General features: G+C 64.5%; 55 protein-coding genes and 3 tRNA genes (2 of these 58 only partly in view). 35 read left to right on the top strand and 23 right to left on the bottom strand.

What is annotated here, in order from left to right; genetic code table 11:
- On the bottom strand, positions 1–150 hold the beginning of the coding sequence (locus N551_RS0112330; RefSeq protein ID WP_027567236.1) for a glycosyltransferase family 4 protein. 984 nt of this gene lie to the left of the window's left edge; only the first 150 of its 1,134 coding nucleotides appear in the window; the start codon lies at positions 148–150; its stop codon lies off the left edge, out of view.
- Between the two features lie 203 nt (positions 151–353).
- On the opposite strand from N551_RS0112330, the gene N551_RS0112325 reads away from it, so the two are divergent.
- Complete coding sequence (locus N551_RS0112325) at positions 354–2,618, top strand: exopolysaccharide transport family protein (RefSeq protein ID WP_027567235.1); 2,265 nt, start codon at positions 354–356, stop codon at positions 2,616–2,618.
- Between the two features lie 183 nt (positions 2,619–2,801).
- Here the strand turns inward: N551_RS0112325 and N551_RS0112320 are convergent, their stop codons facing one another.
- Positions 2,802–3,983 (bottom strand): GNAT family N-acetyltransferase, encoded by a 1,182-nt coding sequence (locus tag N551_RS0112320; protein WP_027567234.1) that lies wholly within the window; start codon positions 3,981–3,983, stop codon positions 2,802–2,804.
- Positions 3,984–4,110: 127 nt separating this feature from the next.
- On the opposite strand from N551_RS0112320, the gene N551_RS0112315 reads away from it, so the two are divergent.
- Positions 4,111–5,154, top strand: coding sequence for a polysaccharide deacetylase family protein (locus N551_RS0112315; protein WP_027567233.1), 1,044 nt, complete (start codon positions 4,111–4,113; stop codon positions 5,152–5,154).
- Positions 5,155–5,176: 22 nt separating this feature from the next.
- On the opposite strand, the gene N551_RS0112310 is transcribed toward N551_RS0112315, so the two are convergent.
- A complete protein-coding gene (locus N551_RS0112310) occupies positions 5,177–5,398 on the bottom strand; it encodes a DUF2842 domain-containing protein (RefSeq protein ID WP_007603477.1) in 222 nt (73 codons plus the stop codon).
- Positions 5,399–5,491: 93 nt separating this feature from the next.
- On the opposite strand from N551_RS0112310, the gene N551_RS0112305 reads away from it, so the two are divergent.
- A complete protein-coding gene (locus N551_RS0112305; RefSeq protein ID WP_027567232.1) occupies positions 5,492–6,574 on the top strand; it encodes a COX15/CtaA family protein in 1,083 nt (360 codons plus the stop codon).
- Positions 6,575–6,587: 13 nt separating this feature from the next.
- Here N551_RS0112305 and N551_RS0112300 read toward each other — a convergent pair whose 3' ends face one another.
- The 4 genes from N551_RS0112300 to N551_RS0112280 all read right to left on the bottom strand — a co-directional run bounded on the left by N551_RS0112300 (position 6,588) and on the right by N551_RS0112280 (position 9,998).
- Positions 6,588–6,932: a hypothetical protein gene (locus N551_RS0112300; RefSeq protein ID WP_027567231.1), complete on the bottom strand. Its 345-nt coding sequence runs from the start codon at positions 6,930–6,932 to the stop codon at positions 6,588–6,590.
- Between the two features lie 118 nt (positions 6,933–7,050).
- Entirely contained in the window at positions 7,051–8,331 is a 1,281-nt protein-coding gene (locus N551_RS0112295) for an O-acetylhomoserine aminocarboxypropyltransferase (protein ID WP_027567230.1), read from the bottom strand.
- A 138-nt stretch (positions 8,332–8,469) separates the two neighbouring features.
- Positions 8,470–9,054 carry a CoA-binding protein gene (locus tag N551_RS0112285; protein ID WP_027567229.1) on the bottom strand — a complete coding sequence of 195 codons (585 nt, stop codon included), beginning with the start codon at positions 9,052–9,054 and terminating at the stop codon, positions 8,470–8,472.
- 119 nt (positions 9,055–9,173) lie between these two features.
- Positions 9,174–9,998 carry an enoyl-CoA hydratase gene (locus N551_RS0112280; RefSeq protein WP_027567228.1) on the bottom strand — a complete coding sequence of 275 codons (825 nt, stop codon included), beginning with the start codon at positions 9,996–9,998 and terminating at the stop codon, positions 9,174–9,176.
- Positions 9,999–10,084: 86 nt separating this feature from the next.
- Here N551_RS0112280 and N551_RS0112275 point away from each other — a divergent pair, with 86 nt between their 5' ends.
- From N551_RS0112275 to N551_RS0112250, 6 genes are all read left to right on the top strand, one after another.
- Positions 10,085–10,513 (top strand): PaaI family thioesterase, encoded by a 429-nt coding sequence (locus N551_RS0112275; RefSeq protein ID WP_007603483.1) that lies wholly within the window; start codon positions 10,085–10,087, stop codon positions 10,511–10,513.
- Positions 10,514–10,671: 158 nt separating this feature from the next.
- On the top strand, positions 10,672–11,136 hold the full coding sequence (gene rplM, locus N551_RS0112270; protein WP_007603484.1) for a 50S ribosomal protein L13: 465 nt from the start codon (positions 10,672–10,674) through the stop codon (positions 11,134–11,136).
- A gap of 1 nt (position 11,137) precedes the next feature.
- On the top strand, positions 11,138–11,617 hold the full coding sequence (gene rpsI, locus N551_RS0112265) for a 30S ribosomal protein S9 (protein WP_007603485.1): 480 nt from the start codon (positions 11,138–11,140) through the stop codon (positions 11,615–11,617).
- 229 nt (positions 11,618–11,846) lie between these two features.
- The gene (locus N551_RS0112260; RefSeq protein ID WP_027567227.1) at positions 11,847–13,079 is read left to right on the top strand and encodes a diguanylate cyclase; all 1,233 of its coding nucleotides are present in this window, start codon (positions 11,847–11,849) and stop codon (positions 13,077–13,079) included.
- A gap of 57 nt (positions 13,080–13,136) precedes the next feature.
- Positions 13,137–13,373 (top strand): hypothetical protein, encoded by a 237-nt coding sequence (locus tag N551_RS0112255; protein WP_027567226.1) that lies wholly within the window; start codon positions 13,137–13,139, stop codon positions 13,371–13,373.
- 102 nt (positions 13,374–13,475) lie between these two features.
- A complete protein-coding gene (locus tag N551_RS0112250; protein ID WP_027567225.1) occupies positions 13,476–13,772 on the top strand; it encodes an antibiotic biosynthesis monooxygenase in 297 nt (98 codons plus the stop codon).
- 6 nt (positions 13,773–13,778) lie between these two features.
- On the opposite strand, the gene N551_RS0112245 is transcribed toward N551_RS0112250, so the two are convergent.
- Positions 13,779–14,915, bottom strand: a complete 1,137-nt coding sequence (locus tag N551_RS0112245; RefSeq protein ID WP_035961299.1) for an AI-2E family transporter — start codon at positions 14,913–14,915, stop codon at positions 13,779–13,781.
- A gap of 135 nt (positions 14,916–15,050) precedes the next feature.
- On the opposite strand from N551_RS0112245, the gene N551_RS0112240 reads away from it, so the two are divergent.
- Positions 15,051–15,755, top strand: a complete 705-nt coding sequence (locus N551_RS0112240; RefSeq protein ID WP_027567223.1) for a hypothetical protein — start codon at positions 15,051–15,053, stop codon at positions 15,753–15,755.
- A gap of 90 nt (positions 15,756–15,845) precedes the next feature.
- Positions 15,846–16,619: a gamma-glutamyl-gamma-aminobutyrate hydrolase family protein gene (locus tag N551_RS0112235; RefSeq protein WP_027567222.1), complete on the top strand. Its 774-nt coding sequence runs from the start codon at positions 15,846–15,848 to the stop codon at positions 16,617–16,619.
- 318 nt (positions 16,620–16,937) lie between these two features.
- On the opposite strand, the gene glnA is transcribed toward N551_RS0112235, so the two are convergent.
- A complete protein-coding gene (gene glnA, locus N551_RS0112230) occupies positions 16,938–18,347 on the bottom strand; it encodes a type I glutamate--ammonia ligase (RefSeq protein WP_007603494.1) in 1,410 nt (469 codons plus the stop codon).
- A gap of 149 nt (positions 18,348–18,496) precedes the next feature.
- A complete protein-coding gene (locus N551_RS0112225; protein ID WP_007603495.1) occupies positions 18,497–18,835 on the bottom strand; it encodes a P-II family nitrogen regulator in 339 nt (112 codons plus the stop codon).
- A 381-nt stretch (positions 18,836–19,216) separates the two neighbouring features.
- On the opposite strand from N551_RS0112225, the gene N551_RS0112220 reads away from it, so the two are divergent.
- Positions 19,217–20,716: a bifunctional ADP-dependent NAD(P)H-hydrate dehydratase/NAD(P)H-hydrate epimerase gene (locus tag N551_RS0112220; protein ID WP_027567221.1), complete on the top strand. Its 1,500-nt coding sequence runs from the start codon at positions 19,217–19,219 to the stop codon at positions 20,714–20,716.
- 4 nt (positions 20,717–20,720) lie between these two features.
- On the opposite strand, the gene N551_RS0112215 is transcribed toward N551_RS0112220, so the two are convergent.
- Complete coding sequence (locus tag N551_RS0112215) at positions 20,721–22,037, bottom strand: multicopper oxidase family protein (RefSeq protein WP_027567220.1); 1,317 nt, start codon at positions 22,035–22,037, stop codon at positions 20,721–20,723.
- 152 nt (positions 22,038–22,189) lie between these two features.
- Here N551_RS0112215 and N551_RS0112210 point away from each other — a divergent pair.
- The 6 genes from N551_RS0112210 to N551_RS0112185 all read left to right on the top strand — a co-directional run bounded on the left by N551_RS0112210 (position 22,190) and on the right by N551_RS0112185 (position 29,716).
- Positions 22,190–22,274, top strand: a tRNA-Leu gene (locus N551_RS0112210).
- Positions 22,275–22,447: 173 nt separating this feature from the next.
- Complete coding sequence (tig, locus tag N551_RS0112205; protein WP_027567219.1) at positions 22,448–23,809, top strand: trigger factor; 1,362 nt, start codon at positions 22,448–22,450, stop codon at positions 23,807–23,809.
- A 318-nt stretch (positions 23,810–24,127) separates the two neighbouring features.
- Positions 24,128–24,763, top strand: coding sequence for an ATP-dependent Clp protease proteolytic subunit (locus N551_RS0112200; protein ID WP_007603501.1), 636 nt, complete (start codon positions 24,128–24,130; stop codon positions 24,761–24,763).
- 441 nt (positions 24,764–25,204) lie between these two features.
- Complete coding sequence (clpX, locus tag N551_RS0112195) at positions 25,205–26,476, top strand: ATP-dependent Clp protease ATP-binding subunit ClpX (RefSeq protein WP_007603503.1); 1,272 nt, start codon at positions 25,205–25,207, stop codon at positions 26,474–26,476.
- Positions 26,477–26,799: 323 nt separating this feature from the next.
- Positions 26,800–29,223: an endopeptidase La gene (lon, locus tag N551_RS0112190; protein ID WP_027567218.1), complete on the top strand. Its 2,424-nt coding sequence runs from the start codon at positions 26,800–26,802 to the stop codon at positions 29,221–29,223.
- A gap of 88 nt (positions 29,224–29,311) precedes the next feature.
- Positions 29,312–29,716 carry a GFA family protein gene (locus N551_RS0112185; RefSeq protein ID WP_027567217.1) on the top strand — a complete coding sequence of 135 codons (405 nt, stop codon included), beginning with the start codon at positions 29,312–29,314 and terminating at the stop codon, positions 29,714–29,716.
- A 34-nt stretch (positions 29,717–29,750) separates the two neighbouring features.
- Here the strand turns inward: N551_RS0112185 and N551_RS0112180 are convergent.
- Positions 29,751–29,827: transfer RNA gene (locus N551_RS0112180), tRNA-Val, on the bottom strand.
- A 128-nt stretch (positions 29,828–29,955) separates the two neighbouring features.
- Here N551_RS0112180 and N551_RS0112175 point away from each other — a divergent pair.
- A complete protein-coding gene (locus tag N551_RS0112175; RefSeq protein WP_027567216.1) occupies positions 29,956–30,816 on the top strand; it encodes a class I SAM-dependent methyltransferase in 861 nt (286 codons plus the stop codon).
- A gap of 78 nt (positions 30,817–30,894) precedes the next feature.
- Here the strand turns inward: N551_RS0112175 and N551_RS0112170 are convergent, their stop codons facing one another.
- The 6 genes from N551_RS0112170 to N551_RS39245 form a co-directional block, all read right to left on the bottom strand.
- Positions 30,895–31,857: a cation diffusion facilitator family transporter gene (locus N551_RS0112170; RefSeq protein WP_027567215.1), complete on the bottom strand. Its 963-nt coding sequence runs from the start codon at positions 31,855–31,857 to the stop codon at positions 30,895–30,897.
- A 2-nt stretch (positions 31,858–31,859) separates the two neighbouring features.
- A complete protein-coding gene (gene ihpC / locus N551_RS0112165) occupies positions 31,860–35,069 on the bottom strand; it encodes a divalent metal ion exporter subunit IhpC (protein ID WP_027567214.1) in 3,210 nt (1,069 codons plus the stop codon).
- Complete coding sequence (ihpB, locus tag N551_RS0112160; protein WP_027567213.1) at positions 35,062–36,039, bottom strand: divalent metal ion exporter adaptor subunit IhpB; 978 nt, start codon at positions 36,037–36,039, stop codon at positions 35,062–35,064. Before ihpB ends, ihpC begins: the two co-directional genes overlap by 8 nt.
- Positions 36,036–37,310, bottom strand: a complete 1,275-nt coding sequence (gene ihpA, locus N551_RS0112155; protein WP_027567212.1) for a divalent metal ion exporter subunit IhpA — start codon at positions 37,308–37,310, stop codon at positions 36,036–36,038. The genes ihpB and ihpA overlap by 4 nt, the downstream gene beginning before the upstream one ends.
- Positions 37,311–37,365: 55 nt before the next feature.
- Positions 37,366–37,728, bottom strand: coding sequence for a hypothetical protein (locus tag N551_RS0112150; RefSeq protein WP_027567211.1), 363 nt, complete (start codon positions 37,726–37,728; stop codon positions 37,366–37,368).
- 121 nt (positions 37,729–37,849) lie between these two features.
- Positions 37,850–38,212: a hypothetical protein gene (locus tag N551_RS39245; protein WP_245287762.1), complete on the bottom strand. Its 363-nt coding sequence runs from the start codon at positions 38,210–38,212 to the stop codon at positions 37,850–37,852.
- A 213-nt stretch (positions 38,213–38,425) separates the two neighbouring features.
- On the opposite strand from N551_RS39245, the gene N551_RS0112140 reads away from it, so the two are divergent.
- Positions 38,426–39,319, top strand: a complete 894-nt coding sequence (locus N551_RS0112140; protein ID WP_027567209.1) for a hypothetical protein — start codon at positions 38,426–38,428, stop codon at positions 39,317–39,319.
- A 54-nt stretch (positions 39,320–39,373) separates the two neighbouring features.
- Here the strand turns inward: N551_RS0112140 and pepT are convergent, their stop codons facing one another.
- On the bottom strand, positions 39,374–40,624 hold the full coding sequence (gene pepT / locus N551_RS0112135; RefSeq protein ID WP_027567208.1) for a peptidase T: 1,251 nt from the start codon (positions 40,622–40,624) through the stop codon (positions 39,374–39,376).
- Positions 40,625–40,726: 102 nt separating this feature from the next.
- The gene (locus N551_RS39535) at positions 40,727–41,080 is read right to left on the bottom strand and encodes an HU family DNA-binding protein (RefSeq protein WP_256468853.1); all 354 of its coding nucleotides are present in this window, start codon (positions 41,078–41,080) and stop codon (positions 40,727–40,729) included.
- Positions 41,081–41,259: 179 nt separating this feature from the next.
- Here N551_RS39535 and N551_RS0112125 point away from each other — a divergent pair.
- The 4 genes from N551_RS0112125 to N551_RS39235 all read left to right on the top strand — a co-directional run bounded on the left by N551_RS0112125 (position 41,260) and on the right by N551_RS39235 (position 42,372).
- Positions 41,260–41,336, top strand: a tRNA-Asp gene (locus tag N551_RS0112125).
- A 203-nt stretch (positions 41,337–41,539) separates the two neighbouring features.
- Positions 41,540–41,680: a hypothetical protein gene (locus N551_RS39240; protein WP_245287761.1), complete on the top strand. Its 141-nt coding sequence runs from the start codon at positions 41,540–41,542 to the stop codon at positions 41,678–41,680.
- Positions 41,671–42,270, top strand: a complete 600-nt coding sequence (locus tag N551_RS35350) for an FkbM family methyltransferase (RefSeq protein WP_245287760.1) — start codon at positions 41,671–41,673, stop codon at positions 42,268–42,270. The genes N551_RS39240 and N551_RS35350 overlap by 10 nt, the downstream gene beginning before the upstream one ends.
- 12 nt (positions 42,271–42,282) lie before the next feature.
- Positions 42,283–42,372 (top strand): SEC-C metal-binding domain-containing protein, encoded by a 90-nt coding sequence (locus N551_RS39235; protein WP_245287764.1) that lies wholly within the window; start codon positions 42,283–42,285, stop codon positions 42,370–42,372.
- 91 nt (positions 42,373–42,463) lie between these two features.
- Here N551_RS39235 and N551_RS0112115 read toward each other — a convergent pair whose 3' ends face one another.
- The 3 genes from N551_RS0112115 to N551_RS0112105 all read right to left on the bottom strand — a co-directional run bounded on the left by N551_RS0112115 (position 42,464) and on the right by N551_RS0112105 (position 45,357).
- Positions 42,464–42,667 (bottom strand): hypothetical protein, encoded by a 204-nt coding sequence (locus N551_RS0112115; protein ID WP_027567206.1) that lies wholly within the window; start codon positions 42,665–42,667, stop codon positions 42,464–42,466.
- A gap of 142 nt (positions 42,668–42,809) precedes the next feature.
- Complete coding sequence (locus tag N551_RS0112110; RefSeq protein WP_027567205.1) at positions 42,810–44,105, bottom strand: MFS transporter; 1,296 nt, start codon at positions 44,103–44,105, stop codon at positions 42,810–42,812.
- 61 nt (positions 44,106–44,166) lie between these two features.
- A complete protein-coding gene (locus tag N551_RS0112105) occupies positions 44,167–45,357 on the bottom strand; it encodes an aromatic ring-hydroxylating dioxygenase subunit alpha (protein WP_027567204.1) in 1,191 nt (396 codons plus the stop codon).
- A 180-nt stretch (positions 45,358–45,537) separates the two neighbouring features.
- Between N551_RS0112105 and N551_RS0112100 the strand changes: the two genes are divergently transcribed.
- From N551_RS0112100 to nuoG, 11 genes are all read left to right on the top strand, one after another.
- The gene (locus N551_RS0112100; RefSeq protein WP_027567203.1) at positions 45,538–46,053 is read left to right on the top strand and encodes a MarR family winged helix-turn-helix transcriptional regulator; all 516 of its coding nucleotides are present in this window, start codon (positions 45,538–45,540) and stop codon (positions 46,051–46,053) included.
- Between the two features lie 225 nt (positions 46,054–46,278).
- The gene (locus N551_RS0112095; RefSeq protein ID WP_027567202.1) at positions 46,279–48,531 is read left to right on the top strand and encodes a TonB-dependent siderophore receptor; all 2,253 of its coding nucleotides are present in this window, start codon (positions 46,279–46,281) and stop codon (positions 48,529–48,531) included.
- Positions 48,532–49,105: 574 nt separating this feature from the next.
- Positions 49,106–49,471 (top strand): NADH-quinone oxidoreductase subunit A, encoded by a 366-nt coding sequence (locus N551_RS0112090; protein ID WP_027567201.1) that lies wholly within the window; start codon positions 49,106–49,108, stop codon positions 49,469–49,471.
- Entirely contained in the window at positions 49,462–50,049 is a 588-nt protein-coding gene (locus tag N551_RS0112085; protein WP_027567200.1) for an NADH-quinone oxidoreductase subunit B family protein, read from the top strand. The genes N551_RS0112090 and N551_RS0112085 overlap by 10 nt, the downstream gene beginning before the upstream one ends.
- Positions 50,050–50,060: 11 nt before the next feature.
- Positions 50,061–50,675 (top strand): NADH-quinone oxidoreductase subunit C, encoded by a 615-nt coding sequence (locus N551_RS0112080; protein WP_018455092.1) that lies wholly within the window; start codon positions 50,061–50,063, stop codon positions 50,673–50,675.
- Positions 50,676–50,677: 2 nt separating this feature from the next.
- Positions 50,678–51,874: an NADH-quinone oxidoreductase subunit D gene (locus N551_RS0112075; protein ID WP_027567199.1), complete on the top strand. Its 1,197-nt coding sequence runs from the start codon at positions 50,678–50,680 to the stop codon at positions 51,872–51,874.
- Positions 51,874–52,836, top strand: a complete 963-nt coding sequence (locus N551_RS0112070; protein WP_027567198.1) for an FkbM family methyltransferase — start codon at positions 51,874–51,876, stop codon at positions 52,834–52,836. The genes N551_RS0112075 and N551_RS0112070 overlap by 1 nt, the downstream gene beginning before the upstream one ends.
- A 12-nt stretch (positions 52,837–52,848) precedes the next feature.
- The gene (gene nuoE, locus N551_RS0112065) at positions 52,849–53,460 is read left to right on the top strand and encodes an NADH-quinone oxidoreductase subunit NuoE (protein WP_007610983.1); all 612 of its coding nucleotides are present in this window, start codon (positions 52,849–52,851) and stop codon (positions 53,458–53,460) included.
- Positions 53,460–53,663, top strand: coding sequence for a hypothetical protein (locus N551_RS36545; protein ID WP_027567197.1), 204 nt, complete (start codon positions 53,460–53,462; stop codon positions 53,661–53,663). Before nuoE ends, N551_RS36545 begins: the two co-directional genes overlap by 1 nt.
- 15 nt (positions 53,664–53,678) lie before the next feature.
- Complete coding sequence (nuoF, locus tag N551_RS0112055) at positions 53,679–55,004, top strand: NADH-quinone oxidoreductase subunit NuoF (protein ID WP_027518249.1); 1,326 nt, start codon at positions 53,679–53,681, stop codon at positions 55,002–55,004.
- A gap of 5 nt (positions 55,005–55,009) precedes the next feature.
- Positions 55,010–56,752: the 5' portion of an NADH-quinone oxidoreductase subunit NuoG gene (gene nuoG, locus N551_RS0112050; protein ID WP_027567196.1), read on the top strand. Its footprint extends 333 nt past the window's final position; only the first 1,743 of its 2,076 coding nucleotides appear in the window; its start codon is at positions 55,010–55,012; its stop codon lies off the right edge, out of view.

Genomic DNA, 56,752 nt, shown 5'->3' with positions numbered 1-56,752 from the left:
ACCGCCAGTGAGGCTGTCGGCGAGGATGCCGACATGATGGCCACGATCGACCTGACCGTTGGCGACGTCGAGGATGTGGCGGAAGATGCCGCCGACCGGAGCGCGCACGGCGTGCAGGATGCGAAGCGGCTGGTCGGGAGAGGGGGGCATGATCAAAACCAGCGCTCGACGGCGAATGCTCGAACAATCTCACGAAATATCGAGACGGATTAAGAGCCCTCGTGGTTAACAAACGGTGACGGACGTGCACGCGCGAGCTGCCGCACGCCACGATTAACCCAGCGGCAACCTTAATGGAGTGTAATCGCCCCGGTTGAGGTAGGTTCGTGGCGTTGCGCCTGCGGGAGTGTTCGATGCGTTTAGCGTTCTGGCGTGCCGGCAAGGACAAGGCGGTGGTCGAGCGGGCTGTCTCGAAGGTCGCAGCCAAGCGGGCCGAACTCGAGCCCAGCATTGAAGCGAAGCCTGCGTCCGTTGCTCCTCGGCCGGCGCCAGTCGAATCCGGCGACATCGACCTGCACGCGCTCGGTGCGGCATTGGCGCGCAAGCGCGGCTGGATCATCGTGCCGACGGTGCTGGCGCTGGTCGCATCAGTCGCGATCGTCAATCTCATCACGCCGCGCTACAAGTCCGAATCCCGCATCCTGATCGACGGCCGCGAGAATGTGTTTCTGCGCCCCAACAGTGATCGCGCCGAGGAACGGCAGGCGCTCGACGCCGAAGCCGTCACCAGCCAGGTGCAGCTCGTGCTGTCGCGTGATCTCGCGCGCGAGATCATCAAGAAGAACAAGCTTGCGGAGCGGCCCGAGTTCGATCCGGTGCTGCAAGGCATCTCGCCACTGAAGTCGCTTGCGGCGCTGATCGGCATCGGCCGCGATCCGTTCTCGATGACCCCCGAAGAGCGCGTGCTGGACGCCTATTACGAGCGCCTCCAGGCCTACGCCGTCGACAAGTCGCGCGTCATCGTGATCGAATTCCAGTCTGCCGATCCAGATCTCGCCGTGCGCGTCGCCAATTCGATCGCCGACGGCTATCTCGTGCTCCAGCAGGATGCGCGTCAGGACCAGGCCCGAAACGCCAGCCAGTGGTATGCCGGCAGGATCGACGAGCTGCGACGGAATGTCTCTGAGGCCGAAGCGAAGGCCGAGGATTTCCGCTCCAAGTCGAGCCTGTTCGTCGGCACCAACAACACGACGCTGTCGAACCAGCAGATGGGCGAGGTCAACACCCAGCTCAACAATGCGCGCGCACTCAAGGCCGACGCCGAGTCCAAGGCGCGCCTGATCCGCGAGATGATCCAGAGCGGCAAGCCGATCGAATCGTCCGAAGTGCTGAACTCGGAATCGATGCGCACGCCCTCCCAGCAGCGCGTGGCGTTGCGGGCGCAGCTAGCCGAGCAATCGTCGACCTTGCTTGGCAACCATCCGCGCATCAAGGAATTGAAGGCGCAGCTCGCCGACCTCGACACCCAGATCCGCGACGAGGCCGCCAAGCTCGCCCGCACGCTCGAAAACGATGCGCGCGCCGCCAGCGGCCGCGTTCAGGAATTGTCCGCAAGCCTCGAGCAGCTCAAGAAGCAGGCGACGGCCACCAACGGCCAGGACGTGCAGCTCCGCGCCCTCGAGCGTGAGGCCAAGGCGCAGCGCGACCTGCTCGAAACCTATCTCGCGAAGTACCGTGAAGCCAACACCCGCGAGACCATCGACACCGCGCCGACGGATGGCCGCATCATCTCGCGCGCCGTCGTCTCGAACACGCCGGCCTATCCGAAGAAGCTGCCGATCGTGCTGATCGCGACGATCGCGACACTGCTGCTCTCGTCCGGCGTCGTCGTCACCGGAGAATTGTTGCGCCAGACCGCGCCCCGGGCGGTAGCGGTGTTCGCGCCAGCGCTCGCGCGGGCGTCGGCTCGCCAGGAACAGATCGTCCAACCGGTGGTGGTCGAGCCCTTCGTCGATCCAGTCATGGCAGAACCCGCGCCGCTTCAGCCGGAGATGACGGCTGACGCCGATGTCACCGAATTCGCGGAGATCGAACAGCTGGCCGACAGCCTGCGCGCCGCCGGGGCCATGGCCAAGAAAGTCACGGTGCTCGGCACTGCGACCGGCGACGCCATCACGCTGTCGGCGCTGACATTGGCCCGGCACCTGGCGCGCGACGCGCGGGTCGTCGTGGTCGATCTCGCCGCGTCCTCGCCGACCATGGCCGCCGTGTCCGTCGATGCCTCGGCCCCCGGCCTTGCCGAGCTCATGCAGGGCGAGGCATCGTTCGCGCAGATCATCACCCGGGACAAGGTCTCGCGGCTGCATCTGGTCATGGCCGGCCGCCCCGGCTTCGATCGCAGCCTGTTGCAGTCGCCGCGCGTGACGCTCGCGATCGACGCGCTGCTGCGCGCCTACGACCACGTGCTGCTCGATGCCGGCAGTGCCTCCGACCTTCCGGCCGAGCTCCTGACGGCGAATGCCCGCGCCGTCGTGGTACCCGAGGCGTCGATGACGCCGGATGCGCGCGCGCTGATGTGCGAGCAGCTCGGCGCCGTCGGCTTCAGCGAAGTGACGATGCTGAGCAGGTCCGTGCAGCCGTCGGATGCGAGGGATGCGCCACGGGTCGTGGCGGCGTAGGCGTTTCTTACCCTCTCCCCCTGTGGGAGAGGGTGGCTCGCCGCGATAGCGGCGAGACGGGTGAGGGGTCTCTCTCCGCGCGTGCCTCTCGCATTTTGATTTGCTGATACAACCCCTCATCCGGCGCTTCGCGCCACCTTCTCCCACAAGTGGAGAAGGAGGGCAGTCGTGCAATGGCGAGAGCTACCCGAACGCCCGCCGCAGCCGCTGCGCCAGGTCGAACAACATCTGGTTCTGTTTCACCAGCCGCTTGCCGTGGCTCAGCGAGGACATCGCCATGGCCGCGAGCTTTCCGCGTGACGTCAGCGGAACAAAACTGTCGAAGATGTCCTGGTCGTCCTTGCAGAACATCCGCTTGTACTCGTCCGAGCCGATGCCGAGGTCGAGCGAGCGGTAGCCGCGCTCGGCGCAGCGGTCGATGATGTAACGCATCAGGATCAGCCCGGGGCTGTAGCGGGCGTGCTCGGAAATCGTGTAGGTGTTGAACATCATCGAGAAGCGCTGGCCGTCGGCGGCGCCGGCGAAGATCGCGATCACCTCGTCGTCGCATTCGAGCGCATGGATGTCGATGGCGCGGCCGTCACCGCGTGGCGCAAGGCAGGCGCTGCGGACGAATGGCTCGACGCCGGGCTCGGCGAAGACGTTGGGAAGCTTCTGTTCGGCCATCCGCGCCGGCTTGACACGGAAGAACCAGTCGAGCAGGCGGGTGATGTCCGCATCGGTGGTCGCCAAATGATAGCGATAGCCGGCGAGCGCCTGGAGCTTCTTCTCCTTGCTCTTGAGGCGGCGGCGGAAGGAGTTGCTGATCCGCGATGCCGGCGGACCGCCCGGTTCCATCGTGAGCAGCGGGCAGCCGTTGATCGCGCTCTGGCGCGGCAAATGCGCGAACGGGTTCTGCTGGTCGTTCCAGTGCAGCGGCTGCTGCGTCAGTGCGAGAACGTCGGCATGCTCGCCGAGCGGCGCAAGCAGCGCGTCGAGATCGCCGATGGTGACCAGCGCTGCAAATTCGGCGTTCCACAGGCCCATGTTGAAGGTCGTATGCTTGCCGCCCATGAAGCAGGCCGTGCGGACGCCGTGGTTTTGGCGCAGCGAGAGCGGCAGCAGCAGCAGTGGCTGATGCTCGGCGTCGCGGGCCACGACGATGAAAGGGCGGGCGCGTTCGTGCTCGCCAACCAGACGCTGCCAGGGACTGAGCAGATCAAATCGCTGATAGGGCGTGAAGAGGTGGCCGGGCTGCTCGAAGGCGCGCCAGGCGGCCTCGGCCGCGCCGAGATCGGTCACGATATCGACATGCGCGATGCGGCCCGCTTTCGACCGCGCTGGCAATTCTGCCGTCCGGCTTTGCATCGCCGCAGCCATGGTCATTCGCGAACCTGTCGAGAAATCAAAAATATGCGTAATTCGGCCTGTGGCCGACCTTTGCAAAGAAGTGTCAACAAAGAGTAATGACTATAAGAGGGGAAACGGCCGCCGACGGGCGCGAGGTGGGACATTGGCATCCGACGACAGATGGCTGGAACGGCTGCGCCTTGAGCTGACCTGGTTCACAGGGCAGGCTGCGCTGCGCAGTCGTGGTGCCGGCGCCATCCTGCGTTTTGCGCATGTGCGGCCGAGGCGGCGCGGCGGGTTTCAGCCGCTGCGCGAAAACGAGATCACGCCGCATTTCCTCGATCGCGCCATTCGCGCGCTAAAGCGGTGGAAGTATGATTTTCTCGGCATGGACGAGGTCTGCCGGCGCGCGGTGACGCTGTCGGAACAGCGGCGCTTCGTGGCACTCACCTTCGACGGCGCCGGCAAGGACCTGATCGACTTTGCCTATCCGGTGCTGGCGCGCCATGCCGTGCCCTTCACGATCTATGTGCCCACGGCGTTTCCCGACGGCGTCGGTGAGGCCTGGTGGCTCGGACTCGAACAGGTGATCGCGCGCGAGAGCCGTGTCAGCCTGATGATGGGCGAGAAGGAGCAGCGCTTTACTGTGACTGGCAACGCCGAGAAGCAGGCGCTGTTTTCGTTCGTCGAGGCCTGGCTGCGCTCGCTGCCGCCGGCGGATGTGTCGGCCGCGATCGCAGACCTCTGCGCGCGCTACCGGGTCGACCTTGCCGCGCTCTCACGCAAGGCATCGGTGAATTGGGAGGATCTGGCGAGGCTTGCGGCCGACCCGCTGGTGACGATCGGCAGTGCGACCGTGAACTATCCCGTTCTCGCCAACATGAAGGATGCCGCCGCGCTGCGCGAGATGACGATGGGCAAGGCGGTGGCGGAAGCGGCCTTCGCTCGCGACATCCGGCATCTCGCCTTTCCGTTCGGCGATCGCGCCTCGTTCCGGCGCAGCCATGTCATCATGGCGGAGGAGGCCGGCTTTGCCAGCGCGGTGACGACGATCCCGGGCGTCGTGGACGCGGAGGGACGCACCAATCTGCGCGCGTTGCCGCGCATTTCCTGGGATGGCCGGGTGCGCTCGCTGCGCATCATGCGGGTGCTGGTGTCGGGGGTTGCTTTTGCGCCGGTGAAGCCGACCGGCACAGCCGCGACGTAGAAGGCGCAACGAACTGGACGCGCTACGAACTCGACTTGGCCCGGTCGGGCCGCTGCATCCAGCTTACGATCGGCATGGCCGGCAGCACCCAGCCCATGCCGACCACCACGTAATAGATTGCCTGCCGCCAGCCGGATTCGGCAATCCAGGGCATCTGCGCCAGCGCCATGCCGAGCAGGGCCCAGACGGTGGCGAGCACCAGGAGCAGGATGGTGCCGAGGAACTTGCGGGTGCGGATCGTCATGACGGAATGTCGCGGCTTTCACGTAACTTGCGCTGCGGAAGCGGGGGACTATAAGGGGCACGCAGTCCGGTTCAAGCTCTGGTTTTGCCTCGAATGACGCCGATTTCCGCCCCCACCGAGCCGCATCGCGCCGTGCGCTGGTGGCTGATCTCAGTGGCTGCGCTGATCGCGCTGATGGTGCTGGTCGGCGGCGCGACGCGGCTGACGGAATCCGGACTCTCGATCGTCGAATGGAAGCCGGTCACGGGCAGCGTTCCGCCACTCTCGGAAGCGCAGTGGACGGCGGCCTTCGAGGCCTACAAGACGATCCCGCAATATCGCGAGCTCAACGCCGGCATGAGCCTGTCCGAGTTCAAGGAGATCTTCTGGTGGGAATGGAGCCACCGGCTGCTCGGCCGTTTCATCGGCGTCGCCTATCTGTTGCCGTTCCTGTTTTTCCTCTGGCGCGGCGGCCTGTCCGGCGAGTTGAAGCGGTGGTTGTGGCTGTTGTTCGGGCTCGGCGGGCTCCAGGGCGCGGTAGGGTGGTGGATGGTGGCCTCGGGGCTGTCTGAACGCGTCGAGGTGTCGCAATATCGGCTGGCAACGCATCTTGTGCTCGCGCTCGTGATCTTCGCCGGCATCGTCTGGACGGTGCGGCGGCTTGCCGAGCGTCCGCCGATCGCAGCACCCTCGCGGCTGCGCTTCACGAGCGCCTTGCTCCTGGTCGTGACCTTCATCCAGATCTATTTCGGTGCGCTGGTTGCGGGCTTGCGCGCCGGCCGCGCCTACAACACCTGGCCGCAGATCGACGGCGCGTTCATTCCGTCAGGGGAGCGGCTGTGGTTCGAGACGCCGTGGTGGCGCAATATGTTCGACAATGTGCTGACGGTGCAGTTCGAGCACCGCATGACGGCCTATGCGCTGTTCGCGCTGGCGGCGTTGCACGCGTTCGATGCGGTGCGTTCACGCGCGGGGTCTGCGGCGAGCGGCGCGCTTTTGCTGCTGGGCGCGGTCAGCCTGCAAGGCGTGCTCGGCATCCTCACGCTGCTCAACCAGGTGCCGATTGATCTCGCGCTCGCGCATCAGGCGGTCGCGATCCTGGTGCTGACGCTTGCGGTGATGCAGACCGAACGGCTCGCGACGCGTGGCGCAACCGACGCGCAGCCGCGCGCCGTTCCCGTCGGTCAGGCCAGCTGATCGGATCTGCTCTTCAGCAATAGCCGTAGATGCCGCACGAATAGGGCAGGCGCCAGAAATAATCGACCTGCTTCCCGCCGTAATACCCGCCCTGGTAATCGTAGTCCCAGGGGCGGCCGTAATAGCCCGGCAGCGTATGCGAGCCCGGCAGTAGTGGCGTACCCGGCAAATTGCGAATGTAGCTGCCGATGCCATAGGCCGGCGAGATCAGCGCATCCGGATCGGTTTCGACATAGACCTGCGGCGGCTCCTGTGGCGGAGCGGCCGCCCGCCGCCTCGGCGTGGCCGGCAAATCGGCCGCAACCGCAGCTGAGACCGTCAGCATCGCCGCAAGGGCAGGCACCATCCAGCGCAGCATCGTCGGCTCCGAATCAAAAGGGGTGATCCAGGGACGATGTATGCGGCAGATATGGTTAATGACTGTTAACTGGAGCCATATTCCGGGGCGCTCAGGCGCCCCGGAATGACCACGACAGCTACGCGCCCAGCGCCTGCTCCAGATCGGCGATCAAATCTTCCTTGTCCTCGATGCCGATCGAGAGCCGCACCACGTCCGGACCGGCGCCGGACTTGACCTTGGCGGCGTCGTCGAGCTGGCTGTGCGTGGTCGAGGCTGGATGGATGACGAGCGAGCGGGTGTCGCCGACATTGGCCAGATGCGAGAACAGCTGCAACTTCGACACCAGGCTGACGCCGGCATCGTAGCCGCCCTTCAGGCTGAAAGTGAACACGGCGCCGGCACCCTTCGGCGCGTATTTGCGCGCGAGCTGGTTGTACTTGTCGCTTGCAAGGCCCGCATAGTTCACCGCGGCCACCGCCGGATGGCCGGCGAGGAATTCGGCGACCGCTTTCGCATTGTCACAGTGCTTCTGCATGCGCAGCGGCAATGTCTCGATGCCGGTGAGGATCATGAAGGCGTTGAACGGCGAGAGCGCCGGTCCGAGGTCGCGCAGGCCGAGTACGCGGCAGGCGATCGCGAAGGCGAAATTGCCAAACGTCTCCTGCAGCCGGATGCCGTGATATTCGGGCCGCGGCTCCGACAGCATCGGATATTTGCCGCCGGTCGACCAGTCGAAGGTGCCGGCATCGACGATGATGCCGCCGATCGAATTGCCATGGCCGCCGAGAAATTTCGTCAGCGAGTGCACGACGATGTCGGCACCGTGGTCGATGGGACGGATCAGATAGGGCGAGGCCAGCGTGTTGTCGACGATCAGCGGTACGCCGGCCTTGCGCGCCACCGTCGAGATCGCCTCGATGTCGGTGATGCTGCCGGCGGGATTGGCGATGGACTCGATGAAGATCGCTTTCGTGCGCGGCGTGACCGCGCGTTCGAAGCTCGCGATGTCGTCGGGATCGGCCCACACCACGTTCCAGCCAAAGCTCTTGAACGCGTGCGTGAACTGGTTGATGGAGCCGCCATAGAGCTTTCGCGCGGCGATGAACTCGTCGCCGGGCTGGAGCAATTGCTGTAGCACCACGACCTGCGCGGCATGGCCCGAGGCCACCGCAAGCGCGGCCGTGCCGCCTTCGAGCGCCGCGACGCGCTCTTCCAGCACCGCATTGGTGGGATTGCCGATGCGGGTATAGATGTTGCCGAACGCCTGCAGGCCGAACAGCGAGGCGGCGTGGTCGGCGTCGTTGAAGACGAACGATGTCGTTTGATAGATCGGAGTCGCGCGCGCACCGGTGGTGGGATCGGGCTGTGCACCGGCATGCACGGCGAGGGTCGAAAATCCCGGAAGGCGATCGCTCATTGAGGGCGTCCTGTTCTCGTGGTCTGAAATCGCGCGGCATGCTGATTGGCGCCGCGGCTGCCGTCAAGGCGCGGCTTCACATCGGAACGATCGTGCTACGCATTGTCGCGTTCGCGAAATGAAACCTTCGCAATTGCGTCAGCTTTGCTCGCTCTTGTTCTTGGCGGCGCGGTCCGATGCCGCGGTGTCGCCGCCGCCGACACTCATCCGATTGAGGGATAAGCGCATGCCCTGCGTCGGCACCGGGGCGCGTTTGGAGCTCAGCGTGCGTGAATTGACGCCCATCCAGGAGATCTCCGACGACAGGCGGCCATATTCGATCTTGGGACAGCGGTTCATCACCACCTTGATACCGACCGATTCCGCCTTCAGCGCCGCCGCATCGTCCCGCGCCCCCAGCTGCATCCAGATCACCATCGGCAGCGGATCGAGGGTGAGGGCTTCCTCGACCACCGGCATGATGTGGCTGGAGTTGCGGAAAATGTCGATCATGTCGACGGGACGGCCGATGTCGGACAGCGAGGCGACGAAGGGTTTTCCGAGCAGCTCCTTGCCGACATGGCCGGGGTTGACCGGAATCATGTCGTAGCCGCGCTGGGCCAGATATTTGAACGCGAAATAGCTTGGCCGCACGTTGACAGGCGAAGCGCCGACCATCGCGATCGACTTCACGTTGTTGAGGATGCCCCGGATGTAATTGTCGGGATAGGCGTCGTGGTTCATTGGCTTATCTTTTCGGGCTCATCTTTTCGCTGTCATTGCGAGGAGCGAAGCGACGAAGCAATCCAGTCTGCCTCCGAGGAGGGATTTCTGGATTGCTTCGCTTCGCTCGCAATGACGAATTACTCGTCCCGCCATGTCGGCGTGCGCTTCTCGATGAAAGCGCCGATGCCTTCCTCGGCGTCTCGCGCCATCATGTTGTCGGTCATCACCTCTGCCGCATAGCGATAGGCGTCTGCAAGGCTCATCTCGGCCTGGCGATAGAACGCCTCCTTGCCGAGCTTGACGGTATAGGCGGATTTCAGCGCGACCTGTTCGGCGAGCGCAATGGCGGCAGCGCGCTCAGTGCCGGCCGCGACGACACGATTGACGAGTCCGATCTCGCGGGCGCGCGCGGCCGGGATCGGCTCGCCCGTCAGCAGCATCTCCATCGCCTGCTTGCGCGGCACGTTGCGCGACAGCGCCACCATCGGCGTCGAGCAGAACAGGCCGATGTCGACGCCGGGAGTGGCGAAGTGTGCTGCTTCCGAGGCGATCGCGAGATCGCAGCTTGCCACGAGCTGGCAGCCCGCGGCGGTCGCAATGCCCTGGACCGATGCGACCACAGGCTTGGGCAGGTGCACGATCGCCTGCATCATCGCGCTGCAGGCGGTCATCATCTCGGCGAAGAAGGCACGGCCACGGTCCGGGTCGGTGCGGCGCGCGGTCAGCTCCTTCATGTCGTGGCCGGCGGAGAAGGCGGGACCGTTGGCCGCGATCACGACCCCGCGGACGGACTTGTCGTCCCGGATCTCGTTGAGCTCGGCATGCAGGCTTGCGATCATCGCCGCCGACAGGCTGTTGCGGGCGGCCGGGCGGTTGAGGGTCAGGACCGCGATGAGGCCCACGGTCTCGCGCAGCAGGATCGGTGGTTGCGGGGAGGGGACGCGGGCGGCCTGGACGGACATCAAAGCGTTTCCGATTGGATTATTGCGATTGGATGACGCAGATAACTTAATGTAACAGGGGACGTGAAGCGAGGGTGAGGGGTAGCATGGCGTTAGCGAAAATGAGCGTGGCGGAGCTCGAGCAGTTCCTCCGCAACGAGTTTCCCCAGGCCTTCAGCGGCGACGACATCACGATCGAGAGCGCGGACGGTCAGGCCTGCCTTTTGCGTCAACGCTATAGCGAAAAGATGCTGCGGCCGGGCGGAACCGTGTCCGGCCCGACCCTGATGGCACTCGCCGATTTCGCGATGTACGTGGTGCTGTTGTCCGCAATCGGGCCGATCGGGCTCGCCGTCACCACCAATCTCAACATCAACTTCCTGCGCAAGGGGCAACCCGGGCAGGACGTGCTGGCGGAGGCGCGGCTGCTCAAGCTCGGGAAGCGCCTTGCAGTCGGCGAGGTGAAGTTGTTGTCCGGTACCTCGCCCGACCCGATTGCGCATGTCACCTCGACCTATTCCATTCCAAACGTTTGAGCTTTTTGCGGGTATGTTAATACCATATTTCTAAGCAATTGATATTGCACATGTAAATTACGCCTTTGGGCATTGACCGCGGCGCCCCCGTTCTCTAGAAACCCGCCCAGTCCGGTGCGGTGTTCGCGCCGATGCTCCCCGTCCACGGAAACTCTGACATGAAAACCTTTTCGGCAAAGCCGGCTGAGGTGACGAAGAAGTGGGTATTGATCGACGCCAAGGGTCTGGTCGTCGGCCGTCTCGCCACCATCGTCGCCATGCGCCTGCGCGGCAAGCACCTCCCGACCTACACCCCGCACGTTGATTGCGGCGACAACATCATCATCATCAACGCGCAGTATGCGGTTCTCACCGGCCGCAAGCGCGAGCAGAAGACCTATTACAAGCACACCGGTTATGTCGGCCACATCAAGGAGCGCACCGCGCGCCAGATCCTCGAGGGCAAGCATCCCGAGCGCGTGCTCGAGAAGGCCGTCGAGCGCATGATCCCGCGTGGCCCGCTCGGTCGCGTCCAGATGGGCAATCTCCGCGTCTATGGCGGCGCCGATCATCCGCACGAGGCCCAGACGCCCGAGAAGATCGACATCGCCAAGTTGAACCGCAAGAACACGAGGGCCGCATAACATGGCCGAATCCATCCAGTCGCTCGACCAGCTCTCGCAGCTCAAGACGGCGGCCGCGCCCGACGCGCCCAAGCACGAGAAGAAGGTCGACAAGTTCAACCGCGCCTATGCCACCGGCAAGCGAAAGGATGCGGTCGCCCGCGTCTGGATCAAGCCGGGCGCCGGCAAGGTCACGGTCAACGCGCGCGAGGTCGAGGTCTATTTCGCCCGTCCGGTGCTGCGTATGATGATTGAGCAGCCGTTCTCCGTGGCCGCGCGCTCGGGCCAGTATGACGTGATCTGCACCGTCGCCGGCGGCGGTCTGTCCGGCCAGGCCGGTGCCGTCCGTCACGGCATCTCCAAGGCGCTGACCTATTTCGAGCCGGAGCTGCGCACCGTGCTCAAGAAGGGCGGCTTCCTCACCCGCGACTCCCGCGTGGTCGAGCGCAAGAAGTACGGCAAGGCCAAGGCCCGCCGGTCCTTCCAGTTCTCGAAGCGTTAATCGCTTCGGTCGCATTCGCCGCGAAAGCGGCTTCAATGAGATGCAAAAGGGCGCTGATTTCAGCGCCCTTTTTGCTGTTCGTTTGTATGCAAATTGATGGCGTGTTTCCTGAAAACTTGGGCTCGCATGAAAACCTGAATGGAACCCGCGAGACATAGCGTCGCATTTGGAAGGGCGCGCAAATCGGTGGAGCCGATCGCGTAACTGCTATGTCTAGAAGGGGGCCGACATGATGTCGCTCGATAGCATCACGCTCTATTTGGTCGCCACCATGGTCGCCGCACTGCTCGGCGCTATGATGGTATTTTTCGGAAGGCAGGAGAACAGCCCTGCGCTGAAATGGTGGGGCACCGCCTATCTCCTCGGCGCCGCATCGGTCGCGCTCTGGACGGCGGCTGGCGACAGGCTGGGCCCGCATCTTTACCTTGCGCTGAACGCAGTCGGCTTCGTCGCCTGCGGCATGGTGTGGAATGCGGCGCGCGTCTTTCATGGCCGCAAGCCGAACTGGCCGGGTCTCCTGGTCGGCGCGCTCGCCTGGACCGCTGCCGCCACGCTGCTCGATCCCGCGGCGTCCATGCTGCGCATGATCGTCGGCGCCGGCATCGTCTCGGTCTATGCGGCGCTGACGGCGAGCGAGCTCTGGGTCGAGCGGCGCAAGAGCCTGCAACGGCGCTGGCCGGCCTTCGTGGTCCCGGTGATGCACGGCTGCGTCTTGATGCTGCCGATCCTGCTCGGCAGTTTCCTGCGCCCGAACGATGCCGGCTTCTCCAACAGCATCTGGGTCACCGTGTTCGCGGTCGAGCTCGTGCTCTATGCCGTCGGCACCGTGTTCGTGATCTTCATGCTGGTGTCCGAGCGCACGGTCACTGCGCACCGGACCGCCGCGTCCACCGATCCGCTGACCGGCATGCTCAACCGCCGCGGCTTCTCGGAAGCCTGCGGACGCGTGATCGAGCGCGAGGCCAAGGCCGGCCGTCCCGTGACCGTGATGATCTTCGATATCGATCATTTCAAGTCGATCAACGACCGCTTCGGCCATCCCGCCGGCGACGAGATGCTGAAACTGTTCTCGACCGTCGTCGTCAGCAACCTGCGCATCAGCGACATGTCGGGTCGCATCGGCGGCGAGGAGTTCGCCGCCCTCCTGCCGTGTTCGCTGGAGGAGGGCGTGCTGGTGGCCGAGCGCGTGCGCGAAGCCTTCGAGACCTCCGGGGTCGTCGTCGATGAGGGCCCGGTCGACACCACCGTCAGCATCGGCGTCGCGGGCGGTCCGGCCGGCACCGAACTCGAAGTGCTGCTGGCCTCGGCTGACACCGCGCTTTACCAGGCCAAGCGCGGCGGCCGTAACCGCGTCGAGGCGGCGGAGGAGCTGCCATTGTCGCTGGAGAACTGGCGCCGCCAGAGCGCCGCACGGATCGGCGTCTCCAACACGCAGTCCAAGGCGCAGACGGCGACAGCTTAGGCAACGGAGGCCTTGCGGTAATCCCCTGTTTACCATTCGATCCCTACCATTGCGGTCATGGAATCGATCCGTCGACAGAACCCGCAGACCGCCCTGATGTCGCTCGAAGCCGCGGCGACTTCGGCACGCGGCGGCTTCGCCTGCCTGTTCTCGACCGCGGACGAGTATGAGAGCGCGCTGATCACCGAGCGCCGCGCCCAGGGGCATTACACGCAAGGCCGCAATTACTGGCCGCTTGCGCTGTTCGCCGGTTGTGCGCTGATCGTGGCGGGCACAGCTCTGCTGCTTGCCTGAGTGATCTGCATTTTTGGACCGGGCAGGGCGCCGTTTCGGCGCCTTTTTCTTTGTCGCGGGCTGCGGTAGACACGCCCATCGAACAAAAATGGGTGGAAACAGATGATCACCGAGATCGCGCAAATCGACGTCAAGCCGGGCAACGAGAAGGACTTTGAGGCCGCCGTCGCCAAGGCCAAGGCCGCTTTCGGCCGCTCCAAGGGTTTCCATGGTTTCGAGCTGCACAAGTCGATCGAGAAGCCGCAGCGCTATCGTCTGATGGTGAAGTGGGAAACGCTCGAGAACCACACCGTCGATTTTCGCGGCTCCGAGAATTTCACCGAATGGCGCGGCCTCGTCGGCCAGTATTTTGCGGCACCCCCTGAGGTCGAGCACACCGAAACCGTGCTCACCACCTGAGGCGGCTCAGGCCGCCTCCGCCAGAGGCGGCGCTTCATACGTCTTGAAGTGGTCGATCACGACCTTGGCGATGGCGACCAGTGGCAGCGCCAGCGCCAGACCCCAGATCCCGAACACGACGCCGAGCAGGATCTGGAACGCGAACAGCGTGGCCGGCGGAATGTCCAGTGCCTGCCGCTGCAGCAGGGGCGTCAGCACGTAGCTCTCCATGGCGTGGACGCCCATGAAGAGGAGAAAGGCCGACAGCGCCGGAATCCATCCCGAGGCGAGGCTCGCCAGCACGACCACGACGCCGGCGATGATGGCGCCGACGGTCGGGATGAAGGCGAGCAGGCCTGCCTGGATCCCCAGGATGAACGAGCCGGGGATGCCGATGACGACGAGCCCGATCCAGGTTACCGCGCCGACCGCGAGCATGACGATCATCTGTGCGATCAGCCATCGTTCAAGTGTCTCGCTGACGCGGTCGATGATGACGGCCGCGCGCGCGCGATGTTTTGCAGGCGCGATGAACAGCAATCCCTCGCGATAGACGCTGGGTTGGGCGGCGAAGGCGACTCCCAGAAACAGCACGATGAAGATGTTTCCCACGCCGTGGATGGTGCCAAGCAGCAGCTTGAACGTCTGGCTCACGATCGCCCCGCCGCTGGAGGCAAGGGCGCCTGCGCCGGGTATTGCCCCGCGCGACGTCGTGCCGGCCGACGGCGTCGGCTCCGGTTGCGCGTCGGGAGACGAATCGGGTCCGGAGCTCCCGAATTCGAAGAAGCTGGTGTCGATGCCGTGATTGTCCAGGAATGATTTGACGTTGCCGATCTGGGATTTGATGGTTTTGCTGAGCCCCGCCGCCTGATCGGCGATGGTGGCGCCGCCGAGATATGCGATGCCCGCGAGCATCAGCGCGAGGGCCAAGCAGACGATCGCGAGCCGCAGCGTATGCGGCAGACGCGCATGCCGGCCAAGCGCGTTGGTCAGCGCGTTGAGCCCAAGGCCCAGCAGCACCCCGGCGAAGATCAGGAGCAGGGTGGTCGCGAAGTACCAGGAGAACGCGAGCAGCACGGCGAACAGCACCACGCCGATGCCGCCGACCGAAATGCCCCAAGCCAGATCAAAACGGGTCGGGGGTCGTTCATCCGGGAATGTGATCACGCAATGTCCTTTAGGTGGACCGGGGGCAGTCTTTCGACAAACACGCTTTTGATCAAGACCGCGTCAACGCGCTGGTTTGACGCTGCCGTGTGAACGGTGCAGACCGACGAGGAGAGAACAGGTGGGGCGCGCTTGAGTTTCATCAGCAAATGGGTGGGTCTGCTCGGGCTTTTGGCCGTGCTCGTGATTGGCGACCAGATCCGGATCAACCGGCCCGGCCACAAATATCGCCTCACGGTCGAGGTGACGACGCCCGAAGGCGTCAAGTCCGGCTCCGGTATTCTGTCCGTCGTGCCCGATCGCGGCTATAGCCGGGGCGGCCGCACCACGATGCGCGGCGAGGCTGTGTTCGTCGACCTCGGCCGGGGAAAGAATGTGGTGGCATTGCTGGCGCATCAGCAGGGCGCGAAGCTCGATCTCGACGACATCAACTATGTCGCGCTCCGCGCTTATGGCGCCGCGCGAGGCAACCGTGTCTCGTTCAACGAGCTCAGCCGGCAGACCGGCGTCGTCGCGGTGCAGGGGGACCTAATGCCCGTGCTGGTGAGCTTTGGCGATCCCATGGACCCTGCGACGGCGCGCCTTGTCGCCGGCGACCATGCGGAGGCGGTCCTGGGCGACGGCTATGCACTCCGTGGCGTTACCGCCGAAATGGTGCCCAACGGGCTTTGGCCGATCGATTTCGGTGGCGCGCTCGGGGAGTCCGTGACGCGCGGAATCGAAACGAAACTGCCCTGGTTGGCTGCGCCGGGCGACCCGGCGGCGACCGCACTGAAGACCGCCGGCCTGCCCCTTGGCGGCGCGATCGTGGCCCGGGAGGCATTTGCGCGAAAATAGCATTGCCGTCCCGCGTACCCTTCTGTTGAATTTGTTCCATCCCAGGGGCATGTTTGGAGAATCGTCTTCGGCGAGAGGTCTGAACGGGAGATGAGAAAGCCGGTCGTCGGCGTGATCGGGAACGCCCATCGCGTTGAAAATCGATTTCAGGTCCAGATGGTCGGCGAGCGTAATCTGCGCGCCGTGGCCGAGGTTTCCGGCGGCCTGCCGGTGATGTTCGCGGGCTCGCCCGACATCACCGATATCGGCGCGCTGCTCGACACTGTCGACGGCATCGTGCTGACCGGCGCCCGGGCCAACGTCCACCCGACCCGTTTCAACGTCGATCCGTGTGAGGCGCACGAGCCCTACGACATCCACCGCGACGAGGTGGCGCTGGCGCTCTCGGTCGCCTGCGTTGCCCGCGGTATCCCGCTGTTCGGCATCTGCCGGGGCCTCCAGGAGATGAACGTCGCCTTCGGCGGCTCGCTGCATCCCGAGATCCGCGAGATCCCGGGCCGCATGAACCATCGCATGCCGAGGCTCGAGAACGGTGAGATCCACCCCGATCCGACAGTGGTGTTCGCCGATCGCCACGACGTCGATCTGACGCCGGGCGGCGCGTTCGCAGAATTGCTCGGCTGTGACAAGATCAGGGTCAATTCGCTGCACGGCCAGGGCATCCTCGATCCCGGCAAGCGCGTGCTGATCGAGGGCATTGCCGAGGACGGCACCATCGAGGCAATCCGCATCGCGGAAGCCAGGGCTTTTGCGCTCGGGGTGCAATGGCACGCCGAATACGACCCGCAGCACAATCCGATCAACCGAAAACTGTTCGAGGCGTTCGGTCAGGCCATGGTGGCGAAGCAGCGCGCGGCGGCGTAGCTGCGGGGTTGCGCCGAGGCCGATAAGGCTCTCGATCGTTGCGACCGGCGGCAGAGGATTGGCGATTTTCGCAAACAGGCACGAGAACTAGTCTCCAGGATGGATTTCGCGGCACTGAACGCATCCTGCGATTACCAACAGCGCTCGCGATCTCTCGGGCGCAATAAACCAGATATCAAGAATTGATGCGCGCCAGTTTTCTCGATTCCGATTCGTTCTTTGAGAACGAAGTGGAGTCAGACGCAGAACAAAACTCGAGGACCACAAAAAAAGGCGCCCCGAGGGGCGCCTTTCATGCGTCGTAGTCGTTCCGGCGGCTTAGCCCGAATAGTACATTTCGAACTCGACCGGGTGCGGGGTCATTTCGAAGCGGGCGACTTCGGTCATCTTCAGCTCGATATAAGCGTCGATGAAGTCGTCGTCGAACACGCCGCCGTTCTTCAGGAAGCCGCGATCCTTGTCGAGGTTTTCCAGCGCCTCGCGCAAGCTGCCGCACACCGTCGGGATCTGCTTAAGCTCTTCCTTCGGCAGATCGTAGAGGTCCTTGTCCATCGCCGGACCGGGATCGATCTTGTTCTTGATGCCGTCGAGGCCCGCCATCAGCATCGCGGCGAAGCCGAGATAGGGATTGGCGAGCGGATCGGGGAAGCGCACCTCGACGCGCTTGGCCTTCGGCGAAGCGGTGTAGGGGATGCGGCAGGAGGCGGAGCGGTTGCGGGCGGAATAGGCGAGCAGCACGGGAGCCTCATAGCCCGGGACCAGACGCTTGTAGGAGTTGGTCGACGGGTTGGTGAAGGCGTTGATCGCCTTGGCGTGCTTGATGATGCCGCCGATGTAGTGGAGGCAGGTCTCCGACAGGTCGGCATATTTGTTGCCGGCGAACACCGGCTTGCCATCCTTCCAGATCGACTGGTGCACGTGCATGCCCGAGCCGTTGTCGCCGAAGACCGGCTTCGGCATGAAGGTGGCGGTCTTGCCGTAGATGTGCGCGACCTGGTGGATGCAGTATTTGTAGATCTGCATGTGGTCGGCCATCAAGGTCAGCGTGTCGAACTTCATGCCGAGCTCGTGCTGGGCGGAAGCGACCTCGTGATGGTGCTTCTCGACCTTCACGCCCATCTTGGCCATGGCGCCGAGCATCTCCGAGCGCATGTCCTGCACGGAGTCCTGCGGCGGCACCGGGAAGTAGCCGCCCTTGGTACGGACACGATGGCCGAGATTGCCGCCTTCATATTCGGTGTCGGAGTTGGTCGGCAGCTCGGAAGAGTCGAGGCGGAAGCCGGTGCTGTAGGGGTTGGCGGAGAAGCGCACGTCGTCGAACACGAAGAACTCGGCTTCGGGGCCGACGAACACGGTGTCGCCAACGCCCATCGACTTGACCATCGCCTCGGCCTTCTTGGCGATGCCGCGGGGATCGCGGTTGTAGGGCTCGCCGGTGGTCGGCTCGAGCACGTCGCAGGTGATGACCATGGTGGTCTCGGCGAAGAACGGATCGATCGTCGCGGTCACCGGATCGGGCATCAGGCACATGTCGGACTCGTTGATCGCCTTCCAGCCGGCGATCGAGGAGCCGTCGAACATCGTCCCTTCGGCGAAAATGTCCTCATCGATCATGCTGATGTCGAAGGTGACGTGCTGCCACTTGCCGCGCGGATCGGTGAAGCGCAGGTCGACGTATTTGACGTCGTTGTCCTTGATCGATTTCAGGACGTCTTTGGCGGTCTTCATGCATACCCCTTATGGCTCTGCGGGTCGGTTTCCAAGCTTCAAGCGACCGTGTTCACGCTTCTTGAGGCGCGCGAGGCACAAACAAAATGAGGCCGCCGAAGCAGCCTATTTCTTGTCAGAATGTCGCAAAATGCGGGATAGCACCCGGCTCAGATAGCGTCCAGCCCGGATTCGCCGGTTCGGATGCGGATCGCCTCTTCGATATTGGAGACGAAGATCTTGCCGTCGCCGATGCGCCCGGTTTGCGCGGCGCGGCGGATTGCGTCGATGGCGCGCTCGACCAGATCGTCGCCGATCACGATCTCGATCTTCACCTTGGGCAGGAAGTCGACGATGTATTCTGCGCCGCGGTACAGCTCGGCGTGACCCTTCTGCCGGCCGAAGCCCTTGGCTTCGGTGACGGTGATGCCCTGAAGGCCGACTTCCTGAAGCGCTTCCTTCACCTCGTCGAGCTTGAATGGCTTGATGATGGCTTCGATTTTCTTCACTGCGCGCCTCCCGGCCTTTCGAACAAATAGCAACGTCTTCGTCAGGATGCGCTTTTCTTAACGCACGATCTTGTCTTCGCTATGCCGGGATCCCTGACCAGTCCGGCAACAACGGCCGGCCACACCCTGATAAATGCCAGTGAGCACGACGAACCGAAGCGACTTCCGCGAAAGCAGGGTCTATGCCAAGTTGCAAATGCCCTGATTATTGGAGCGTTATCAGCCTTTTAACGTGCAGCTCTGATAGGTGGCGCCGACCCGCACAAAATACCGCAGACTACGAAATAGGCAAACGGTTCAATATCTGTGCAGATCGGCATTCCGTCGGATGGCCTGGTACGGAACGTGCCTCTTGAAAAGGCTTTTGGACAGGGAAGTGGCATGGAAGTTCTGACCAACGCCGAAATGCAGCGCGCCGACCAGCTCAGCATTGCGGCAGGCACCCCCGGCTTCAAGCTGATGCTCAGCGCCGGTCAGGCGGTCGCCGAGGCCGCCCACGCGCTGGTGGAGGAGGGGCCGATCCTGATCGTGGCCGGCCCGGGCAACAACGGCGGGGACGGTTTTGTCGCAGCCGCCGAGCTCGCCGCGCAAGGCCGCGAGGTCTCGGTGATCCTGATGTGCGAGCGGGACCAGCTCCAGGGCGATGCGGCCTCGGCCGCGCGGGGCTGGAAGCACCCGGTGCTCCCGTTCAACCCGCAGGCGATCGGGCGACCGGCGCTGATCATTGATGCGCTGTTCGGCGCGGGCCTCAGCCGTCCCGCCGAGGGCGAGGCGCGTGCGATGATCGAGGCGATCAACGCCAACGGTGCGCCGGTGCTCGCGGTCGACCTGCCGAGCGGCATCAACGGCACCAGCGCAGCCGTGCTGGGCGTGGCGGTGAACGCCACCGAGACCCTTACCTTCTTCCGGAAGAAGCCGGCGCATCTGCTGCTGCCGGGGCGGATGCATTGCGGCCACGTGCGTGTCGCCGACATCGGTATCGACGCGCAGGTGCTGGACGAGATCGCGCCGCAAATATTCGAAAACGATCCGGACTTCTGGGGCGCGGCCTTTCCGGTGCCGCGCATCGACGGCCACAAATACGCGCGCGGCCATGTGCTGGCGGTCTCGGGCGATGCGGCGGCGACCGGTGCCGCGCGGCTCGCCGCGCGCGGGGCGCTGCGGGCAGGTGCGGGCTTGGTGACTCTGGCCACGCCGCGTGATGCGCTCGCGATCAATGCGGCTGCGCTCACCGCGGTCATGGTTCGCCCCGTCGATACCGCCATCGAGTTCGGCGAGCTGCTCGGCGACAAGCGTTACAACACCTGCATCATCGGCCCCGGCGCGGGTGTCGGCGAGCGCACCTGCGATCTCGTCCACACGGCGCTTAACGCGCAGCGGCATCTGGTGCTCGACGCGGATGCGCTGACGAGCTTTGCCGCGAATCCCGAGCGCCTGTTCGAATCGATCAAGACGTCGCAGGACAAGGCGGTGGTGCTGACGCCGCACGAGGGCGAGTTCCCACGGCTGTTCTCCGACCTCAGCAATAAATATCCGGGCCGCTCGAAGATCGAGCGCGTGCGCGCCGCCGCCGAGCGCTCCGGCGCGGTCGTGCTGCTGAAGGGCGCGGACACCACGATCGCCGCGCCCGACGGCCGCGCCACCATCGCCGCCAACGCACCGCCCTGGCTCGCCACCGCGGGTGCCGGCGACGTGCTCGCCGGCATCATCGCAGGCCTGCTGGCGCAAGGCGTGCCGGCATTCGAAGCCGCCAGCATCGCCGTCTGGATGCATGGCGAAGCGGCGAGCGAGGCGGGGCCGGGGCTGATCGCGGAGGATCTCACCGAGACGCTGCCGGCCGTGCACCGGCGAATCTATGGTGCGCTGGGGGTGGAATACTGAGCTCTCACTCCACCGCGTACCAGCGCACCAGCCGCGGTGCGGCCCAGTCGGTTACGACGGATTCGATCAGCCACCGCCCGGGGGAGGCCGCAGCGAATGCGATGCGCTGGGTCTGGCCGGGTTCGATCGCGAGCGTGTCGAGCCAATAGGGCTTCCAGCCGTCGTCGAGCTTGTCGAGCAGGCGGAAAGAGTGGCCGTGGAGATGGAACACGGTGGCGACGGGTGCGGGGTTCTTGAGGGCCAGCACGACAGTGCGGCCCGCCTTGGTGCGAAAGGCTGGGGCAGAGGACGTCGAGAAATTTGCGGGCCGTATCCACCCGACGTCGGCTGCCCCGAGCGTGACATCGAATCGCAGGGCGCCTCTCAGATCGAGGCGGTCGGGCAGGTCATTTGGAGGGAGCGGCTGCGGCGGCAACAGCGGCACGCGCCGCTCAAGCTTGCCGGAGACAGTGAGGCGGCCGACCTGGTGCGCCTCCTTGCCGTCATGCAGCAGGAATGGGGCCGATGTGCCCGCATCCACGAAGGCGTCGGCGCGTGCGCCGGGAGCCAGCACCAGCGCGCCGTTGCGAGCCGGGAACGGCTCGGCCGGCTGTCCGTCCAGGGCCAGCACCTGGACTTCGTGGCTTTCCAATTTGATCGCCAGAACAGAACGTTGCGAGCCGTTGATAAAGCGCAGCCGCAGCCGCTCATTCGCCGCAGCTGAGAGTTCGAATGAAGTCGTTCCGTTGATTGTATAGAGCGGGGATGTGTCCTTCGGGTCCCGGCCCGGGGGAAGTGCGGTTCCATCTGGCCGTAGCCGCCATTCCTCGATCAAGAGAACCACGTCGCGATCGGCGGCGACCGGGTTTGTCTCGGCGGCGATGATCGGAAGCGGGCGCGCGGGCTGCTTCAGGCCGTCCTCGAACAGGCGAAAGTCGGCCAGCAAGATTCCCGCATTTGGGACTGAAATAATTGATGTTTCTGTCGCGTCCGGGGCCGTCGGGGCGCGTCCTCGAAGCGGGTCGGCCGCGGCCGGGCCGCCAAGGCCGTACCAGACTGGTGTAAGCGGCACAGGCAGGTCGTTGCGGAAGACCACCTCGCAGCGGTCGCCACGTTTGAGACGGACATCCCCGAGGTGGCTGACGGCGGCCAGCTCCCAGATGGGTGTGGCCGGCTGCCCCGGCCTCAGGGCCAGCGTCGCCGGCCTTGCCTGAAGCGCGAGCTGGGCGGTCACGGCCGGGACTGCGCCGCCCGCCATCAGCCCGGCCACAGAGGCGCCAAGTCCGGCTCCAAGTCCGGCCAAAACCTCGCGCCTCGTCGGGTCGAAGATCCGCGTTTTCATGGCCGATCCGGACCACGGCGTGCTGGATAAGTCCAGCCGTCGTGCCTAGTTGAAGCCTGCCTCTATCGGGCCATTTTTTTGCTGCGAACAGGCGGGCACATGCTATAAGCCCGCCGCCCGCGGCATCGCGGCCGGTCTTGATGCAAATTTACGCGGGCGTGGCGGAACTGGTAGACGCGCTGGATTTAGGTTCCAGTGACGAAAGTTGTGGGGGTTCGAGTCCCTCCGCCCGCACCAAGCGCTTTCAGCGTTTGCACGGATTACGCGATCTGCTCCTGCGCGGATGTTTGTCCGCCGGAAGCCGGTCCGATGAACCACCGGCGTTGAGGCGTTCGCCTCGCGCCGGATCGATTAATGACAGCGTCCCGACGCATGCGCGCCGGGACCGAACGAGAAGAAGATTGGACACCATGCAGGTCACAGAAACCCTCTCGGAAGGTTTGAAGCGCGAGTTCAAGATCAGCGTTCCCGCGTCTGATCTCGACGCCAAGGCCGGTGCCAAGCTCGTCGATCTCAAGGACAAGGTCCGCATCAACGGCTTCCGTCCCGGCAAGGTGCCGGTCACGCACCTCAAGAAGGTCTATGGCCGCTCGGTGATGGCCGAGACCATCGACCAGACCATCCGCGACACCAACACGCAGCTGTTCTCCGAGCGCGGCTTCCGCCTGGCGACCGAACCGAAGATCACCATGCCGACCGAGCAGGCCGAGGTCGAGGAGCTGCTCAACGGCAAAACCGATCTGACCTACACGGTTGCGATCGAGGTGGTGCCGTCGATCGCGCTCGCCGACTTCAAGACCTTCGAGGTCGAGAAGCCCGTCGCCGAAGTCACCGACGCCGACGTCGACGAGGCGATCAAGCGCATCGCCGATTCGAACCGCGGCTATGCCGCGAAGGCCGAGGGCGCCAAGGCCGAGTCGGGTGATCGCGTCACCGTCGCCTTCAAGGGCACCATCAACGGCGAACCCTTCGAGGGCGGCGCCGGTGAGGGCATCCAGGTCGTGATCGGATCCAACACCTTCATCCCCGGCTTCGAAGAGCAGCTCACCGGCATCGCCACGAACGAGACCCGCACGCTGAAGGTGGCGTTTCCCAAGAACTACATGAACGACAAGCTCGCGGGCCAGCCGGCCGAATTCGAGGCCACCGCGACGCTGATCGAGGCGCCGCAGGACCTCGCGATCGACGACGAGTTCGCCAAGACGCTCGGCCTCGAATCGCTGGACAAGCTGAAGGAAGCGGCGCGCGAACGGCTGGTCGCCGAGTTCGCGACCGCGACGCGCCAGCGCGTCAAGCGCGCGCTGCTCGACCGCCTCGACGAGGCCCATCGCTTCGAGGCTCCGCCCTCGCTGGTCGACGAGGAGTTCAATCTGATGTGGAACTCGGTGAAGGCCGAGATGGACTCCGCCGGCAAGACCTTCGCCGACGAGGACACCACTGAAGAGGCCGCCAAGGAAGAGTACCGCAAGATCGCCGACCGCCGCGTGCGGCTCGGCCTCGTGCTTTCCGAGATCGGCGAGAAGAACAAGATCTCCGTGACCGACGACGAGGTCGGCCGCGCCGTGATCGAGCGGGCGCGCTCGATGCCGGGCCGCGAGAAGGAGGTCTGGGACTATTACCGCAGCAACGCCCAAGCGTTGGCCCAGCTTCGTGCACCGATCTATGAGGACAAGGTCGTCGACTTCATCCTCGAACTCGCCAACGTGACCGAAAAGAAGGTTTCGCGCGACGATCTCTACAAGGACGACGAGGCGGAAAAGACCGCCGCCTGAGGGCTCCAGAAGAGCCTTTAGGAGAGCCTCCAGGATAGGCTTGCATTAAGGATGATCAGCGAAGAGGTCGAGCTAGCCAGTTGGCCGGCTGGGCCTCTTTGTACGAATCAGCTTCAACTGCCTCACGGATTAAGCCTTAATTCGCTCCGCACTTGTCAGGCGCGAATTGGGCTATATCTGTCGCTACGCCTTCCGCTTCTACCAAGTTCGTCTATCAAGTTCCTGCATCACGGGACGTCCATCGGCCCTCCGGCAGATCCAGCCCCGACTGGCAGCCGGGCCTGGCGATGTCCGCCTCTTCAAAACCCTAGGTGACTCATGCGCGATCCGGTTGAAACCTACATGAACCTCGTGCCCATGGTGGTCGAGCAGACCAACCGTGGCGAGCGCGCCTACGACATTTTCTCGCGCCTTCTGAAAGAGCGCATCATCTTCCTGACCGGGCCGGTCGAGGACGGCATGTCGACGCTGATCGTCGCGCAGCTGTTGTTCCTTGAGGCGGAAAATCCGAAGAAGGAAATCTCGATGTACATCAACTCGCCGGGCGGCGTGGTGACGTCGGGCCTCGCGATCTACGACACCATGCAGTTCATTCGCCCGCCGGTCTCGACGCTGTGCACGGGCCAGGCCGCCTCGATGGGCTCGCTGCTGCTCTGTGCCGGCGAAAAGGATATGCGCTTCTCGCTGCCGAACGCGCGCATCATGGTGCATCAGCCCTCCGGCGGCTTCCAGGGCCAGGCCACCGACATCATGCTGCACGCCCAGGAAATCCTGAACCTGAAGAAGCGGCTGAACGAGATCTACGTGAAGCACACCGGTCAGACCTACAAGGCGATCGAGGACGCGCTGGAACGCGACAAGTTCCTGACCGCGAGCGACGCCAAGGAGTTCGGCCTGGTCGACAGGGTCATCGACAAGCGCGCCGAGGAAACCGCGGCGCCGAAGACCCCGTAGCACTACTGCGGCGGCGAACCCTCCGGGCTCGCCGGCGCCATCGGGGAGCGTTCACGTTAAGGACACGTGCGCGCGTCGCAAAACGTAGTTTTGCGCCCTGCGGCAGGCAGAAAGTTCCGCTTTCGTGCTTGTTTTTCGTGGCAATCCAGCAACGCCGGGGTGATTTCGATCACTTCGCCCGTGCCAACACCGGAAATCACGGTATTGTCACGGGTAGCCGGCGACCCCCGATTAGCGAATTCTTGATAGTCGGGTGACAGCATGGTTCGCTACGACTGATCGGCTATGATCGCGGGGAATCGAGTGACCGTGATTCGCACGGCATGTAACGCGTAGGGTCTTTTTTGGTACGGAATTTGCTCTATTTGAAGGACTGTACCGGCTGTCGTGCCGGAATAGGGCGATCGAGCGGACGGGATCGAACCGCGGACGGAGACATGAATGAGTAAGGTCGGCACGAGCGACTCCAAGAACACGCTGTATTGCTCGTTCTGCGGCAAGAGCCAGCACGAAGTGCGCAAACTGATCGCGGGTCCCACGGTCTTCATTTGCGACGAGTGCGTTGAGCTCTGCATGGACATCATTCGCGAGGAGAACAAATCCTCGCTGGTGAAGTCGCGCGACGGGATTCCGACGCCGAAGGAAATCTGCAAGGTGCTGGACGATTACGTGATCGGCCAGAACCATGCGAAGAAGGTCCTTTCGGTCGCGGTGCACAATCACTACAAGCGCCTCAACCACCAGACCAAGCACAACGACGTCGAGCTTGCGAAGTCGAACATCCTGCTGATCGGTCCGACCGGCTCGGGCAAGACGCTGCTCGCGCAGACGCTCGCCCGCATCCTGGACGTGCCGTTCACGATGGCGGATGCGACGACGCTGACGGAAGCCGGCTATGTCGGCGAGGACGTCGAGAACATCATCCTCAAGCTGCTCCAGGCCGCCGACTACAACGTCGAGCGTGCCCAGCGCGGCATCGTCTATATCGACGAAATCGACAAGATCAGCCGCAAGTCCGACAATCCTTCGATCACGCGCGACGTGTCGGGTGAGGGCGTGCAGCAGGCACTGCTCAAGATCATGGAAGGCACGGTGGCTTCGGTCCCGCCGCAGGGCGGCCGCAAGCATCCGCAGCAGGAATTCCTGCAGGTGGACACCACCAACATCCTGTTCATCTGCGGTGGTGCGTTCTCGGGCCTTGAGAAGATCATTTCGGCACGCGGACGTTCGACCTCGATCGGTTTCGCCGCCCAGGTGCTCGCGCCGGAAGACCGCCGCACCGGCGAAATCTTCCGTCACGTCGAGCCGGAGGATCTCCTGAAGTATGGCCTGATCCCGGAATTCGTCGGCCGTCTGCCCGTCGTGGCGACGCTGGAAGATCTGGACGAGGCTTCGCTCAAGAAGATCCTGGTCGAGCCGAAGAACGCGCTGGTGAAGCAGTACCAGCGGCTGTTCGAGATGGAGAACATCGAGCTGACCTTCGCCGACGAGGCGCTTGGCGCGGTTGCCCGCAGGGCGATCGAGCGCAAGACCGGTGCGCGCGGACTGCGCTCGATCCTCGAGGCGATCCTGCTCGAGACCATGTTCGACCTGCCGGGCCTCGAAGGTGTGGAAGAAGTCGTGATTTCCCGCGAAGTCGTGGAAGGAACGGCGCGTCCGCTCTACATTTACGCCGATCGGTCCGATCGCGCCGTCGAGAACGCCAGCGCCTGATTTGCGGCGCTGGGACGCTCCAATCGTCTCCTCAAGCAAGGGCTGCGGAAAGTATCTCCGCAGCCGGTGTTGTGTCGCTTATTTGCGTGCGTAAGCGCCTGATGGCGCGCGTCTTCAATGACTTGACACCCCCCGGGTCGATAGCCACCTAATGTCGGCGGCGAGCAAAAATTCTCTCCAAGATTCGCCTCAGTTCCGATCCGGCGAGCCGGTCCAATCTCAAAAGGACCGACCGGTTTTGCCGATCACCTCGGCACCTTGTGGCGGTTGCGCATGAGCATGGCGGGCTGCGTGCAAGGGGGCAAAGCAAAAGGAAAAAGGCCATGACCAATCCAAAACCCAGGCCAACCATCGTTCATGGCGAAACGCACGCCTACCCCGTGCTGCCCCTGCGCGACATCGTCGTCTTCCCGCACATGATCGTTCCGCTCTTCGTCGGCCGCGAGAAGTCGATCCGCGCGCTCGAAGAGGTGATGAAGAACGACGCGCTGATCATGCTCGCGACCCAGAAGAACGCGTCCGACGATGATCCGGCACCCGATTCCATTTACGAGACCGGTACGCTTGCCAGCGTGCTCCAGCTCTTGAAGCTTCCCGACGGCACCGTGAAGGTGCTGGTCGAAGGGCTCGAGCGTGCGCGCGTGCAGAAGTACACCGATCGCGCCGACTATTACGAAGCGACTGCGATTGCGCTCGCCGACACCGATGCGAAGTCGGTCGAGGCCGAGGCCATGGCGCGCTCGGTCGTGTCCGACTTCGAGAGCTATGTGAAGCTCAACAAGAAGATCTCGGCCGAGGTCGTCGGCGTCGTGCAGGCGATCACCGATTTCGCCAAGCTCGCCGACACCGTCGCCTCGCATCTCGCCGTTAAGATCGCGGATCGCCAGGGCATCCTGGAGACGCTGTCGGTCACGCAGCGCCTGGAGAAGGTGCTGGGCCTGATGGAGAGCGAGATCTCGGTGCTTCAGGTCGAGAAGCGCATCCGCTCGCGCGTCAAGCGCCAGATGGAGAAGACCCAGCGCGAGTACTATCTCAACGAGCAGATGAAGGCGATCCAGAAGGAGCTCGGCGACGACGACGGTCGCGACGAGCTCGCCGATCTCGAAGAGAAGATCTCCAAGACCAAGCTCTCCAAGGAAGCGCGCGAGAAGGCGCAGCATGAATTGAAGAAGCTGCGCCAGATGTCGCCGATGTCCGCGGAAGCGACCGTCGTGCGCAACTATCTGGATTGGCTGCTGTCGATCCCGTGGAACAAGAAGTCCAAGGTGAAGAAGGATCTGGTAGCCGCGCAGGCGGTTCTGGATGCCGATCACTACGGGCTGGAGAAGGTCAAGGACCGCATCGTCGAGTATCTCGCCGTGCAGTCGCGCGCCAACAAGCTGACCGGCCCGATCCTGTGTCTCGTCGGCCCTCCCGGTGTCGGCAAGACCTCGCTCGGCAAGTCGATCGCGAAGGCGACGGGGCGCGAATTCGTGCGCGTATCGCTCGGTGGCGTGCGTGACGAGGCCGAGATCCGCGGTCACCGCCGTACCTATATCGGTTCGATGCCCGGCAAGATCATCCAGTCGATGCGGAAGGCGAAGTCGTCAAATCCGCTGTTCCTGCTGGACGAGATCGACAAGATGGGCGCCGATTTCCGCGGCGATCCGTCCTCGGCGCTGCTCGAGGTCCTCGACCCCGAGCAGAACGCGACCTTCAACGACCACTATCTCGAGGTCGACTACGATCTGTCCAACGTGATGTTCATCACGACCGCGAATACGCTCAATATTCCGGGACCGCTGATGGACCGCATGGAGATCATCCGGATCGCGGGCTATACCGAGAACGAGAAGGTCGAGATCGCGCGCAAGCACTTGATCCCGACCGCGGTGTCCAAGCACGGCCTGGACTCCAAGGAGTTCTCGATCGACGACGATGCGCTGCTGCTTCTGATCCGCCGCTACACCCGCGAAGCGGGCGTGCGCAATTTGGAGCGTGAGCTCTCCACACTTGCCCGCAAGGCGGTGAAGGAGCTGATGATCTCCAAGAAGAAGTCGGTCAAGGTCACCGAGAAGACTCTGGAAGAGCTGCTCGGCGTGCCGAAGTACCGCTACGGCGAGATCGAGAGCGAGCCGCAGGTCGGCATCGTCACCGGCCTTGCCTGGACCGATGTCGGCGGCGAGTTGCTGACGATCGAAGGCGTCATGATGCCCGGCAAGGGCAAGATGACGGTCACAGGCAATCTGCGCGACGTGATGAAGGAATCGATCTCGGCGGCGGCGTCCTACGTCCGCTCGCGCGCGATCGTCTACGGCATTGAGCCGCCGCTGTTCGACCGGCGCGACATCCACGTGCACGTGCCGGAAGGCGCGACGCCGAAGGACGGTCCGTCGGCGGGCGTGGCGATGGCCACCGCGATCATCTCGGTCATGACCGGCATCCCGGTCCGCCACGATGTCGCGATGACCGGCGAGATCACGCTGCGCGGCCGCGTACTGCCGATCGGCGGCCTGAAGGAGAAGCTGCTGGCTGCTGCCCGCGGCGGCATCAAGACGGTGCTGATCCCCGAGGACAACGCCAAGGATCTCACGGAGATTTCCGATGCGATCAAGGGCGGCATGGAGATCATCCCGGTCTCCCGCCTCGACGACGTCGTCGCCAAGGCGCTGGTCAAGAAGCCGGTGCCGATCGTCTGGGAAGAGGACACCAAGGTCACGGTCAAGCCGGACGGCGACGAAGCCGCCGGCGGCCTGACCGCTCACTGAGATCGCAGCTCGAAAAGATGATAAAACGGCGCCTTCGGGCGCCGTTTTTGTTGTGGGGGCATTTTGTTTTGGGCAGTGGATGACGACAATGCACATCGACGGGCAATGCCATTGCGGCGCGATCACCTTTGAAGCCGAGATCGATCCCGAGACGGTGTCGGTCTGCCATTGCCGGGACTGCCAGACCCTAACGGGATCGCCGTTCCGGGTGACGGCGATCTGCACCAAGACCGACGTCAAGCTGACCGCCGGCACGCCCAGGATCTACGGCAAGCGCGGCGACAACGGTCGGATGCGCTTCCAGCACTTCTGCGCCGAGTGCGGTTCCCCGCTGTTCACGAGCGGCGAGGGCGACCAGGAGGACGATTGGGGCATCCGCTGGGGCAGCATCCGCCAGCGCGACAAATTGCGGCCCGTCAGGCAGATCTGGTGCCAGTCGGCGGCGGTGTGGATCGACGCGGTGCCACTGTTGCCGGGCCGGCTGGGAGATTGAGGTTCGGCTTGCCCAGCCGCGAGCGAGCGAAGGCTGGTGGGCGGTCACGGATTCGAACCGCGGACCCTCTCGGTGTAAACGAGATGCTCTAACCAGCTGAGCTAACCGCCCCACGGCGCCTCTTTAGCGCCCCCTCGGGTGTTGGAGCAAGAGGCGGCCGCACCGCAAATCATGCTCATTTGAACCGCTTGATGGCCTTCCGGCGTGGTATCACGACCGGCAAAACGACAGAGGCCCCAATGGAACAACCGAGCGGACACGAGCAGAACGCCGATCAGATCGCCTACTGGAACGGTCCCAGCGGGCAGCGCTGGGCCGATCGCCATGCGGCGCAGGAGAGCCTGCTCGGACCCATTGCCGATGTGCTGATCGACCGCGCCAAGCCGAAGCCGGGGGAGCGCGTCCTCGACGTCGGCTGCGGCTCCGGCGCGACGACGTTCGCGTTCGCGAAGGTTGTCGCGCCTGATGGCTTCGCGCTCGGGCTCGACGTCTCCGAGCCGATGCTGTCGCAGGCGCGCGCGTTTGCGCCAAAGGGCCTGCCGCTCGATTTCGTGCTGGCGGATGCGACGGTGCATCGGTTCGAGCCGGCCAGTTTTGACCTGCTGGCCTCGCGGTTCGGCGTGATGTTCTTCGCTGACCCGATCGTGTCTTTCACCAACCTCCGCCGCGCATTGAAGCCGACGGGGCGGCTGGCGTTTGCCTGCTGGCGCGAGCCGAAGGAAAATCCCTGGATGATGGCGCCGCTGATGGCGGTCTACAAACACGTGCCCAAGATGCCGCCGGTCGGGCCGGACGAGCCGGGCCCGTTCGCCTTTGCCTCCGAAGAGCGCGTGACGCGCATCCTGAAAGGCGCGGGCTTCGTCGACGTCGCGATGGAACCGCACAATCTCGCGATGGATGTCGCGATCGGCGGCGGGCTCGATGCCGCGGTCGAGGGCTCGCTCCAGATCGGCCCCGCCAGCCGCGCGCTGCAAGGCCATCCGCCCGAGACGTATGCCGCGGCAAAAGCCTCGATCCGCGAGATGCTCGCCCCGTTCCTGAAGGGGTCGAGCGTGGCGCTCCAGGGTGCGATCTGGATCGTGACGGCGAAGGCGGCGTAGGCGCCGCTCTGTCCCCGTCATTGCGAGCGCAGCGCGCTGCGCTCGCAATGACGATGGGGACGCAGCCACGCAACTACCTCACACCACATCATCCGGCGCCAGCGCGCAGCCGTTGTCGGGATGCGTCTCGACCTGAAGGGTGGTGTGGCCGATGCGGTGGGAGCGCTTCAGCATCTGCGCCGTCTCCATCAGGAATGCATCGCCGGCGCCGGTGGGCATGACGAGATGGCAGGTCAGCGCCGTCTCGGTGGTCGAGATCGGCCAGACGTGGAGATCGTGGATCGCAGTGACGCCGGGCCGCTCCAGCAGTAGGATCTTGATTGCGGTAATGTCGGTGCCCCTGGGCGCGGCCGCCATCGACATGTCGATGGAGCCGCGGAGCAGGCTGGTGGTGCTCCAGAGAATGGTGGCGCAGATGACGAGGCTGGTGACGGGATCGAGCCAGAGCCAGTCGGTCCAGATGATCAGCGCCGCCGAGACCACGACGCCGAGCGAGACCGCGGCGTCGGCCGCCATGTGCAGATAGGCGCCTTCGATGTTGATGTCGTCCTTGCGCCCGCGCGCGAACAGCATGGCCGTAAAACCGTTGATGAGGATGCCGATGCCGGCGACCACCATGACGGTGATGCCGGCGACGGGCTCCGGTTCACGCAGGCGCAAAAACGCTTCCCAGCCGATCGCACCGGTCGCGACCAGCAGGAACACCGCGTTCGCCAGCGCCGCCAGGATGGTGGAGGCGCGCAGGCCATAGGTGAAGCGGCCGCTGGGCGCGCGCCGCGCCGCGATCGACGCGCACCAGGCCACGACCAGGCCGAGCACGTCGCTAAGGTTATGGCCGGCGTCCGCAAGCAGGGCGGTGGAGTTGCCGATATAGCCGTAGACGGCCTCGGCCAGGACCAGCGCGGTATTGAGCGTGATGCCGATCGCGAACGCCGTGCCGAAGCTGGCGGGCGCATGGGCATGGGCGTGGCCACCATGATCGTGATCATGGCCGTGGCTATGATCATCGTGATGATGGCCGTCATGGTCGTGGCTGCCCACCTCTAGCGCTCCCTGGACGCTGCCAAATCAGGCGCCATTGTAGGCGTTTCGGCAGCCCCGTCACGGCGGAACAGCACGTAGAGCGCCGGCAGCACCAGCAGCGTCAGCACGGTTGAGGAGATGATACCGCCGATCACCACAGTCGCGAGCGGCCGCTGCACCTCGGCGCCGGCCCCGGTAGCAAGGGCCATCGGCACGAAGCCGAGGGACGCGACCAGCGCCGTCATCAGCACCGGACGCAGGCGTGTCAGCGCGCCCTCGCGCACCGCGTCGGCAACGGGCTGGCCCTCGCTGCGCAGCCGCTCGATGAAGGCGATGATGACGAGCCCGTTGAGCACGGCGACGCCCGACAGCGCGATGAAGCCGACGCCGGCGCTGATGGACAGTGGGATGCCGCGCAGCAGCAGCGCCATGACGCCGCCGGTCAGCGCCAGCGGCACGCCGGAGAACACGAGGGCCGCATCCGCCGCCGATCCCATGCCCATGAACAGCAGCAGGAACACCAGCAGCAGCGCCACCGGCACCACGAGCGTCAGCCGCTTGGTGGCGGAGACCAGTTGCTCGAACTGTCCGCCCCAGCCGATCCAGTAGCCCGGTGGCAGCTTGACCTTCTCCGCGACGGCGTTCTGGGCCTCGGCGACAAAGGAGCGCAGATCGCGCCCGCGAACGTTGGCCATAACCACCACGCGACGCTTGCCGTTCTCGCGGCTGATCTGGTTGGGTCCCGGTGCGATCTCGATCGCCGCGACGGAGGACAGCGGGACGTAGCGCAACGCCGCGTTTCCGCCCGGCCATGCGGTCTTGGTGACGGCCGGTACATCCTCGCCCGGCGGCAGCGGGATCGGCAGCGACTTGATCGTGTCAGGGTCGGCACGCAGGCTTTCCGGCAGCCGCACCACGATGTCGAAGCGGCGATCGCCCTCGAACAGCTTTCCGACCGGCTTGCCGCCGATCGCGATCTCGACCACGTTCTGCACCTCGCTGAGGCTGAGGCCGTAGCGTGACAGCGCCTGGCGGTCGAGCCTGACGGTGAGGATCGGCAGGCCCGCAATCTGCTCGGTCTTGACGTCGGCCGCGCCCTCGATGGCGTGGACGACGCCGTTGACCTGCTGGGCGATGCCGGCAAGCACGTCGAGATCGTCGCCGAAGATCTTCACGCCGACGTCGCTGCGGATGCCGGCAATGAGCTCGTTGAAGCGCATCTGGATCGGCTGGGTCATGCCATAGGCCGTGCCGGGCAGGGTGTTGGCGGTGCGTTCGAGCTCGGCGATCACCTCGTCCTTGGGCTTGTCCGGGTCGGGCCATTCGTCGCGTGGCTTGAGCGTGACATAGGTGTCGGTCATATTCGGCGGCATCGGATCGTTGGCGATCTCGGCGGTACCAATCTTGGAGAAGATGGTCGCGACCTCCGGTACCTGCTTGATCGCCATTTCCAGCCGCAGCTGCATGCCGACGCTCTGGGTCAGGCTGGTGCCGGGAATCCGGATGGTTTCGATGGTAATGTCGCCTTCGTCGAGGCTCGGGATGAATTCGCCTCCCATGCGCGTCGCGGCGAAGACGCTGCCGGCAACGATCAGCATGGCGCCAAAGGCGACCATGCCGCGGTAGCGGATGGCGCGGTCGAGCAGCGGCAAATAGAACCGCTTGGCCGCTCTCATGAAGATGTTCTCCTTCTCCGAGACCTTGCCGGTGACGAAGATCGCAACCGCGGCCGGGACGAAGGTGATCGACAACAGCGCCGCGCCGGCGAGGGCCATCAGCACGGTCAGCGCCATCGGCGTGAACATCTTGCCCTCGGTCCCCGTCAGGGTCAGGACCGGCAGGTAGACCACGGCGATGATCAGCGTGCCGAACAGGCTCGGCTTGATGACCTCGCTGCTGCCGGCGCGGATTGTCTCCATCCTCTCCTCGAGCGACAGCAGCCGGCCGCGCCTGTGCTGCTCGGCAGCGAGCAACCGCAGACAGTTCTCCACGATGATGACCGCGCCGTCGACGATGATGCCGAAGTCGATCGCGCCGAGGCTCATCAGATTCGCGCTGACCTTGCTCTCGACCATGCCTGTGATCGTGAACAGCATGGAAAGGGGAATGACACAGGCGGTGATCAGCGCGGCGCGGATGTTGCCGAGGATCAGGAAAAGCACAGCGATCACCAGCGCCGCGCCCTCGACGAGATTCTTCTCGACGGTCTGGATGGTGGCTTCCACCAGATGCGTGCGGTCATAGACGGCGCGCGCGATCACGCCGTCAGGGAGCGATTTCGCGATCTCCGTGAGCCGGGCCTTCACGCGCTGGGCCACCGTGCGGCTGTTCTCGCCGATCAGCAGCATGGCGGTGCCGAGCACGGTTTCGCTGCCGTTTGCGGTTGCTGCGCCGGAACGCAGGTCCTGGCCCTCCTGGACGTCGGCGACGTCGCGGATACGCACCGGGACGCCGCCGCGCGAACCGATCACGATGTCGCGGATCTCCGCGATATTGGCGACCTGGCCCGGGGCGCGGACGAGATATTGCTCGCCGTTGCGCTCGATATAGCCGGCACCGACATTGGCGTTGTTGGCGGCCAGCGCCGTCATGATGTCGCGAAAGCCGAGTTTGTAGGCCATCAGCCGGCCGGGGATCGGCAGCACGTGGAACTGCCGCTCATAACCGCCGATCGAGTTGACCTCTATCACGCCGGGAATGGTGCGCAGTTGCGGCTTGATGATCCAGTCCTGGATGGTGCGCAGCTCCGTCGGCGTGAACTCGGCACCGGTCTGTGACTTCGCGCCGGCCTTGGCTTCGACGGAGTAGACATAGATCTCGCCAAGGCCGGTCGAGATCGGGCCCATCGCGACCTCGGTTCCGGCCGGAAGCTGGTCCTTCGCCTGCTGGATACGCTCGTTGACGAGCTGCCGCGCGAAGTAGATGTCGGTGCCGTCCTGGAATACGACGGTGACCTGGCTCAGGCCATAGCGTGAGATCGACCGGGTGTATTCGAGCTTGGGCAGCCCGCCCATCACGGTCTCGATCGGGAAGGTGATGCGCTGCTCGGATTCGAGCGGCGAGAGGCCCGGGGCACGGGTGTTGATCTGGACCTGCACGTTGGTGACGTCGGGGACCGCGTCGATCGGCAGGCGGGTGAAGTTCCAGGCGCCGAAGCCGCCGGCCGCGAGCGCGAACAGCAGGACCAGCCAGCGCTGCTGCAGCGAGACCGCGATGAGACGCTCAATCATGTTCGGCCTCGCCCTTGCCCATCTCCGCCTTCACGACGAAGCTGTTTTCCGCGACGTAATGCTCGCCGGCCGATAGACCGGCCCTGATCTCGACATGGCGCGGATCGGAATCGCCTAGCTCCACCGGACGCGCCTCGATCTTGTCGCCATCCTCGCGGACGAACACGATGGTCCGGTTCTCCAGGGTCTGGATCGCGCTTCGGCGCACGGCGACCGCGACGTTGCGTGCGGCGAGGATCAGCCGTGCCGTGACGAACAGGCCGGGACGCAAACGCCCGTCCGGATTTGGCAGCACCACGCGCGCCAGCGCGGTCTGGGTCTCGCTCGAGCCGATCGGGGCCATGTAGGAGATGGAGCCCTTGATCTCGCCGCGGCCGTCGTCGGGATCGATCAGCACCTCGTCGTTGAGGCGAACGCGCCGCAGATCCTGGCGGTAGATCGACAGGTCGACCCAGATGGTGGAGAGGTCGGCGACGACGAAGGCCGGCTTCTGCTCGGAGGCGTATTCGCCGAGCGAGATCTGCCGCTCGATGACCGTGCCGGCAAGCGGCGCCTTGAGCTCGTAGACGGTGAGGCTCTGGTTGCTCTCGATCGCGGCGAGCAGATCGTCCTTGCCGACCTTGTCGCCGATGCGCTTCTGGATCGATTTGGCGACGCCGGGAAAACGCGGCGTCACCTGCACCACGGCTTCCTGGTTGGCGCGCAGGATGCCGTTGAAGGCGAGCGTGTCGGTCAGCGTGACGCTCGCGGCTTCCGCCAGCGTCACGCCTGCGGCTGCAAGCTTGACGTCGGAGATGCGGATCCGGTCGGCGCCGTGCTCGTCCTGTTCGACATGGTCGTTCGGCTTCTCCGGCCTCTTGTCCGCGGCGTGTTCGGCATGCTCGACCCTTGTTGGGGCCAGCAGGGAATAGCAGTAAGCGCCAAGTGCGGCGGCAAACAATGCGACGAGGATGGTGGAGGACGTCTTCATCGTGCGCTCTCCCGCGCCAGCGTGAAGGGATTGCCGACGAGGCCTTCGATGGTCGCCACCCCCGCGTGGAAATTCTGCAGCGCCTCCTGCTCGCGCAGCCGCGCCTGGGTGACGCTGGCCTGCGCGTCGAGCACTTCGAGCAGGCTGAAGCGGCCCTGGCCGTAGCCTTGCGCGATGGCGTCCGACGCTTCGGTAGCCTTGGGAATGGCGCTCTCGCGCAGCACCGCGAGCTCGCGCAGCGAGCCCTGCAGCGAGTCGTAGGCGCGGCCCGCGACCACAATCAGCGTGTTGCGGTTGGCCTCGCGCTCGGCCTTGGTCTTGGCAAGGCTTTCCTGCGCCGAGAGGATATTGCCCTGGTTCTGGTCGAACACGGGGATCGGCACCGAGACGGTGAGGCGCGCCGCGTCGTCATTGGTCTCGTTGAAATGGCGCCAGCCGGCGGCGATCCGCACGTCGGGATAGGGCCGCAGCCGCGCCAGCAACAGCTCGGCGTTGCGCTGGGCATAGAGCGCGGTCCAGCGCACCAGCTGCGGATTGGCATCGATCGCGGCGACGACCGACTGGAATGTCGGCGGCCGTCCCATGGTGTCGAGCCGTCCGGAGACCTCGCCGAATTTCGGTGCCGCGTCGCCCATCAGGACCGCAAGCTCGCGCCGGGCGCTGGCCAGCGTCGCCTTGAAGCGCTCGCGGTCGGCCTTCACCAGGGCGGATGCCACTTCCGCACGGCCGGTCTCGGCCGGCGAGGAGGCGCCGGCCTCGACGCGGCGGCGCAAAAGCGGCGTCAGCCGATCGATGGCGGTGATCTGCTCGTCGAGGATCTGGATGCGCCGCTGTGCGCCGAGCACGCTGAGGAAGGCAATCGCGGTCTCCGACAGCACCTCCAGCCTGACGGCCTTGCGCTGGATCGCGGCGACCTCGATGCCGGCGACACCCGCGGCGATCCGCGCGTCGCGCTTGCCGAACAGCTCGAAGGCCTGGCTGATCTGCAGCGTGGTCTCGGCCGATCGCGTGCCGCGATAGATGCCGGACCCGAACGAATTGTCCTGTTCGTAGGTCAGCTCCGGATTGAGAAGCGCACCTGCCTGGATGCGCTGGCCCGTGGCGATGCCGACATCGCGCTCCGCCGCGGTCAGCCGCGGGCTCGTGGCCAGCGCGCGCGAGAGCGCGCTCCGCATCGTCAGAGTCTGGGCGTGAGATGGCGCAAGCGCCAATCCGACAATCAGACACGCTGCCGCGCACGCCAGGCGCGCGGCCATTCCCCTGTAAAACATGAAACCGACCTGTGAAGGATGAACCTCATGGGCGCGGAGCGCCCGACCAATCCGTTCAGGCTATCTGTTTGGGAGGCGGGGAGTCGGTATCGGGAATAATGCCGGCGAGCCGGGGTGCGCGTTGCGGGCGCGATGCGGACACGAGCCCGATCGATGCGGCCGGTGGCGCCGGCTGCGCCACCGTCACCGAGAAGCAGCCATGGCAATGATGACCGCCGATGGCCTTGTGGTCGTTGTGATCTCCCGGGCCGTCAAGGACGGCGCTGATCTCCGAGCCGCCACCGGGCGTGGTGACGTCGATGTCGTGCAGGCCATGCAGCGCTCCCGCGAGCAGGTAGACAACCGCGATCAGCACAGACAGCAGCCCGCGCCAGTGGCGCGGCGGGCATGATCCTGAGGGCTGGCGGTTTGCGAGCACGATTTCACTCTGGTTGCGGTCGGTGTCCGGCCTAGCATGGGGGCGGGAACAGTGTCGACCCGCAACATTGTTACGTCCCCTGGAACAATTGCCGCAGCGATTGCGAAGACGACAGCGCTTCTCATTGGCGCGTGATCAAGCTCAACTGGGCATCGGCTGACGTTCCGCTTGCTGCGTTCGGCACATCGCCGGCTTCGACCGTCACGACGGCGCGACAGCCGGCTTCCATGGCCCGTTCCAGCCATTTGATGGCTTCATCAATCCACTGGTCGTGGTGCTCGGGATCGGCGATCGCCTTCTCCCGGAATGCATCTGCCTGATGAAGGCACGCGGTTCTGCGATCCACGCCGCTCTCCCGATCCGGAGGTTCCACCCCTATCGCATCCTTGATGATCGGAGAGCCGGCGTCGTTAACATAGGACAGGAACCGGCGCCCAAAAAGAAAGCCCAGCCGGGACTGACCGGCTGGGGCTTTCGTGCTCACAAACTTCATCCTTGGGACTTGGACAGCTAATCGGCATCGCGCCGGTTCGTTCCCGCGGGCTCGGTCCAGTTTGGAACGTTCTTTCTTCGTTGTGATTAGCGACGAGGAGAAATCGAGGAGGACGGACTATGGACGGATTGATTTATCTCATCGGCTTGATCGTCGTCGTCATGGCGATCCTGTCGTTCTTCGGCCTGCGCTGAGAGAGCGGCGATGACGATGGAAACTCTCATACGGGAAGACATCATGGAAGGCGGCGGCGTCGCTGCCGATGACCGGAGCACCATTCAGTGGAGCTCGGTGATCGCAGGCGCGTTGGCTGCCGGCGCAATGTCGTTCATCCTGGTCGGCTTTGGAGTCGCCGTCGGCCTGGGCGTCAGTTCAGCCTCGCCGACATGGCGCGATGCATCGGCGGCGCTGGCTTTGCTGTCGGGGCTGTATCTGATCATCCAGGCGATTATCAGCTTCGGCTTCGGCGGCTATGTCGCCGGCCGGACAACGCGACCAGCCCCGACGATCACAACGATCGAAGACGACGGCGAACGGCGGGACGGGCTGCATGGCCTGATGTCCTGGGCGCTTGCCGTGCTGCTTGGTGCCGCTCTGCTCGCGATACTCGGCGCAGCTACGATTGATCGTTCGCCGATGCGCAGTTCGGCGAGCAATACCTCCGCCGCCGAGCCACTGTTGAGCTACGAGCTGGACAAGCTGTTTCGCGCGCCGCGGCGGCCCCCTAACACCGACCTCAGGGAAGCCCGCGCCGAAGCAGGACGCATCTTGATGACGTCATCGAGCCACAGCGGCATCAGCACCGATGATCGGACCTATCTGGTGCAGCAGGTGGCCGCGCTGACGGGACTCGCCGCTCCCGACTCGGAACGACGGGTCGACGCGCTGATCGCGGATTCAAGGACGGCGATCAATCGGGCGCGGCGTAATTCCATCATCGTCGCCTTCTCCGTTGCCGCAGCAACCCTGATCGGCGCTGCCGTGGCCTGGGCTGCGGCGGTGGCCGGCGGGCGGCACCGCGATGGAGAGCCGTTGCCGAACTGGATGGCAAGCTCGAACCGCTTCCATCGCTCTCCGCGCGCGATGCCGGTGCCCTGACGTGCAGGACGATGGCCGGGAGCGATCCCGGCCATGGTCTTTTGACGAGAGGCGCTAGGCCTTCTCCTCCCAGATCATGGCGAGGTGCACGATCGTCTGCACCGCCTTCTCCATGTCCTGCCGGCTGACCCATTCGAGCCGGGAGTGAAATGCGTGCTCGCCGGCGAAGATGTTGGGGCAGGGCAGGCCCATGAAGGAGAGGCGCGAGCCATCGGTGCCGCCGCGGATCGCGGTGCGCATCGGGCGCAGGCCGGCGCGGCGGATCGCTTCGATGGCGTATTCGAGAATGTGCGGGTGACGATCGATCACCTGCTTCATGTTGCGGTACTGCTCCCGCACCTCGAATGTGTAGGTCGAGCGCGGAAAATCCTTCATCACGTCCTTGACGATGTTCTCGAGCAGGATCTCCTTCTCCTTCAGCCCTTCCTCGGTGAAGTCGCGCACGATGAAGGAGAGCGTCGCCTGCTCCAGCGCGCCCTCGATGCCGATCGGATGCAGAAAGCCCTGCTTGCCTGATGTCGTCTCGGGCGAGCAGCCTTCGCGGGGCAGGCGCTCGACGATGGCGGCGGCGATCTTGATCGCATGCTCCATCTTGCCCTTGGCATAGCCGGGATGGGCGCTGACGCCGTTGATGGTGATGGTGGCGCCGTCCGCCGAGAAGGTCTCGTCCTCCACGCTGCCCGCGCTCTCGCCGTCCATGGTGTAGCCGAACTCGGCGCCGAGCTTCTTGATGTCGACATTGTCGACGCCGCGGCCGATCTCCTCGTCGGGCGTGAACAGGATCTTGATGGTGCCGTGCTTCACGTCCGGGTTGTTGATGAAGAAATGCGCGGCATCCATGATCTCGGCCACGCCCGCCTTGTTGTCGGCGCCGAGCAGGGTGGTGCCGTCGGTGGTGATGATGTCGTTGCCGATCTGGTTCTTCAGCGCCGGATGCTCGGCGAAGCGGATCACCTGGCTGGTGTCGCCCGGCAGCGTGATGTCGCCGCCGCGATAGTTCTTCACGACCTGCGGCTTGACGTTCTTGCCGGTAACGTCGGGCGAAGTGTCCATGTGCGAGCAGAAGCAGATCACCGGCACCTTCTTCGTCGTGTTCGCCGGGATCGTTCCGTAGACGTAGCCGTAATCGTCGAGATGCGCGTCCTCGACGCCCATCTGCCTGAGCTCGGCGGCGAGCACACGGCCGAGATCTTTCTGCTTCTCGGTCGAGGGCGAACTCGGGGATTCCGGATCGGACTGGGTGTCGATGGTGACGTAGCGCAGGAAGCGCTCGGTCACGGTATGCGAAAAGGTGAGGGAGGACATTTCTGGTCAAACCGCCGGGTCAGGGGAGAGGGGCGGTATACCAGAAAAGCAGGGCGCGGTGAGGCCGGAGGACGCTGATCAGGCTTAACGAAACGTGAGGGGTCAGATCGCCTCTTTCAGTTCCTTGACCGGGCGGAAGGCGACCTTCTTGCTGGCCTTGATGTGGATGGGCTCGCCGGTGGCGGGATTGCGGCCGGTGCGGGCGGCGCGCTTGCGAACCTGGAGGATTCCAAGCCCGACGATCCGGACACGGTCGCCCTTCTTCAGGTGCTTGGTGATCAGGTCGACCATGTCGGTCAGAACGGCCTCAGCGCGCTTCTTCGACAGGTCCTGGCTCTCCGCAATGTCGGCAGCGAGGTGCTTGAGCGTGATGGTGGCGGGAGCGGCAGCCTTCTTCGCCATATCTGGCCTCCTCGATGCTTGCCGGTGGTCGGGTGACGATCCCTGAACCGCCAAGTTCCGGAGGCGTAGACGATTCGGGACCGGACTGACTACGCCGCCGGCATGAGCGCGGGTCACGTCCGTGCGCGCCCTCGACGGAAATCCGCCCCGTTCAGGCTGTGGACGCAACATCCTTGACTTCAACAGGTCCGGCCTTTAAGTCCCCCCTCGTTCCGCAGACATTTGCGTGTCACGCGGGAGTAGCTCAGTTGGTTAGAGCGCCGGCCTGTCACGCCGGAGGTCGCGGGTTCGAGCCCCGTCTCTCGCGCCATTTTTGGCAATCCTTTCATACCCTTACCTTCAATCCTGATCTCGCTTCGATCCCGGGTCGCGCGCGCCCCCGACTTCCGCATGCTTTGTTGTCTTCGACCCGCGCAAAATTCCCTCGCCCGCGCGACGGTCGCCAGACGCTCGAGTTGATCGCGCCGTTGATCACATGGTACCGCTCAATCCGGGATTGTTCGGATCGAGTTGATGCAGGCAGCCGATTTCAGCGCGACGTTGCAAAATTTGTTCGCGAAGGGCGTGCGCTACGGGACCGTGATCGATCTGGGCTGCGCCGACGGGCACTTCGTGCTCAACCATCAGTCGTGCCTCAGCGCGCGGTGCCACTGAACGTCGACGCTAACAGGATCTACGAGGACTCCCTCAAGGCGATCAAGGAGGTGCTTGGCGGGCACTATCGCATTTGCGCCATCACCGACCACGAGGGCGAGATCGAGATCACGGAATCCGTGCATCCTTACTGGTCATCGCTGCGTCCCGCGGGCGACGTCTACTGGTCGCGGGTCAACGACCTCACCACCAGCAAGGTGAAAGTACCGGCGACGACGCTTGATGCGCTGGTCGAAGAGCTGTCGCTCAAGCCGCCGTTCCTGCTCAAGCTCGACGTGCAGGGCGCGGAACAGGCCGCGCTGAAGGGCGCGCGCGACGTGCTCGAGAATTGCAGCGTGGTCGTCTGCGAGACCGACGTTGACGACTTCCAGGACATCAACGCGATGCTGCTGGCCGCAGGTTTCTTCCTCTACGATTTGACGACGCTGCAGCGCCTGCGCGACGGAACGCTCGGCTGGTTCTACCCGGTCTATGTCAGCGGCAAGCTCGCCCATCTGAAGCCGCAGGCGTTCTGGGACGCCGGCGACTATGCTGCCGTGATCGGCGTGCAGGAGACGCGCCGCAAGATGATCCTGGAGCAGAACAGGTAGGCCCTCAACCGGCTGCGTTATGGGCAGAGCGGTGTCGGCCGCAACGATCCCTGTCCTTGCGGTTCAGGCGAGAAATTCAAGCACTGCTGCGGCAGCTATTGACCCGCTTCATGTTGGCTCACTCGCTCGTCGCCTGAATTCAGAAAGGCCGCCCGAAGGCGGCCATTTGGTATCAAACCGGACCTTTTCGTCCTCAGCGGATCTCCGACGTCCCGGCGCTGGTGACGACGACCGGCTTGCCGGCCTTGATCACGTGGGCGGACTGGGCGGTCTGGCTGTAATCGGCATTGGTGCGAGCTGCGATCCCGAAGGCGGCCACCGTGATTCCGGCTACCAGCGCCACCACCACGACCTTCAGGTGGGTCGCACGATCAGCAGAGTGAATGGAGTGGTTCATCTGAGCCTCCCGACGGGCTTTGCCGCCGTCTATGGCTCTTCTTGTAAGGACCGTCTGTTTCCGGATGGTTTCGCGGGTTCCGCAAAATGGTTTCATCTCCCCGCGAGCGGGTTTCGCCAGGGAGAGGCGTCCGGGGCCGGCGTCAGGCTGCGGCCCGGCCGATATCGTCCCGGATCGAGCGCGCCGCCCAAACGAACAGGAGCGCCCCCAGCGTGGTCGTGACCGCCGCCGAGAGCAGGGAATAGCGCACCGCGTCGGCGCCGTAAGCGCCCTTCAGGGCGTCGTTGACCATGCCCACAGCGAGCGGGCCGACGCCCTGGCCGAAGCAGGTGGCGGTGAGCGCGATCAGGGCAGAGGCCAGCGCCCGCATGCTCGGCTTCGCCACCGTCTGCGCGATCGCGAAGATCGGTCCGAGGTGGAAGCCGACCAGGAACGAGGTTAGCGCCAGCATGGCTACCATCATCGCAAAGTCCTGCGTCAGCATGCACAGCGCGAACACCGGGCCGGCAAGGCCCGAGGTGATGGCGGGCGCCCACAGCTTCCAGCGGTCGTCGCGGCGGCTGATCTGCGCCACCACGAAGCCGCCGAGCAGGGTGCCGGCCATGCCGGCGAGCCCCTTGAAGGTGCCGGCATAGGTGCCGATCTCGGCGCTCGACAGATGGTGCACGCGCGCGAGGAACGGCGGGATCCAGGCCGCGGTCGCGTAGTTCGTGTAAGTGGTGAGACAGAAGCCGATCAACACGATGATGAAGCTCTGCTGCGAGGCCAGGAAACGCAGCGTCGGCCCGAGCGGCTCAGGCACGAAATTCTCCTGCATGGCGCCGCGCTTCGGCTCGGAGATCGTCAGCCACAGGACAATAGCGAGCAGGATGCCGGGGAGGCCCGCGACGTAGAACGCCATCCGCCAGCCATAGTGCTGGTTGATGTAGCCGCCGACGAAATAGCCGAGGAAGACGCCGAGATAAGTGCCGACGGCGTAGATGCCGAGCGCGCGCGGACGCTCGTTCTTGGCGAAAAGATCAGCGACGATGGATTGCGAGGCGGGCGAGCCTGCGGATTCGCCGATGCCGACGCCGATCCTCGCCAGCGCCAGCGACGTGACGCTCGAAGCAGCGCCGCACAACGCCGTCATCGCGCTCCAGAACGCAAAGGCGACGGCGACGATGTTGCGCCGGTTGAGCCGGTCGGCGACGCGCGCGATGGGAATGCCGAGCAGGGAATAGAACAGGGCGAAGCCGAAGCCCGCGAGCAGGCCCATCATGGTGTCGCTGAGCTGGAACTCCTTCTTGATAGGCTCGATCAGCACGTTGAAGATCGTGCGGTCGAGGAAGTTCAGCGCGTAGATGATCGTGAGCAGGCCCAGCACGTAATAGCGCCGCGCCGGGGGTTTTGCCGTCGCGGCCGTTTGCACCGACATTTGTGATGTCACATCGACCATCGCTTCCCCCAATTAGTCTTTGTTATCGTTGTCGGTCCAGCTTTGATTGGAGCTGGCTGTTTCACGCGTCGCGGATGTAATTCCCCGCTTCGAATTCGACCCGAGGCGCGCTCACATCGAACGAGATTCCGATCGGATCGCGGCCTGCTTCCATCGCCTCGAGCTGCTCGCTCAGCATGCGCCGGATCAAGAGGATGCCGCGGTCGCTCTGGCCGAAATGCTCCTCGGAATGGATGGTCTGCGGGCCCTGGCCGACCTGGGCTTCATAGTCGCCGGGAAATTGCTGGTGCTCTTCCTCGGTCATGTCCCACCAGAATTTGCCGTTGAATTTCGAGCGCATGCGCCCGATGTCGCCGGGGTTCTTGACGCGGCCGGCGACGTAGATGCGGAACGAGGTGTCGTCGATCGGCAGCGTCCAGCCGATCGACTCGACACGGGCGAACTGCGCCACGCGCGGATTTGGCACGACGCGCAAGGTGGGGAGCGCCGCCTCGGTGACGCGGTAAAACACCTTGCCGTCATCCTGCTTGCGGATCGAGCGCACGGCGATCCCGCGCGGCGTCTTGTCGAACGTCACCTCCGGCATCGATGCCATCATGTTGGTGAATTGCGGACCCGAGAAGGAGCCGTGCAGCACCGGCACGTGGTAGGGATCGACCACGTTCTCGAAATGCTGGAGCCAGTTGCAGGGGATGATCGCGGGACCACCGCCGCCGATCGAGGAATCGTCCGCCTCCACGAACTCGCCGTCGTCCATGGTCTCCAGGCATTCATAGGCCGGCAGCACCGGGCGTTTCTCGGCCGGGCCCATATAGGCGAAGATCAGCCCGTAGCGTTCCTCGACTGGATACCAGGGCTGCCGCACCTTGTCCTTGAACTGGCCGCCGTCGGGCTCGCAGGGTTGCTCCAGGCAACGACCCTCGGTGTCGAACTTCCAGCCGTGATAGCAGCAGCGGATGCCGTCCTCTTCGACCTTGCCGTAATAGAGCGTGGTGCCGCGGTGGCAGCAGCGGGCGTGGAGCAGTCCGGCGCGGCCGTGCTTGTCGCGGAACAGCACCAGATCCTCGCCGAGCGCGCGAACCTTTTTCGGGGTGTCGGTGGCATCGCTGATGAGCCCGACCGGATGCCAGTAGCGTCGCAGCAGTTCGCCCATCGGCGTGCCGCGCACGACCGAGGTGAGCTCGGTGCGCGTGTGCGCCGGCTTCATCGCATAGGCCGTGCCGAGATCGCGATCTCGCTGGGTGATGGTCATGCTGATCCTCCCGCTGTCGGCCTTGCTGGCTCGGCTTGTGACGCCCTGAACACCAGTGAAGGGCTGATCGATGACAATGTCAACGATTTTCCAAATGCCTCTTAATCGCATTCGGATCAGGCTGGGGAGGTTGCGCTACCAAGACTTGGCACGCCGCGGCTTTCTTGGCAGAGGTGGATCATGAGCCAGACATCAAGCAGGGCCGGGCGCGCATCGTCCGATGCGGACGAAAGTCAGTCGCCGGCGCCGATCACTGTCATGCTGTCGTCGCGGCTGATGGTGCTGGCCAATTTGCTCAAGCGCGGCGCCATCCTGCGCTACAAGCGTCTCGCCGGATTGTCCTCGGTCGAGTTTGGCCTGGTCGCCTCGCTCGGCCGGCGGCCGCCGATGAGCGTGGCGCGGCTTGCGGAAGCTGTCGGCCAGGACAAGGGGCAGATCAGCCGCGCGCTTGCGGAACTCGTCTCGCGCAAGCTGATCGCGAAATCAGCGAACCCGAAAGACAGCCGCGAGGTTCTGGTCTCGCTGACCGCAACCGGCCTTGCGGCGCATGATGCGATCGTCGCCGGTGCGCAGGAGCGCAATCGGCGCCTGCGCAAACATCTGAGCGAAGCCGAGTTCGAGGCGCTGCTGCAGCAGGTCGATCAATTGACGACGATCGCTGCCGAGATGCTCGAGAGCGAGAAGACTTCGCGCTGACGTTTCGGCAATCCGGGACATGTTGGATCGCTTCCAAGAATCTTTCCAAGAACACTTCCAAGACTCTTTCCAAGAACACTTCCAAGACTCTTTCTAAGAGGCTTTCAATTAGGGAATTCGCGCGCGCTCCCCTAAGCGTCACCGCAAGCGCATGCCGTCATGGGACTGACGGCATGGGCAAATCAAAACACGCAGTTTTGGGGTTGCGCGTTGAACAGTCTTGGAATGCTGCGGTCGGCCGTATTGGCGATCGCATCCGCTTGGGTTTTGGTGCCGCAGGCATCGCTTGCACAATCTCCTGCGCAGAGTGGCGCGCAGAACATTCCGTCGGTCACCGTCACCGCGCCGGAAGCGCGCCGCCGGGCGGCGCCCTCCGTCCAGCGCCGCGCGCCGCGATCATCCCAGCAGACCGCCAACCGAAGCAAGCCGCAGCCGCAGCGCAATGTCGGTTCCGTGGAGACCCCGCTCGGCCCGGTGCACGGCTACGTCGCCGGCCGCAGCTCGTCCGGCACCAAGACCAACACGCCGATCATGGAGACGCCGCAGGCGGTGTCGGTGATTGGCGCGGAGCAGATCCGCGACCAGAAGGCGAACAAGCTCGACGAAGTCCTGCGCTATACCGCCGGCGTCCGCGCCGGGACCTTCGGCGCGGACACGCGCAACGACTGGTGGCTGATCCGCGGCTTCAAGTCCGACGACGTCGGACTGTTTCTCGACGGCATGCAGCTGTTCTACACGTCCTATGCGAGCTGGAAGCTCCAGGCGCCCAACATGGAGCGCGTCGAGGTGCTGCGCGGTCCGTCGGCCGTGCTCTATGGCGGATCGAGCCCGAGCGGCATCGTCAACGTCATCAGCAAGATGCCGCCCGCGGAGCCCGTCCGCTTCATCGAGACCGGCGTCAACAATTTCGGCAACGCCTATGTTGGCTTCGATGTCGGCGGTCCGGTCGCGACCCAGCCCGAAAACGGCAAGTTGTTCTACCGCGTCGTCGGCCAGGTCCAGAACGGCCCGACGCAGGTCAATTTCACCCCGGACAACAACTACTTCATCGCGCCGTCGGTGACCTGGAAGCCGGACGCCGACACGACGTTCACGGTGCTGGCTTCAGCTTCCCGGCAGGAAACCCGTGGCATCAACTTCCTGCCCTATGAGGGCACGGTGACCAACGCTCGGTTCGGCAAGATCCCCACCAGCTTTTTCGCCGGCGATCCCAGCGTCGACAAGTTCACGCGCGAGCAGGAGATGCTCGGCTACCAGTTCGAGCGCAACCTCACCGACGATCTGACGTTCCGGCAGAATGCGCGCTTTGCCCACGTCGATGTGACCTATCGCGGCTACGTCGGCAATAATTGGGCTGACATCAACACGGCCAATCTCGGTCGCTATAATTGGTATGCGAAGAACACCGCCAACCAGGCCAATCTCGACAATCAGCTGGAGTACCGCTTCAACACCGGCGCGGTGCGGCACACGATGCTGTTCGGGGTCGATTTGAAGGGCTATCAGATCGACGACTATCAGGCTTTCAACTTCGGCACCGTTCCTTCGATCAACGTCTTCAATCCCGCCTATGGATTTGACATTCCGTTGACGGGCACACCGTTCCGCAACTTTCAGATCACGCAGAAGCAGGCCGGCACCTATCTTCAGGACCAGATGAAGCTCGGCAACTTCACGCTGGTGCTGAGCGGCCGCAACGATTGGGTCGAGACGACGCAGGCTGGCCGGGATACCGGCGCCACGCTCGCCAGCCGCGACGACAGCAAGTTCAGCGGGCGCGCCGGGCTGATCTACAATTTCGACAACGGCATCGCGCCCTATGTGTCTTACGCCACGAGCTACAATCCGATCATTGGCCTCAACGCGCAGAACCAGCTGTTCCTGCCGGAGACCGGCCAGCAAGCGGAAATCGGCGTGAAGGTCGCGCCGCGGGGATTTGACGGCTACTTCACCGCCTCGGTGTTCGACCTGAAGCGCCAGAACGTGGCAACCACTGATCCTGTCGTCACGACCTTGCAGAACCAGACCGGCGAGGTGACATCGCGCGGCATCGAGCTCGAAGCGGTGGCGAACGCCACGCGTGAGCTGAAGCTGATCGGCTCGTTCACGGCCTACCATTTGTTCAACAGCAGGGATCTGGACCCGGCGCTGGTGGGCAAGACCCCGACCAGCACGCCTGAGCTCCTGGTGTCGGGCTGGGCGGACTACACCTTCAAGGACGGGCCGCTCGCAGGGTTCAGCTTCGGCGGCGGTGTCCGCTATGTCGGTTCGTCGTGGGCGGATACCGCCAATACCCTCGAGGTTCCCGCGGTCGTGCTCGGCGATCTCGCGCTCCACTACGAATGGCAGAACTGGCGCACGGCGCTGAACCTGGTCAATCTGACCGACAAGATCTACGTCGCGAGCTGCGCGGCGGCGTCCTCCTGCTTCTACGGCGACCGCCGGCGCGTCACTGCCAGCGTCTCCTACAAATGGTGAGGCAAATGGCGAGAACAGGCGAGGGAAGGCCATCGTGAGAGCCTGACCGGCTCGTCACTGGCTTCCACCCACGAGATCGATGAGCTCGCGGGCCATGCCCCCCGGCCCGAAGCTCATGCGAGCGCGGCGCGCGACGACCCAGCCACGTCGCCGCCGCGCTCGCCATTGATTTTCCGCGGCGGCGGAAGCGGGCGCCGCCCGCCCGACGCATTCGCCAGACGAGCCCGGGTCCGATCGTGATGCATGGCTCCCGGATCGCCCGCCCGATGGTGGGCGCGCCTGTCCTCGTTGTAATCTGGACATTGCTGCGTCGCGGCCTAGATAAAGTGAGCCTTCTCAACAACGGACGTCACGGCCCAGCGGGTGTGGACTGATCGGGGCGCTCTTGCTGGGGCTGTCGATCTGCTCCATACCAGCCGCGGGGTGATTCCGGGATTTCCACCGTTCTGAGGGCGACAAAGGGCCTAAAAAGAGCGTGTCTTGCGCCCATTGGTGCACTGCGCTAAGGCTCAGAACAATTCCAAACTGGACGAATCCGTGGCTGTCCCGAGGCTGCGGGAAAAAGGGCTCGTCAATGAGCGGCATTCTGCAGGACTATCTTCCACTCGTCGTCTTCATAGGGGTAGCGGGCCTCATTGGTCTGGTGCTGCTGATCGCGCCGTTCATCGTCGCGTTCCAGCAGCCGGACCCGGAAAAGCTGTCGGCGTATGAGTGCGGTTTCAACGCCTTCGACGACGCCCGCATGAAGTTCGACGTCCGCTTCTATCTGGTCGCCATCCTCTTCATCATCTTCGACCTCGAGGTGGCGTTCCTGTTTCCCTGGGCGGTGGCGTTCGGCAAGCTTGGCGCGACCGGCTTCTGGTCCATGGTGGTGTTCCTTGGCGTGCTGACGGTCGGGTTCGCCTATGAATGGAAGAAAGGCGCACTGGAATGGGATTGAACCCTGTGTCGTCCGCCGGTCCGGCTCTCGCGCCGGCCCCCAAGGGCATCCTGGACCCGTCGACCGGCAAGCCGGTCGGGGCCAATGATCCGTTCTTCCTCGAGGTCAATTCGGAACTGTCCGACAAAGGCTTCTTCGTGGCCGCGACCGACGACCTCATCACCTGGGCGCGCACCGGCTCGCTGATGTGGATGACCTTCGGTCTCGCCTGCTGCGCGGTCGAGATGATGCAGGTGTCGATGCCGCGCTACGACGTCGAGCGCTTCGGCTTCGCGCCGCGTGCTTCGCCGCGTCAGTCGGACGTGATGATCGTCGCCGGGACCCTGACCAACAAGATGGCGCCCGCGCTGCGCAAGGTCTACGACCAGATGCCCGAGCCGCGTTACGTCATCTCGATGGGCTCCTGCGCCAACGGCGGCGGCTATTATCACTATTCCTACTCGGTCGTGCGCGGTTGCGACCGCATCGTGCCGATCGACATCTACGTGCCGGGCTGCCCGCCCACGGCGGAAGCGCTGCTCTATGGCGTGCTGCTGCTGCAGAAGAAGATCCGCCGCACCGGCACCATCGAACGCTAAGGTTTTACGTCATGGACGACGCCAAGCTCGACGCCCTGGGGCAGACGATCGTTAGCGCGCTTCCGGGCGCCGCCATCGGTCATTCGGTGGCCTTCAACCAGCTCACGGTGGATGTCGAGGTCAGCAAGATCGTCGAGGTGGTCAAGTACCTCCGCGACGACCCGAACTGCCGCTTCATCAACTTCACCGACATCACGGCGGCGGACTATCCCTCGCGCGAGAAGCGCTTCGACGTGATCTATCACTTCCTGTCACCGACCCTGAACGCCCGGATCCGGCTCAAGGCCCAGGCCGACGAGACCACGCAGGTGCCGTCGCTGATCGAGGTGTTTCCCGGCGCCGACTGGTTCGAGCGCGAGGCCTACGACCTCTATGGCGTGATCTTCGTCGGTCATCCCGACATGCGCCGCCTCCTGACCGATTACGGCTTCGAGGGTCATCCGCTGCGCAAGGATTTCCCGACCACCGGCTTCCTCGAGGTTCGCTATGACGACCAGGAGAAGCGGGTGGTGTACGAGCCGGTCAGGCTCAACCAGGAATTCCGCAAGTTCGACTTTTTGTCCCCGTGGGAGGGCGCCGACTATCCGGTCCTCCCGGGCGATGAAAAAGCGGGGCCGAAGGTCTGATCATGAACGAGCAACCCGAACAGCTTCGCAACTTTACGATCAACTTCGGACCGCAGCATCCGGCTGCGCACGGTGTTCTTCGTCTTGTGCTTGAATTGGATGGTGAGGTCGTCGCCCGCGTCGATCCCCATATCGGCCTGCTCCACCGCGGCACCGAAAAGCTGATCGAGCAGAAGACCTATCTGCAGGCGATCCCGTATTTCGACCGTCTCGACTACGTCGCGCCGATGAACCAGGAGCACGCCTTCTGCATGGCTGCAGAAAAGCTGCTCGGCATCGAGGTGCCACGCCGCGCGCAGCTGATCCGCGTGCTCTATTGCGAGATCGGCCGCATCCTGTCGCATTTGCTCAACGTCACCACGCAGGCGATGGACGTCGGCGCGCTGACCCCGCCGCTGTGGGGTTTCGAAGAGCGCGAAAAGCTGATGGTGTTCTACGAGCGCGCCTCCGGCAGCCGCATGCACGCAGCCTACTTCCGCGTCGGCGGCGTGCATCAGGACTTGCCGCAGAAGCTGGTCGACGACATCGACGCCTGGTGCGATCCGTTCCTGAAAGTGGTCGAAGATCTCGACCGGCTGCTCACCGCGAACCGCATCTTCAAGCAGCGCAACGTCGACATCGGTGTCGTATCGCTGAAGGAAGCCTGGGAGTGGGGCTTCTCCGGCGTGATGGTGCGCGGTTCGGGCGCGGCCTGGGATCTGCGCAAGTCGCAGCCCTATGAATGCTACGCCGAGTTGGATTTCGACATCCCGATCGGCAAGAACGGCGACTGCTACGACCGCTATCTGATCCGCATGGAAGAAATGCGCCAGTCCGTGCGCATCATGAAGCAGTGCATCCAGAAGCTGAACGCAGCCGAAGGGAAGGGCCCCGTCGTCGTCGAAGACAACAAGGTCGCGCCGCCGCGCCGTGGCGAGATGAAGCGCTCGATGGAAGCGCTGATCCATCACTTCAAGCTCTATACCGAAGGGGTCCACGTGCCGGCCGGCGAGGTCTACGCCGCGGTCGAGGCGCCGAAGGGCGAGTTCGGCGTCTTTCTGATCTCGGACGGCACCAACAAGCCCTACAAGTGCAAGATCCGCGCGCCCGGCTTTGCGCATCTCCAGGCCATGGACCACATCTGCCGCGGTCATCTGCTCGCCGACGTCTCGGCGATCCTCGGCTCGCTCGACATCGTGTTCGGAGAGGTCGATCGGTGATGGCGCAGGCGCCGATCCAGTTTGACCGCGCCTCGGGGGCCCTTGAAGGGGCCAACCTGTGGGAGCGGACGGCTGCCTTGGCGCTGGTGACGGGGTCGAAGATCTCGTCGCACTTCTCGCATATGGGCTACATCGCCTGCGCCAATCTGCTGCGCAAGACGCTGCCCGAGCGCAACATCGCGATCAAGCTCAACCCCGACGCCGTGTTCGAATTTCCCTACGGCGACGGCTATTGGAGCAAGCTGCTCAACCGCTCCTACAATTACGAGGACGAGTTGGAGCTGTTGTTCGCCGACTCCATCGACGTCGACTACACCCTGCTCGATTGCGGCGCGAATTACGGCTATTGGTCGGTGCTGGTGTCGAGCCATCCGTTCGGTTCGCACAAGGCGATCGCGATCGAGCCGTCGGGGCAGAACCATCCGAAGCTCGCCAACAACGCCCGCATCAACGGCAGCCGCTTCGAGACCATGAAATGCGCGATCGGTGCGGCCCGTGGCACCGCGCGGCTGTCAGGCACCAAGCACGAGGCCTTCAGCATCGCCGGCGATGCGTCGGCGGGCGGCGAGGACGTGCCGGTCATCGCGCTCGATAATCTGATCGAGGACGGCAAGGTCGCCGCGACCGGCAAGTACCTGATCAAGCTCGACGTCGAGGGCGTCGAGATCGAGGCGATCAAGGGCGGCGCCCGGCTGCTCCAGGCCGACAGCGTCATTATGTGCGAGGAGCACGGCAGCGACCGTTCGCACGCGGTCTCGCGCTACATCCTCGAACACACCCCGCTGAAGCTGATCGTCTACGATCCCAGCACAAGGCGTATGGAAACGGTGACCGAGCTGTCGATCCTCGATCGCATCAAGGTCTCGACCCACGTCGGCTACAATGTTTTCGGCACCGCAAGCGCATTCTGGCAGGACAGGATCAATGCCCTGAATGCGAAAACCGCGCGCCGCATGCAGTGAGAGATTGAAGAGATGTCCGTTCGCCGATTAGCACCGAAGGAAGTCCAGCCCGCGAGCTTTGCGTTCACGGAGGAGAACCTCGCGTTCGCCAAGCAGCAGATCGCGAAATATCCGGCCGGGCGCCAGGCTTCGGCCGTCATCGCCATTCTCTGGCGCGTACAGGAACAGCACGACGGCTGGGTCTCGGAGGCCGCGATCCGCGCTGTCGCCGACATGCTCGACATGCCCTATATCCGCGTGCTCGAGGTCGCGACCTTCTACACGATGTTCCAGCTGGCCCCGGTCGGCAAGAAAGCCCACGTCCAGGTCTGCGGCACCACGCCGTGCCGCCTGCGCGGCGCCGAGGATCTGATCCACGTCTGCGAGCACCGTATCCATCACGAGCCCTTCCATCTCTCCAAGGACGGCAATTTCAGCTGGGAGGAGGTGGAGTGCCTCGGTGCCTGCGTGAACGCGCCGATGGTGCTGATCGGCAAGGACACCTATGAGGATTTGACCAAGGAAAGCTTCGGCAAGGTGCTCGACGGCTTTGCTTCGGGCAATCCGCCCAAGCCCGGTCCGCAGAACGGCCGCCAGTTCTCGGCGCCGACCGGTGGGCCGACCACGCTGAAGGAGATCACCTGATGCGTGATCTCTTGCCGCCAGCTGAAGGGAGCAGTGTTGTGAAGAAGTGGGGCTTCGTCGCAATGCATTCCGCCGTGGCGGCCACGTTCATTTTCCTGCTTCAGCGCTTCGCCCTGAACGCGTCGCTGGAATCCAGTCTGCTCTGGGCGCTGACCTTCGCCGTCTGCGCCGCCGGGCTTGCCTACAAGCAAGCCAACCGTTGATCGGAAAGCACTGACATGCTCGAGGACAAGGACCGCATCTTCAAGAACCTCTACGGCCTCCACGATTGGGGGCTCGAGGGCGCGCGGCGCCGCGGCGCCTGGGATGGCACGAAGAACATCATCGACAAGGGCCGCGACTGGATCATCAACGAGATGAAGGCGTCGGGGCTGCGCGGCCGCGGTGGCGCCGGCTTCCCGACCGGCCTGAAATGGTCGTTCATGCCGAAGGAATCGACCGACGGCCGGCCGAGCTATCTCGTCGTCAACGCCGACGAATCCGAGCCCGGGACCTGCAAGGATCGCGAGATCATGCGGCACGATCCGCATCTGCTGATCGAGGGCTGCCTGATCGCGAGCTGCGCGATGAACGCGCATGCCTGCTACATCTATGTCCGCGGTGAGTTCATCCGCGAGCGCGAGCATCTCCAGGCGGCGATCGACCAGGCCTATGAGGCCAAGCTGGTCGGCAAGGACAACGTCAACGGCTGGCCGTTCGACATCTACGTCGCCCACGGCGCCGGCGCCTATATCTGCGGCGAGGAAACCGCGCTGCTCGAGAGCCTCGAAGGCAAGAAGGGCCAGCCGCGGCTGAAGCCGCCGTTCCCGGCCAATGTCGGCCTGTACGGCTGCCCGACCACCGTCAACAATGTCGAGTCGATCGCGGTTGCGCCGGACATTCTGCGCCGTGGCGCGGCATGGTTCGCCGGCATTGGCCGTCCCAACAATGTCGGCACCAAGCTGTTCTGCATCTCCGGCCATGTCGAGCGGCCCTGCAATGTCGAAGAAGCCATGGGCATTCCGTTCCGTGAGCTGATCGAGAAGCATTGCGGCGGCATCCGCGGCGGCTGGGACAACCTCAAGGCCGTGATCCCGGGCGGCTCCTCCGTGCGCATGGTGCCGGCCGAGCAGATCATCGACACGCCGATGGATTTCGACTCGTTGAGCAAGCTGCGCTCGGGCCTCGGCACCGCGGCCGTGATCGTGATGGACAAGTCGACCGACTTGATCCGCGCCATCGCCCGCATCTCCTATTTCTACAAGCACGAGAGCTGCGGCCAGTGCACGCCGTGCCGCGAGGGCACCGGCTGGATGTGGCGCGTCTTGACCCGCATGGCCGACGGTCGCGCCCACAAGCGCGAAATCGACATGCTGCTGGAAGTCACCAAGCAGGTCGAAGGCCACACCATCTGCGCGCTCGGCGACGCGGCGGCGTGGCCGATCCAGGGCCTGATCGCGCATTTCCGTCATGAGATCGAAGCGCGCATCGACCAGTATTCGCACAAGGCCGACATCGACGATGCCGGCGTCCGCGATCCCGTGAACATGGTCGCGGCGGAGTAGAGACAATGACCAAGCTCATCATCGACGGTAAAGAGATCGATGTCCCCGCCGAATACACGCTGCTTCAGGCGTGCGAGGCGGCCGGCGCCGAGATTCCGCGCTTCTGCTATCACGAGCGGCTGTCGATCGCCGGCAATTGCCGGATGTGCCTCGTCGAGGTGAAGGGCGGCCCGAAGCCGGTCGCGAGCTGCGCCTGGGGCGTGCGCGATTGCCGTCCGGGCCCCAAGGGCGAGCCGCCGGAAATCTCCACCCGTTCGCCGATGGTGAAGAAGGCGCGCGAAGGCGTGATGGAATTCCTTCTCATCAACCATCCGCTGGATTGCCCGATCTGCGATCAGGGCGGCGAGTGCGACCTTCAGGACCAGGCGATGGGCTACGGTGTCGACACCAGCCGCTTCGCCGAGAACAAGCGCGCGGTCGAGGACAAATATCTCGGCGCGCTGGTCAAGACCTCGATGAACCGCTGCATCCAGTGCACCCGTTGCGTCCGCTTCTCGGCGGAAGTCGCCGGCGCCCCAGAAATGGGCGCGACCGGCCGCGGCGAGGACATGGAGATCACGACCTATCTCGAGCACGCGCTGACGTCTGAGCTTCAGGGCAATCTCGTCGATATCTGCCCGGTCGGCGCGCTGACCTCGAAGCCTTATGCCTTCGCCGCGCGCCCGTGGGAGCTCGGCAAGACCCAGTCGATCGACGTGATGGACGGCGTGGGATCTGCGATCCGCGTCGACACCCGCGGCCGCGAAGTGATGCGTATCCTGCCGCGCATCAACGAGGCCGTGAACGAGGAGTGGATCTCCGACAAGACCCGTCACGTCGTCGACGGCCTGCGCACCCAGCGCCTCGACCGGCCCTATATCCGCGAAGCCGGCAAGCTGCGCGCGGCGAGCTGGCCCGAGGCCTTTGCCGCGATCGCCTCCAAGGCGGCGCGCACCGACGGCAAGCGGATCGGCGCGATCGCGGGCGACCTCGCCGGCGTCGAAGAGATGTTCGCGCTGAAGGATCTGCTGGCCAAATACGGCTCGGCCAATCTGGCGGTGCAGGGCGGCGACGCCTTCGATCCCGCGCTTGGCCGCGGCTCCTACATCTTCAATCCGACGCTCGCCGGCGTCGAGCAGGCCGATGCGCTGCTCATCATCGGCGCCAATCCGCGGAAAGAGGCGGCCGTGTTCAACGCCCGCATCCGCAAGCGCTGGCGCGCCGGCGGCTTCAAGGTCGGCGTGATCGGCGCCAAGCCCGACCTCACGTACGACTATGATCACCTCGGCGCGGGCACCGACACGCTCGGTGAGCTCGCGGCCGGCAAGCACTCCTTCATGGACGTGCTGAAGAACGCCAAGAACCCCATCATCCTGGTCGGCGCGGGCGCGGCCTCGCGTCACGACGGCGCCGCCATTCTCGCAGCCGCGGCCAAGCTCGCGCTCGACGTCGGCGCGCTCAAGGACGGCTGGAACGGCTTCGGCGTCCTGCACGAGAGCGCCTCGCGCGTCGGCGCGCTCGATATCGGCTTTGTCGCCGGTCAGGGCGGACTGAACGCAGCGCAGATGACGACGTTCGGGACGCTCGATCTGCTGTTCCTGCTCGGCGCGGACGAGATCAAGCCGTCGGACGGCACCTTCGTCGTCTATATCGGCACCCACGGCGACCTCGGCGCCCATCGCGCCGACGTCATCCTGCCGGCCGCCGCCTATACCGAGAAGTCCGCGATCTACGTCAACACCGAAGGCCGCGTGCAAATGACCGGACGG

This window comes from Bradyrhizobium sp. URHA0013 (assembly GCF_000518345.1).
GTDB lineage: Bacteria > Pseudomonadota > Alphaproteobacteria > Rhizobiales > Xanthobacteraceae > Bradyrhizobium.
The sequence above is the reverse complement of the archived record's forward strand: the minus strand, read 5'-3'. Positions and strand labels throughout refer to the sequence as shown.

Coding starts and splice junctions, on each gene's coding strand:
- N551_RS0112325 (WP_027567235.1), top strand. CDS start 354: ATGCGTTTAGCGTTCTGGCGTGCCGGCAAGGACAAGGCGGTGGTCGAG.
- N551_RS0112320 (WP_027567234.1), bottom strand. CDS start 3,983: ATGACCATGGCTGCGGCGATGCAAAGCCGGACGGCAGAATTGCCAGCG.
- N551_RS0112310 (WP_007603477.1), bottom strand. CDS start 5,398: ATGACGATCCGCACCCGCAAGTTCCTCGGCACCATCCTGCTCCTGGTG.
- N551_RS0112305 (WP_027567232.1), top strand. CDS start 5,492: ATGACGCCGATTTCCGCCCCCACCGAGCCGCATCGCGCCGTGCGCTGG.
- N551_RS0112300 (WP_027567231.1), bottom strand. CDS start 6,932: ATGCTGCGCTGGATGGTGCCTGCCCTTGCGGCGATGCTGACGGTCTCA.
- N551_RS0112295 (WP_027567230.1), bottom strand. CDS start 8,331: ATGAGCGATCGCCTTCCGGGATTTTCGACCCTCGCCGTGCATGCCGGT.
- N551_RS0112285 (WP_027567229.1), bottom strand. CDS start 9,054: ATGAACCACGACGCCTATCCCGACAATTACATCCGGGGCATCCTCAAC.
- N551_RS0112280 (WP_027567228.1), bottom strand. CDS start 9,998: ATGTCCGTCCAGGCCGCCCGCGTCCCCTCCCCGCAACCACCGATCCTG.
- N551_RS0112275 (WP_007603483.1), top strand. CDS start 10,085: ATGGCGTTAGCGAAAATGAGCGTGGCGGAGCTCGAGCAGTTCCTCCGC.
- rplM (WP_007603484.1), top strand. CDS start 10,672: ATGAAAACCTTTTCGGCAAAGCCGGCTGAGGTGACGAAGAAGTGGGTA.
- rpsI (WP_007603485.1), top strand. CDS start 11,138: ATGGCCGAATCCATCCAGTCGCTCGACCAGCTCTCGCAGCTCAAGACG.
- N551_RS0112260 (WP_027567227.1), top strand. CDS start 11,847: ATGATGTCGCTCGATAGCATCACGCTCTATTTGGTCGCCACCATGGTC.
- N551_RS0112255 (WP_027567226.1), top strand. CDS start 13,137: ATGGAATCGATCCGTCGACAGAACCCGCAGACCGCCCTGATGTCGCTC.
- N551_RS0112250 (WP_027567225.1), top strand. CDS start 13,476: ATGATCACCGAGATCGCGCAAATCGACGTCAAGCCGGGCAACGAGAAG.
- N551_RS0112235 (WP_027567222.1), top strand. CDS start 15,846: ATGAGAAAGCCGGTCGTCGGCGTGATCGGGAACGCCCATCGCGTTGAA.
- glnA (WP_007603494.1), bottom strand. CDS start 18,347: ATGAAGACCGCCAAAGACGTCCTGAAATCGATCAAGGACAACGACGTC.
- N551_RS0112220 (WP_027567221.1), top strand. CDS start 19,217: ATGGAAGTTCTGACCAACGCCGAAATGCAGCGCGCCGACCAGCTCAGC.
- N551_RS0112215 (WP_027567220.1), bottom strand. CDS start 22,037: ATGAAAACGCGGATCTTCGACCCGACGAGGCGCGAGGTTTTGGCCGGA.
- tig (WP_027567219.1), top strand. CDS start 22,448: ATGCAGGTCACAGAAACCCTCTCGGAAGGTTTGAAGCGCGAGTTCAAG.
- N551_RS0112200 (WP_007603501.1), top strand. CDS start 24,128: ATGCGCGATCCGGTTGAAACCTACATGAACCTCGTGCCCATGGTGGTC.
- clpX (WP_007603503.1), top strand. CDS start 25,205: ATGAGTAAGGTCGGCACGAGCGACTCCAAGAACACGCTGTATTGCTCG.
- lon (WP_027567218.1), top strand. CDS start 26,800: ATGACCAATCCAAAACCCAGGCCAACCATCGTTCATGGCGAAACGCAC.
- N551_RS0112185 (WP_027567217.1), top strand. CDS start 29,312: ATGCACATCGACGGGCAATGCCATTGCGGCGCGATCACCTTTGAAGCC.
- N551_RS0112175 (WP_027567216.1), top strand. CDS start 29,956: ATGGAACAACCGAGCGGACACGAGCAGAACGCCGATCAGATCGCCTAC.
- ihpC (WP_027567214.1), bottom strand. CDS start 35,069: ATGATTGAGCGTCTCATCGCGGTCTCGCTGCAGCAGCGCTGGCTGGTC.
- ihpB (WP_027567213.1), bottom strand. CDS start 36,039: ATGAAGACGTCCTCCACCATCCTCGTCGCATTGTTTGCCGCCGCACTT.
- ihpA (WP_027567212.1), bottom strand. CDS start 37,310: ATGTTTTACAGGGGAATGGCCGCGCGCCTGGCGTGCGCGGCAGCGTGT.
- N551_RS0112140 (WP_027567209.1), top strand. CDS start 38,426: ATGACGATGGAAACTCTCATACGGGAAGACATCATGGAAGGCGGCGGC.
- pepT (WP_027567208.1), bottom strand. CDS start 40,624: ATGTCCTCCCTCACCTTTTCGCATACCGTGACCGAGCGCTTCCTGCGC.
- N551_RS39240 (WP_245287761.1), top strand. CDS start 41,540: ATGCAGGCAGCCGATTTCAGCGCGACGTTGCAAAATTTGTTCGCGAAG.
- N551_RS0112115 (WP_027567206.1), bottom strand. CDS start 42,667: ATGAACCACTCCATTCACTCTGCTGATCGTGCGACCCACCTGAAGGTC.
- N551_RS0112110 (WP_027567205.1), bottom strand. CDS start 44,105: ATGGTCGATGTGACATCACAAATGTCGGTGCAAACGGCCGCGACGGCA.
- N551_RS0112105 (WP_027567204.1), bottom strand. CDS start 45,357: ATGACCATCACCCAGCGAGATCGCGATCTCGGCACGGCCTATGCGATG.
- N551_RS0112100 (WP_027567203.1), top strand. CDS start 45,538: ATGAGCCAGACATCAAGCAGGGCCGGGCGCGCATCGTCCGATGCGGAC.
- N551_RS0112095 (WP_027567202.1), top strand. CDS start 46,279: ATGCTGCGGTCGGCCGTATTGGCGATCGCATCCGCTTGGGTTTTGGTG.
- N551_RS0112090 (WP_027567201.1), top strand. CDS start 49,106: ATGAGCGGCATTCTGCAGGACTATCTTCCACTCGTCGTCTTCATAGGG.
- N551_RS0112085 (WP_027567200.1), top strand. CDS start 49,462: ATGGGATTGAACCCTGTGTCGTCCGCCGGTCCGGCTCTCGCGCCGGCC.
- N551_RS0112080 (WP_018455092.1), top strand. CDS start 50,061: ATGGACGACGCCAAGCTCGACGCCCTGGGGCAGACGATCGTTAGCGCG.
- N551_RS0112075 (WP_027567199.1), top strand. CDS start 50,678: ATGAACGAGCAACCCGAACAGCTTCGCAACTTTACGATCAACTTCGGA.
- N551_RS0112070 (WP_027567198.1), top strand. CDS start 51,874: ATGGCGCAGGCGCCGATCCAGTTTGACCGCGCCTCGGGGGCCCTTGAA.
- nuoE (WP_007610983.1), top strand. CDS start 52,849: ATGTCCGTTCGCCGATTAGCACCGAAGGAAGTCCAGCCCGCGAGCTTT.
- N551_RS36545 (WP_027567197.1), top strand. CDS start 53,460: ATGCGTGATCTCTTGCCGCCAGCTGAAGGGAGCAGTGTTGTGAAGAAG.
- nuoF (WP_027518249.1), top strand. CDS start 53,679: ATGCTCGAGGACAAGGACCGCATCTTCAAGAACCTCTACGGCCTCCAC.